Origin of the sequence: Streptomyces sp. NPDC014734 (genome assembly GCF_043083325.1) — a bacterium.
In the GTDB taxonomy this organism is placed as follows: Bacteria; Actinomycetota; Actinomycetes; order Streptomycetales; family Streptomycetaceae; genus Streptomyces.
On record NZ_JBIBYN010000005.1, the window covers coordinates 104,699 to 162,369 of the forward strand.

Sequence of the window (57,671 nt, forward strand, 5' to 3'; positions counted from 1 at the left end):
GATCACGGTCGTGCGGTCGCCCTCGTGGACGGTCCGGGTGCGGTACTTGTCGTCGCCGTAGGTGCGGGCGATCGCGTCGGTGACCCTGCCCACGCCGTCGTAGACGTTCTCGGTCACGGACGGGACCTTGTTGTCCGCGCCGGACACCAGCGTCCTGGAGGGCGCGCCGTCGGTGTAGTACGCCGCGTACGTCTTGTACGCGTCGCCGCGGCTGTTGTAGAGCGTCTCGGTCACGACGCGGTTCTTGGTCCCGATGGCCGGGGCCTGGGTCTCGCGTTCGCGCAGCAGCCCGTCGAACAGCTGGTACGAGGTGGTGTACGAGCCGTCGTACTGGAGCGTCCTGGTGGAGACGGCGTTCGCGTCGGTCCTGGAGATGGTGTAGCCGTACTCGGTGGAGGGCTGCTTGGCGTGGTCCGCCTTGGACCAGCCGACGCCCCAGACCCTGAGGGTGCGGCCGAGGCCGTCGTGTTCGGCGTCGGTGCGCTTGCCGTTGGGGTCGGTCACGGCCGTGGGCAGACCGCGGGCCGGGTCGTTCTCGGTGGTCGTGACGTGGCCGAGCGCGTTGGTCACGGCCGTCGAGGTCGGGGCCTCGATGGTGGTCGGGGTGTAGGCGGTGGTGGTGGTGTTGTCGTCGGCGTCGGTGTCGGTGAGTTCCCGGCCGTGGAGGTCGTAGGTGTGCCGGGCGGTGGTGAGGTAGCCGGTGCCCTTGTCGTCCTGCTCGTCCAGGCGGGTCACGTCACCCTTGACGGGTGCGGTGTCGAGGGCGGTGGCGCCGTCGTAGTAGTGCCGTTCGACGGAGATCAGGTCGGCGGGCAGTGCGGGGGTCCTGTCGCAGGCGACCGCTGTCTTGCGGACCTCCTTGACGAGGGTGAGGAGGTTCTTCTCCGTGTTGCGGGCGTACGAGGTGGTGGTGCAGACCTCGTCGCCGGACTTGGCGGTGTCGCCGAGGTCGGATTCGGTCAGCGGCAGACCGTAGGCGTCGAAGGTGCGCACGGTGCGGGTGGAGCGCCAGCCGTCGCCGACCGCGGTGCGGCTGGTCTCGGACTTGCTGCCGGTGGCGTACGCCGTCAGGGCGGAGAGCCCGGTGCGCTTGTGGGTCGCGGTGGCGGCGCCGTGCCAGGGCTCGTACGCGGTGGTGGTGACCAGCTTGCCGCCGTCGCCGTTGTACGTGGCCTCCTCGCGGGTCATGCCCGCGAACGCGTCGTGGTCGGTGACCTTGACGCCTTCGTGGTCGGCGACCTCGGCGCCGTCGATGCCGCGGAAGTAGCGGTATTCCTTCAGCGTCTGCTTGCCCTCGGCGGGTGCGCCGGTGCGGACCTGGACGCGCCCGTAGCCCTTGCGGTCACCGTAGGTGAGGTGCTTGGCCTTGGTGAACTCGTCCTCCTCCTTGGCCCAGGCCATGCCGTCCAGGTACTTGTAGTCGGTCTCCTTGACCGGGGCGCCGCCGGTGTTGTCGGACTCCAGGACCTGGGTGGCGACGTAGGTGTGGAACCAGTCGAGGTACGGCTCGTACTCGGCGGCCGGGGCGTCCGGCGGCGACCACATCACCGGGTAGCAGCGCCGGGTGTTGGAGGCGGGCTTGGGTACGTCGCCCGCCTTGCAGTCGCGCTCGGAGTAGGTGACGCCGATGGTGCCGCCGGTCTCGGTGTCGATGCCGTAGACGCGGTAGCGCACCAGTGGCGGGACCGGGTCGGGGCGACCGCCGGTGGTGGCTCCCTCGACGCGGTTGGCGAGCTGCTGGCCCTTGAAGGTGACCGCGGGCAGTGTGGTGTCGCCGGTGCCGGTGTGCCCGGTGCGGGTGATCGACTCCAGCCACAGCGCGGGGTCGGTCCCGTCGCCGGTGGGGGGGAACTTCTGGTCCAGCTTCCAGGTGTCGACGGGCTTGTAGGCGCCGCCGGTGAGCACGGAGGTGTCGATCTGGGTGAGTCGCTTGCGGCTCCAGAAGGACGGCGAGTAGCGGTCCTTGCAGGTGTCCCCGGCCTTGCAGTACCGGTCGAAGGGCACGTCCGGCCAGTTCTTGGCGTGCGCGGAGTCGAAGGTGCCGCAGTCGCTCAGGCACCGTTCGGACACCTTGAAGTCGACCCGGCCCGCCGCCTTCTTGCCGTACATGGTGTCGGAGCGCAGCCCGTAGTCGATGTGGTCGAGGTGGCCGCCGCGGTCGTAGACGGTCGCGGTGGAGGCGCCGGTGTCGGCGTTGACGTCACGGCCGTAGTAGTTGGTCTCCTTCTCCCAGTAGTAGGCCATGGCGTCGGAGTGCGGGTCGACGACGTAGTCGAGGTTCCACCGCCATGCCTGCTTGCACCAGGAGTCCTTGAACGCGCTCGCGTGGCACGGCTCGTCGGCGTGGTTGCCGAACACCGGGACGGTCCAGGTGGAGTTGGTCTCCGGCTTGCCCTCGGTCCAGCCGGGCAGCCGGTTGTAGCCGAAGTAGTAGCGGGTGCCGTCGGGGGTGGTGACGCGCCAGTACTCGCCGTCGTTGTCGCCGTTGCCGCGGTTGGCGCTGGTGAGGCGGTCGATCTTGGTGCCGTCGTCGCTCTGGAGGTGCCACTCGCCGGAGGTGTCGTCCTTGACGAGCACGTTGGACTGGCCGCCGAGGTTGAGCACGGCGTTGTCGGTCTTCCAGCACAGGTCGCCGCTCTTGTCGGTGCCGTTGCCGTCCTTGACGTCGTCGGCGCACGAGATGTAGCGGCGTTCGATGTAGCCGGGTTCCATCGACCAGCCGTCACCGATCCAGTTGGACTGGTTGTTCGTGGCGGCGGTGCGTCCGTCGACGGCCTGCGAGGAGTAGGACAGGCTGAGTTCGGGCTCGGCGCCGCCGGGTACCTCGGGGGTGGCGATGTCGTACGTCCAGGAGAAGCCGCCGTTCGAGCCGCCCGCCGACCAGGAGGCGGACGGTGCCAGGGACGTGGCCGCGAAGTCGCCGGAGGCACCGGACGCGGCGGCGGTGGCCGCCAGCAGGACGGTGCCGTCGCTCGCGGACAGACCGCTCGCCGACCGCGCCGCGGCGGGGGCGTTCGTCACCGGCGCGGTCCTCGCGTCGGCGGCAGAACCCGTCGCCGCGAGCGCGACCGACGCCGACAGTGTGGCCTTCTTCGTGTCGTTGACCGTCTTCAGCGGTGTGCTCGTGCCGCAGCCCTTGCCGTCGGGCGCGGAGAGCGCGCACGACGGGAGCTGACTCAGCGTCAGGCGTGAGGCCCAGTCGCCGCCGAAGGCGTTGCGGAACGCGGAGTAGTCGACCTCGACGTCGACAGCGCCCGCGACTGCGTCCAGCGGGCGCACGGCGAGCACGACGCCGTCGACGCCGAGGGCCCCGGCGGCCCGCTGGTCCAGCACCTGGACCTGCGCCTGCCGGGGCCCGGACGCCGACGCGGCCCTGCCGGAGGCCGTCTTGCCGGTCGCGGAACGGCCGATGCGGACGGGAGTTCCTCCGGCCTCGGCGGTGCCCTCGGCGGGCAGGTCGACCGTGGCGGTCGCCGCCTTCGGCCAGGTGGCCCTCCGCTTGCTCTTCGCGGCCTGTCCGGCCGTCTGATCAGGCCTGGAGATCCGGTGTTCGACCACCCCGGAGGTGGGCACCGGGTCCGGTTTCCTCAGCCCGGCCAGTGACAGTTCGGCAGCGGCGGCCACCGGGCCGCCCAGCAAACTGGCCAACAGGTAGGCCACCAGAGAAAGAGCGACCCAACGTGCCGCACGCATACGTCTGTTGACCGCACGGCCGGGTAGCCGGAACGGTCTCGCCCGCAAAACTGACACCGAGTTTTCCCCCACAGAATATTCATAAGGATGGAGATCTCGGAGAACCTAACACCATGCAATGACCACGTGAAGAGAAGTGCGTGAACGAACCGAACAAATCGGTGATCGCCATCAGCAATCCAAAGGACACCCGCCATAAGGAGACACAACCCCCGAACAGCGCAAACAATCCCAGTCCACGTCATCCACCCGCGACGATCCGGGGAAGCATGAACGCAAGGGCCCCAAATTCAGACATAGTTGGCCATTGAATACGTTTCATGACTCATCGCTCCCCATTCATTCCGCAGCCTGAGCGGGCAAGGTTGTAAGGTGCGCGGAAAATCATGTACGAATCGAAAAGGAGCCGTAATGAGCCCCCAACGGAGACGGCTGAGATCCGGCCGTCCTCGCCGCATGCCCGCCGTTATCGCATTGGCATGCACCGTGGTTGCCACGGCGGCGATATCCGTGCCGGCGAGCGCGTATGACGGTGCCCCGGACGAGTCCTCGGGTCCGGTCCCGGCATACTCGACCGAGGAGACCAAGGCACTCGCCGAGGCGGAGTCGAGCGGAGAGCCGGTCGAGGTCCTCTCGCATCGCACCGAGGCGTCGCAGGTGTTCGCCAATCCCTCCGGCACGTTCACCGAGGAGCGGTACGCCACCGCCCAGTGGGTGCGCCAGGGCAACAAGCTGGTGGAACCCGACACCGATCTGGTGTCCGGTCGCGACGGGCGGATCAGACCGAAGGCCGCGGCCGTGGGGCTTGAGTTCTCCGGCGGCGGTGACGGGCCGCTGGCCACCATCACCCGCGACGGGCGCAGCATCGCGCTGTCCTGGCCCACGCCGCTCCCGAAGCCGCGGATCGCCGACGACACCGTGACGTACCCCGACGTGCTGCCCGACGTCGACCTGAAGCTCCGTGCCGGGGCGTCCGGATTCGCCCAGTTGCTGGTGGTCAAGTCCGCCGGGGCGGCGGCCGATCCGAGGCTCAGGACCATCTCCTACGACATGTCGAGCCGCGGCCTGAAGGTCGGCTCCGACGAGCACGGCAACATCAGCGCCGTCAACCCCGGCGGCCAGGAGGTGTTCACCGCTCCCACTCCGCGCATGTGGGACAGCACGGCCGCCGCACCCGTGAGCCGCCTGTCCGCCGCGCCGTCCGAGGGCGCCCCGTCCTCGGACGAGTTCGAGCCGGGCCATGGCGCCCAGCAGGCCGCGATGCCCGTCTCGGTGAAGAACGACAGCCTGGAACTGACCCCGGACGCGAAGCTGCTGACGGGCAAGGACACCCACTACCCCGTCTACATCGACCCGTACGTCGAGGGGTCCCGCTACTCGTGGACCATCGCGTACAAGAAGTACCCGAACACCGCCTACTTCAACGGCGCCGGGTTCAACGGGGGCACGACCACCGCGCGGGCCGGCTACGAGAACGAGACGAACGGCCTGGCCCGCTCGTACTTCCGCATGAACACCAAGAACCTGTGGAGCACCAACAAGCAGGTCCTCAAGTCCACCTTCCGGATCAAGAACACCTGGTCCTGGTCCTGCACGGCCAAGCCGGTCGAGCTGTGGCGCTCGGCCGCCATCGTGTCGTCCACCACGTGGAACAACCGACCCGCCCGGCGCGAGAAGATGGACACCGTCAACGCGTCCAAGGGCTGGGGCTCCGGCTGCCCGGCGGGCAACCTCGCCTTCGACGTGACGAAGGGGGCCAAGGACGCCGCTGCCTCCAAGTGGAACACCATCACGTTCGAGCTCGCGGCCTCCAACGAGTCGGACGTGTACGGGTGGAAGAAGTTCGACGCCAAGTCGGCTGTGCTCTCCACCGAGTACAACACCGTGCCCAACGCCCCCACCGGCCTTGACACGATCCCCAGCACCAAGAACAGCAAGGGCTGCGGCAACACCGCCCCGTACGGACTGATCGGCAACACCGACATCTACCTGACCGCCAAGGGCAGCGACAGCGACGGCGGCACGGTCAAGGTCAAGTTCCACCTCTGGGCCACCGGTCACCACCCCAATGACGACCCGAAGGGCGTCATCATCGTCGACAAGACGGTCTCGGTCTCCTCGGGCACCACGGCGAAACTCAAGGTGACCAAGGCGACGCTGACCCCGTACCTGGGCACGGCCTCCGGAAACTTCTCCTGGAAGGCCCAGGTCAGCGACGCGTCGGCGTCCTCCGACTGGACCCCGACCAAGGGCGCCGCCGGATGCCGGTTCGTCTTCGACCCGACCCGCCCGAGCACCCCGCCCGGCATCGTCTCCAGCCAGTTCCCCGACGGCGGCGACGGCTGGCCGGCCGTGACCGGCTCGGTCCGCACCTCGGGTTCCTTCGTCCTCTCCAGCGGTGGCGTCAAGGACGTCACCTCGTACGAGTACTGGACCGACACCGCCCCGACCGTGCGCACCGCCACCCCCACCAGTGCCGGCGGCAGCGTCACCGTCAAGATCACTCCGACCACCGCGGGCAGCAACCACTTCTACGCCCGCAGCCTGGACAAGGCGGGCAACAAGTCGGACACCGCCGACTACCTCTTCTACGCGAACGGTCCCAAGGAGGCCGACAAGCCGGGCGACATCAACGGTGACGGCAACGCCGACCTGTACGGCATCGACAAGGACGGCACCCTCAACCGCTTCTACGGAGCGGGCGACGGCACCGTCGCCCAGGCGTCGAGTCCCGCCTCCACGCTCAAGTGGACCGGGGCGAAGATCACGCACCGGGGCGACTGGACCGGCGACGGCTACGAGGACCTCATCTCGCTGAAGAAGGACGCGGACTCGGGCACCCACCGGCTCTGGATCCACCCCAACACCGGCTACGGCTACGCGTGCAGCAACTGCGAGGGCACCGAAAACGACCAGCGCGAACTGACGGTCTACGACGCGGCCAACAACCACTGGAAGGACGGCGCGAAGCAGATCCTCGCCGTCGGTGACGTCGACGGCCCCCTGGACGTCGACAACGACGGTGTTCCCGACGTTCCCGGTCACCCGGACCTGGTCGTCAACGACGGCACCTTCATCTGGCTCTACTACGGCAGCGCCGACAACCGTCTCGACCTCGACCGCGAACCGGTGCTGCTCGCCGGTCCGGACGACCCCATCACCGATGGCATCTCCAAGGTCAGCGAGGTCACACTCGCCGCGCCGGGCGACTGGAACGGGGACGGTGTGACCGACATCGTCGTCCGCTACGAGCGGCCGGAGTCCGGGGGACTCTTCGTCTTCCACGGCCGGGACGACGAGGGCGGCTTCAGCATCAGCTTCAAGGACCGCACCGAGATCGGGTACAACTGGAGCACCACCACCGTGCCGATGTTCGTCGCGGCGCCGGATGCCAACAACAACGGCAAGCTCGATCTGTGGGCGACCACGGCCAACTCCGGTCGGCTCCGTGTCTTCCGTGACCTGAGCGCCACCAACAGGGACGACGTCGGTGTGGCGTCGGAGGCGTTCGCCGGGTACCAGTCGATCGGCTGACGCGGGTCCCGGGCAACCGGTCGGCACCGTCCCCGGCGGTGCCCCGGCCCCGGGCGGTACGACGACGCCGGGAGCGAGGTCCGCGAGGACTCGCCCCCGGCGTCGTCGGGTACGGGCGGCCGTCGAGGCCCCGGGAGGGGCGATGCCCCTACGCGCCGAGGTCGTTGCGGAAGACCGTGGAACTGTGCCGGACCGTCATGCCGACCCGCAGATAGAGGTCGAGGGCCCCGGTGTCCGAGTGGGTCCACAGGGTGCAGGCACCACGGCCCGTACGGTGGAAGTCGCGGAAGGCGTGGCGCAGCAGAAGCCGGGCGATGCCGCGGCCGCGGTGGTCACGACGTACGGCGACCTGTTCGAGGTAGCCCTCGCCGGTACCCGGCACGTCCAACGCGAGGGCGGCTCCCACGAGTTGGTTCCCGGCGAAGGCAAGGGCGGACTGCCGGGGGGCGAACGTGGGCCGGTCGACGGTGTGGGCGGCCCATTCCTCGTACGCCTGCCGCCGTTCCTGCCATTCATCGAACGCGTCCTGGACGAGGACGTGCACGGCGGGCCCGTCGCCGGCCCGGAAGGGCCGCACCGTGATGCCGGCCGGGGGCCGGGGCACGGTGGGCCCGGCCGACATGACGAACTCCAGCAGCCAGGCCGTCACCAGCGGCTCGTACCCGTGCGCGCGCAGCAACGCCACGGCATCCGTGTCCGCGTCCGCCACCGTCTGCACGACGCGGGCGGAACCGGCCTGCCGCGCCCGCTCCAGCGTCCAGCCGAGGAGCGCGGCGCCCAGGCCCCGCCCCCGGTGATCCGGATGCACGTCCACCTCGGAGCGCCGGTCCACCCAGGCGCGGGCGGCGAGTCGCCCGGCCGGGTCGAGGACGAGGACGGTGTCCGTCCCCGGTACCAGTCCCGGCCGCGCGAGATCGGCGGCGACGGCCCCGGAGTCGCTGCGGGCCCGCCCGTGGACCTGCCGTTCGCAGGCCGTGACGAGCGCGTGAATCGCCGGGACGTCCTCGGTGGTCGCGGGCCGGGAACGGTATCCGAGTGGCAGGCGGAGGGTGGGAGGGAGCATCGGCGGAGGGTAGCCGTGCGCCGATTTCCCCCGCAAGGGGGCGAACGCTCCCCGATACGGCACCGGATCGTCCGTGACCCTCGGCGTGCCCCCGCGCCATGGTCCGAACCGCACCCCGCTGGTTCCTGCCGCTGTGCCGGGGCCCGGGGTCGCAAGGGCTTCGGTTCGCGCGGCGGCGCTCCCGCCCACCTCCGCGCGGCCGGAAGATTACCAAACGTTACTTAAGTAGTTGCTTGACTTTTTGTGCGGGTGGGACTTGACTCGGGGACATGCCCAACCGTGAAGAGCGACTGGACCTGGTGTTCCGGGCCCTGGGAGATCCGACTCGGCGTGCGCTGGTCGAGCGGCTGGTTCGCGGCCCCGCCTCGGTGAGCGAGCTCGCCGCCCCGCTGGCCATGTCGTTCCCCGCGGTCGTCCAGCACGTCCAGGTGCTGGAAGCCGCCGGGATCGTCCGGTCGGAGAAGACCGGCCGGGTCCGCACCTGCCGGATCGAACCGGAGGCGCTGCGGGCCGGCGAGGGCTGGCTCGGGCGTCAGCGCACCACCTGGGAGACCAGGCTCGATCACCTCGGCGACGTGCTCGCCGAGCCCGGCCCGTCGGAAGGAACCACGTCATGACCGTCACGCACACCACGTTCGCCCTGGAACGCAGCTACGCGGCAAAACCGGCGCGCGTCTTCGCCGCCTGGGCCGATCCGGCCGCGAAGGCCCGCTGGTTCGGGTCCGGGGGCACCCACGAGCTCGACTTCCGTGCCGGTGGACGCGAACTCACCCGCGGCCGGACGCCGGACGGCAGGGATCTGGCGTTCGCCTCGGTGTACCACGACATCGTCCGGGACCGCCGGATCGTCTACTCGTCGACGCTGACCGTCGTCGACACCCTCGCCACGGTGTCGACGACCACGGTCGAGTTCGCCGCGGAGGGCGAGGGCACCCTGCTCACCCTGACTGAGCAGGCGACCTTCCTCGACGGCGGCGAGGAACCGGGCTGGCGGGAGCAGGGCACCGGCGACTGGCTGGCCGGACTCGGCGAAGAACTCCGGGCGTGAGGAGCCGCTGTGAACGACACCGGCGTGACCGCGCACCTGGAAGGGCTGATCCGCGATCGGGTCGCCGCGGTCGGGGCGAAGGACGTCGCCGCTCTGGCTGCGCGGTACGCGGATGATGTCGTGCTGTTCGACGCCGTCGGCCCGCTGAGCGATCGGGGCGTCGACGTGGAGATCCGCCGGCTGGAGAACTGGTTCGGCGCGTACCGGACCGGGATCGGGCTTGAGATCCGTGAGCTCGAAGTGGCGGCGGCGGACGGTTTCGCCTTCGGCCACTACCTCTTCCAGGTGCGCGGGACGATGAATGACGGGACCGCGGTTTCGATGTGGGTGCGCTCCACGGTGTGTTTTCGCGAGCACGAGGACGGCTGGAAGATCGTCCATGAGCACAGTTCCGTACCGTTCGACGGAACCACCGGCCGAGCGCTCGTCGGGCTACGGCCGTGAGGGCCGTCCCGTCCTCCGTGGTGGACCGGTGCGCGGCGTCGGATGTGTGCTGTGTGGGTCAGGTGGCGGTCTCGTCCTGCCGGGGCCCGCTGTCCAGGCAGCAGCGGACGAAGTCCTGGACGACGGGGTCGGAGTCGTCGGCGGGCGCCCAGGCGACGCCGACCCTGCTGGGGCCGACGCCGGTGACGGGGCGGTAGGTGACGCCGGGGCGGGCGTAGAAGCGGGCGGCGGACTCGGGGGCGAGGGCGATGCCGTACCCGTTGGCGATCGCGCTCAGCCAGCTGTCGGGCTGGTCGGTGACGGCGCCGATGCGGACCGGGTGGCCGTCGTGTTCGTCGGCGGCCAGCCAGTGGTCCCGCCATCGGCCGGATTCGGGCGGTGCCGCCACGAACGGCTCGTCCCACAGCTCCCGGAAGGGGATCACGTCGCGCGCGGCCCATGGATGTGCCGCGGGAAGCGCGACGCAACGGGGCTCGGCGAACAGTTCGGCCACGCGCAGGGCGTCCTGGCCGGGGAAGGGCAGCCGCACCAGGGCGACGTCGACGTCTCCGGCGGCGAGACCGGCGGACGGGTTCGACCAGGCGGCCTGCCGCATGTCGGCCCGCCAGCCGGGTCTGCGGCGGGCGAACTCCGCGATGATCTGCGGGGTCGCCTCGTTGGCGGCGCTCGCCAGGAAACCGACGCGCAGCACACGGGCCGCCCGGCCTGCCGTGCTCCTCGTCTCCCGCAGTACGCGGTCCCACTCGGCCAGCAGGGCGGGCGCCCGGTCCGCCAGCGCCCGGCCCGGTTCGGTGAGGGTCATGCCGGTGCGGGACCGGGTGAACAGCGGCACTCCGAGCCGGGTCTCCAGTTGCCTGATCTGTTTGGTGAGCGCCGGCTGGGAGACGAACAGCCGTTCCGCGGCGCGGGTCAGGGTGCCTTCGTCCGCGACGGCGACGAAGTAGCGCAGCAACCGGGTGTCGAGATCCATGCCCTCAGGTTATGGAAGCGGGTATTGGACACCGGGATCGGGCTCGGTGAGGCTCGTCTCAGCGAGCGGGCGGCGACTCGTCCACGCCCGCCATCTGCGACTGGAAGGGGAGGCGCGTGTTCACCGCCTACGTGATCATCACCGCCGTCACGATCATGGCCAACGCCGGAATCGCCGTCGCGGACCTCATGGGGGCCGCGTTCGTACGGGCCAATTCGGCAGAGGTGGGGCTCCCGCGGTCCTGGCTCCCGTGGCTCGGCGCGCTGAAGGCCGCCGGGGCGGCTGGGCTCCTCCTCGGGCTCCTGGGTGTCCCGGTCATCGGCGTCGCCGCCGCGACGGGCCTCGTCCTGTTCTTCGTCGGCGCCGTCGCCGCGCACATCCGTGCCCGGGTGTACCACAACATCGCGTTTCCCGGCGCCTTCTTCGGGCTGGCCGTCGCGTCCCTGGTCCTGGCACTCGCGCGCTGAGCGTCAGCGGTTCGACATCCTTCCGGGACCGACGCGGGGGCGGACGCCGTACCGGAGCCGAGGGCGGCGGGAAGGGCCGGCGGAAGGACGGGGCGGGCGTTCCCGCGGTGGAACGAGGGGTCTCGTTCCGGGCGGGCTCAGCGGGGGGCCGCGGTGTGCGTGCGCCCGGGTGCCGGACACCGACCGCCGAACTGCTCGCCGTGGCGCGTTCCGATGCCTTCGGCACCGCACGCGTGCCGCTCCGCGAGGAACTGGCGGAACAGGGCGGCCTCCGGCTCCACGGGGACGGCCCCTGGCGCCGCGGGGGGCCGCCCCCGCACGAGGGGGTGCGGGGCCTTCAGTACGGCAGGTCCAACTCCACGCGGACCGTCTTGCCCGGCGGCACCCGGTCCAGCACCGCCCACCGGTCGGCCAGCGCGTCGACGAGGACCAGCCCGTACCCGCCGTCGGAGCCGGGCGACGGTGCCACCAGCTCCCTCGGCTGCGGCGGACGTCGCTCGCCCCGGGTGTCGCTGACCTCGATCCGCAGCACACCCCGCTCGTTCCCCTCCGCCGGTGTGTGGCCGAGACGCAGCTCGAAGTCCCGCCCCGGCACCCGGCCGTGTGTCGCCGCGTTGGCGGCGAGTTCGGCGACGATCAGTTCCGCCGTCTCCGAAGCGTCACTGCGGTACGGGATGCCCCAGTCGTGCAGCACGTGCAGGGCGAGATGGCGGGCGAGCCTGGCTCCGCGCGGCGTGGAGCTGAAGCGCTGCACGAACACACGTACGGTAACCGGGGATTGGGGTGTGGTGATGGCTTCCATGCCCCCACCGTGGCGGCCGACCGCCCCTCCGACCAGCGCGGAAACTCGTACGCTGAGTCAGCGTACGGGTACGGAGGGTGGACAGTAGGGGTAACCGTCCGTGACCATGGGCGAGTTGTCTGCCGGTAGCAGTGACCGGCACGAAGTACGGCGAGCACGGAGGTGGCCGGACATGACGGACGGCGTCGGCATGACGGGCGGGACGACGGGTTCGAACGGGGAGCCGGAGCCCTCGGACAGCTTGCGGACGTTCGGGGAGATCGTCAAGATCTTCCGCAAACGGGCCCTGCTCACCCAGGAGCAGTTCGCGCCCCTGGTGCAGTACTCGGTGCCGACCGTCGCGTCGATCGAACAGGGCCGCAGGTTCCCGCCGTTGGCGTTCATCGAGCGGTCCGAGATCGTGCTCGACGCGTTCGGGGCCATCAAGGCGGCGGCGAAGCACCTGTCCCGTCGCCCGGGCATCGCGAGCTGGTTCCATCAGTGGGCGCAGTTGGAGGCCGAGGCGATCAGCCTGTACACGTACGAATGCAGGCTGATCCCGGGGCTGTTGCAGTCGGAGTCGTACGCGCGGGCGCTGTTCCTCAACCAGCTCCCGCCGCTCGGCGACGCGCAGATCGAGAAGCAGCTCGCGGCCCGATTGGACCGCCAGCAACTGCTGCGGGAGCGGCCGAACACCAACTACAGCTTCATCCTCGAAGAACACCTCTTCCTGCGGCGGACCGGCGGCGCGGACGTCACCCGGCAGGCTATCGACCACGTCCTCGACTTCGCCGAACTGCGCAACGTCGAGGTCCAGATCATGCCGCAGACCCGCGAGAGCCACGCCGGGCTGGACGGCCCGATCCAGCTGCTGGAGACGCCGGAGCACAAGTGGTACGGATACAGCGAGGGCCAGAAGTGCGGCCACCTCCAGGCCGATCCCGCTGTGGTCAGTGTGCTCCAGATGCGGTATGCCAGGATGCGTTCGCAGGCCCACACCCCCGAAGACTCCGTGGGCCTGTTGCAGCGGATGCGAGGAGCGGTATGAGCACCACCACAGAACTGTCCTGGTTCAAGAGCAGCTACAGCAGCGCCTCCGGCGACGACTGCGTCGAAGTCGCCCTCTCCTGGCACAAGTCCACCTACAGCGGCGGGGACGGCGACTCCTGCGTGGAGGTCGCCGCCTGCCCCACCACCGTCCACGTCCGGGACTCCAAGGTCGAGCAGGGCCCGCAACTCGCCCTCTCCCCCGCCGCCTGGACCGGCTTCGTCGGCTACGCGGTGGGCGGCGCGTCGCACGCCTGACGCGACGCGCGCCAGACACAACCCGCGCCCGACGCACAGCGCCACCGACCGGCCGCACCACAACGGGACCGCGCCGCGCACCGGATCGACTCCGGTGCGCGGCGCGGCAGTTCGTCGGGCGCTGTGCGACGAGGGCGTGTTGCGAGAGTCCCGTCTGCCCTCCGGGCAGACGACGCTACTTTCGCAACACGCCCTACGAGAGCGCCAGCTCGGTGACGTCGCCGGCCTCCAGGACCCACGTCGCGCTCAGGCCGCCCTCCTTCACCCGCGCGGCGCCGTCCCCCTTGAGGACGCCGATCCGCTTGCCGGACAGGGCGATCTGGATGGCGTGGGTGTACTCGTGGACCCAGGTGGCGCTGAGACCGCCCTCCTTCACGTAGGCGTCGCCGGTGTCCTTCAGCACGCCGATGCGGTTGCCCGAGAGTTCGAGCTGGATGACGTCGTCGGCCTCCCGCACCCAGGTGGCACTCAGGCCGCCCTCCTTCACCCATGCCACCCCGGTGCCCGACAGCACACCGATGCGGTCGCCCGACAGGTCGATGCCGATGACGTTGGTCGACTCCTTGACCCAGTTGGTGCTGAGGCCGCCCTCCTTGACGAACGCGTCGCCGTTGCCCTTGACGACGCCGATGCGGTTGCCCGACAGCTCCAGTTCCTTGACCTTTTCGGCCTCCAGGACCCAGGTCGCGGAGAGGCCGCCCTCCTTCACGTACGCCTCGCCGTTGTCCTTCAGCACGCCGATGCGGTTGCCCGCCAGGGCGATCTGCTTGACGTCGTCGGCCTCGCGGACCCAGTTGGTGCTGAGACCGCCCTCCTTCACCCAGGCCACACCATTGCCGGTGAGGACACCGATGCGGTTGCCGGAGAGGGTGATCTGTTTGACATCGCCGTGCTCCTTGACCCAGGTCGCGGAGAGGCCGCCCTCCTTGACGTAGGCATCGCCGTTGTCCTTCAGCACGCCGATGCGGTTCCCGCCGTCGCCGGACACCGTGCCGGGCACCGCGTTCGCCGTGGCGGCACCGGCCAGACCGGAGAGAGCGAGAACAGCGGTCACCGCGGTGAGAGTCCTGAGGTTCATCCGAGTAACTCCTTTACCGAGAGCGGTCCTTGGGGCCAGTTCGCGGCATCCCAGGGGGATCGGTCGATCCGGACCCTCAACGACCGGAGGGCACCGGCGGTGTGTAGGCCATTGGAGTGATGTCGGCGTGCTGGACGCCCCTTTGCCGAGCGCCGTACACCGGATGATGAGGACATGAACGACGCCCCGGGCGAGAGAGGCGTCGTCGGTCCTCGCCGCGGCCTGTCGACGGTCCCGGCCACGACCTGTCGGCGGGGTGCGCGTGGGAGTCGCACGCCTTGATAGCGTCGCTCCCGCGATCGCGGTCCGCTCCCCACCGGGGTCGCCGCCGTGCCTCTTACGGCCCTCGGACGGGCGGTCGACGGAGCGGGTGTGCTGTCGGCACGGGGAGGTTGGCGGCACGGACGAAGAGGGCCCGACGCATGAGTCTCGCGCAGTTGCACTACACCTCTGCCTCTGCGGACGAGGAGGGGGGTGGCGGTGCGCGGTTCACCGCGGTCAGCGCCGGACTGCCCACGCAGGTGCTCGCCGACGCCGAACAGCTCCTCCACTACGAGCCGCCCGCCGACGCCCCGGTCCGGCCCACCTCTGACGAACTCCGCGCCTTCCCCGAGGCGTTCGCCTTCAGCGCGCTGTCGGACGGCGGATACCTGCTGAGCCGGACGGTGGCGCTCGGCAGTTCCGGTGCCGGTACCGGGTCGTCCTTCGACTTCGGCTCCGGTCCCGGTCCCGGCTCCGGTCCCGGCTCCGTCGGATTCCACGCGCACGCGGTGCACCTCCCGTCCGGTACGCGACTGCCGGACGACGCGCTGCCGATCACCGCCTGGCGGTCGCCGAGCTGGTCCTCGACCCCGCCGGAGGGCGGAGCACCGACCCGCATATCCGCGCTGCCCGCCTCCGCCGCCTTCGGGCCGGAGGCACTGAACGACTTCGCGGTCTCCCGGAGCCCCTGGCTGGCGGCGGTCTTCGCCGATCTGCGCCGGGTGTACGAGGATCCGGGCGCGGGACGCCTGGTTCTCGTGGAGCGGCACAGCGTCGATGTGGCCCGGTGGATCGCCCTCGCCTCGGCCGTACTCCCGCCGGACGACGCGCACCGGCTGACGTTCACGACATACACCCGCCGTCCGGAACACTCCCCGCACCAGCTCGTCGGGGTACTGCCGCAGGACGCTCCCCGGCCCGGCAGCCCCCATGCCCCGGCGCTGCGGGTCCACGACTGCGCCGAGGCGCGTCCGGAGGGTGCGGCGAGCGGCGACGCCTGGGCCGAGACCTGCGCCCGGATCTGGCGGAACCGGTCCCCGGAGCTGTTCCGGACGGCGGCGGAACTGCCCGGCGGGCCCTTCGCCGCCGGACCGCTCGCCGTCACGGCGCTCTGTGCGGGCGTTCCGCTCGGACCCGACGAACGGGCCGCGGCGGCCGAGTGGGCCGCGGAGCGGCCGTACGCGCTGGACGAGGAACGGACACACCGGCTCACCGATGCGCTGACCGATCCGGACATCGACCGCTCGCCCCGCGAACTTGCCGCGGTGGCGCTGCTGTTGACCGCGCTCGACGGGCGTTCCCCGGCGGGCGTGACGGCCTCCCTCGGCGCCCTGCTGGTGACGGAGGCGGTCTACGGGGGCGATGTCGCCGTGGAGCCTCCGGGGCGCTCGGCCTTCGCCGAGCCGGACGGGGAACGCGTCGTCGCCGCGCTCGTCGAGGCCCTGGGCGACGATCTGCGCACCGAGCTGGCCACCGGCACGCCCGTCGTCGCGGACGCCGCACCCGGCCGGAGCGTGGGGCGCACCGTGCAGTTGCTGCGGATCGCGCGGCTGCTCGACGTGGACCGTGCGGACCTGCTCCCCGCCGTCGTGCGCCGGATGGCGCGGGCGTTGCTGGACGAGGGCGCGGGCGACCGCGCCCGTGCGCTGCTCGACCTCCTGGACGAACAGTTCGACGTCCGTACCGCGCTGCTGGGCGAGTTGGACCGGATCGCGCCGCACGATCCGGTGGCGACGGAACGCCTGCTCGCCGATGTCGCCCTGCCGTTCACCGGTGCGCAGGCGCTGCCGCATCTGCGGATGTGCTCGGCCGCGGCGGACGCCAGGACGGCCGGGGGCGGCGACCGGACGAAGGCACTGAACGCGGTGCTCCGGGCCGGTGGCATGTCGCCGTTCACCGAACCTCTGGTACTGCTGACGGGCATCGGGCTGGTGTGGGGCACGGACACGCCCACCACCGGCGAGGCCCGGCTGCTGCTGGACGCGACCACTTCCGACGCGCACCGCACGGCCGGTACCTGGACCGTGCTCGTCGCGGCGGCGCTCGGTGCCCCCGCCGACGACGCCGAGGCGCCCGAACTCGCCCGCGACCTGCTGCGCGGCTTCCCGCAGGAGATCGACGCACGGGTGCGCGGCGCCCTGCAGCTCCTGGAGTTCGCCGGGGGTCTGCGCACGGGGACGGCGGAGCCCGGCTGGACGGAACGGGTCCGCGCCCTGTGCGCCGAGGCCGATCCCGTCGAACCGGGGGTCCGCGACAAGGCGTTCGGGGCCCTGGCCGGGCGGCTGCTCGCCCCGGACCGGCCGGAGGACGAGCTGTACGCGTTCGTCCACAGCGGCGACGCGGACCTCATCGCCGCCTACGGCCTCGCCGCCCGCGGCGACGCGGTCCGGGCCCTGCTGCGCACCGACCCCGCGTACACGGCCGACTGCTTCGCCGTGTGGAGCTCGCACCCGCACGCGGGCCCCGCCTGGAGCGAGACCCGTCAGGCCTTGCTGGAGGAGGTGCTGCGTCCGGCGGTACGCGGCCTGTCCGGTGGTGAGGTGGCCGCGGTGGAGGAGGCCGCCGGGCGGGTGGGCAGCAGCCGCACCGCGGAGGCGTTCCGGGCCTGGAACCGGCCGAGCGGCTTCGGCAGAAGGCTCGGCAGTCGGCTCGCGGCCCGGGTACGGCGGACCTGACACCGTCCGACGGCAGCGCCGGGGGCGGCCGGACACGCGCATGACGGCGTGCTCCGCGCGGCTGCGGCGCGAGCCCTTGGACCAGCTCGCCGAGTTGTTGGCGCGGGGTGCCGCGGAAGACATGATGGGCCATGGCTTCGCGGGCCGTCCGGTGTTCGCACCACGGGACCCGCGCTGCCACCGGTCCGTCACGACCTGCCGGTAAGGGGGGTCAGACCCGGTCGAGGGGCCGATGCGGCCCGTCCGGGAGTTCCACCGTGATCGTGTCGCCCGGGGATGAGTGGACAGGATCCGGTCCCGGATCGGCCGGCGGCCCGGCCTCTGAGGGCCGAGTGCCGTCCCGTCCTCGGAGGCGTCGTGTCAGCTCCCCTCCTGTGCGCGGAAGTCGGCGATCCACCGGGACGTGGCCCCGATCCCGCCGAAGGTGTAGAAGTGCAGCTTGAGGACACCGTGGCGCTCCGGGGCGTAGCCGTCGGCGAGCGCGCGGACGAAGCGGTCGGGGCCGGCGGTTCCCATCAGGTTGGTCATGGAGAACCCGTACTTCTTCGCGATGGACGCACTCGTACCGACGCCGAACCGCGTGGCGTACGTCATCAGCCGCTTGATTCCGGCCGGTCCGGGGACTCCTATGCGCACCGGCACGTCGATGCCCCGTCCGCGTATGTCCTCGACCCAGGCCAGGACCGGCGCCGCGTCGAAGCCGAACTGGGTGATGATGTCGCCGCCCAGTCGCCCGCGGGCCAGGACGGCGGTCTTGTCCTCGATCGCCTTCCAGAGCACCGGGTTCGAGATGGCCGGGTGGCCTTCGGGGTAGCCGCAGATGCCGACGTGCCGCACGCCGTACTCCCGGAGGAGCCCGGACCGGATGAGCGCGAGGGAGTCGTCGTAGGGGCCGTGAGAGGTGGCGGGGTCGCCACCGACGGCGAAGACGTTGTCGACGGCGTCCACGGATCGCAGGGCGGCGAGGAACTCCTTCAGCTCCGAACGGGAGCGCAGGCGGCGGGCCGATACGTGCGGAACAGGTGTGTAGCCGTGCCGCCTGACCGCCCCGGCCGCGGCGATCCGCATGCCGAGGTCCTCATTGCCGAGGAAGGTGACGTTGACGCGTGTGCCTGGGGGAATGTGGTCACGGGCCTCTTCGAGCCCGGAGACGTCCTTGCCCGTCATCTCCAGGGAGAAGTCCTTCAGCAGCGAGGCGACGCCCGGGGCGGGGGCTGTGGGGCGGGGTTCCATGGTGTTCCTCGTTCAGTGGTTCTCCCCGGGGCGCCGGGCAGCCGGGGAGCCTGCGGAGCACCCCGCGCGCCGCAGGAGCGGCGCGCGGAGGGTGCTCCGCAGGCAAGTGTGTCAGGCGCCGCGGCGGTCCCCGGGTCCGTGCGTGCTCGTCGCACGGGGCGGGGCGACGGCGCGTCCTCGCCCCGCCTTCGAGGACAGGTGGTCCGGTCGGTGGTTCTCTTCCGTCATGCACGGTTCCGCGCACGCGCACGGCCGCTTCCCGCCGCGGCGGTTTCCATGCCGGTGTCCGCAGCGGTTTCCATGCCGGTGTCCGCGCCGGTGTCCATGCCGGTAACCGCCCCTACGGATGTGGGGCCGGATGTGGGGCCGGTGACGGGCAGCGAGGCGGTCGCGACGACCGTGGCCGGGCCGGACACCTTGCGGGGGCGGCGCAGCAGGATCGCGGCGACGACGGCGGCCGTCAGGGTGAGCGCCGCGGCGACGATCAGGCACAGGCGCAGGCCGTCGAGAAAGGCGTCGCCCACGGCGCCCAGGACCTGCCCCGCGCCCGCGCCCAGGTCCATCCGGGCGACCGCGCCCAGACCGCCCGACCTGGCGGTCCCCACGATGTCCTGCCGGACCCCTCCCCCGATGCCGCCGTCGGCGAGATGGCCGGGAAACGTGTGCAGGGCCCGTGAGGTGAGCAGGGCGCCCATGACGGCGGGTCCGAGCGCCGCGCCGACCTGCCGGAAGGCGTTGTTGCCGGCCGCCGCCATACCGGCGAGGTGATGGGGCACCGATGCGACGGCGGTCGCCGTCATGGGGGTCAGGACGCCTCCCATGCCCACGCCCAGCAGCACCAGCCGCCACATGACGGAGAGGAACGACGTGTGCGCGTCGACGGTGGTCAGCGAGACCAGCGAGCCGGAGACGACGAGCAGCCCGGACGTGATCAAGGTACCCGCGGGCACCTTGTGCATGAGACGCCCGACAGGACCGCCGACGACGATCGCCGCCGCGGTGACCATCAGCAGGCGCCAACCCGCCTGGAGGGTGTCGAGCTGCTGGACCATGCCGAAGTAGAGGCTCAGCAGGAAGAAGAAGCCGATCAGCGCCATGAACGTGATCATCGCGACCAGTGCGGTGGCCGTGAACGCCGCGCTGCGGAACAGTCTCGGATCCAGCATCGGGCTGTCGCTGCGCAGCTCGGCAAGGACGAAGGCCGCCGAGCAGGTCACCGCCACCAACAGCGCCACCAGGACCTTGGCATCGGTGAAGGAACCGGCACCGCCCTCGATCACCCCGTACACCAGCGCGGTGATCGCCGGTGCGGCGGTGAGCTGGCCGGGCCAGTCGAGCCGTCGCCCGTGCGGAGCACGCGAGTCGCTCAGCAGCCGCGCCGCGAAGGCCGCCGCGAGCAGCGAGACGGGAATGACGAGCAGGTAGATCCACCGCCAGGCGGCGTGCTCCAGGATGACTCCGGCGATCAGCGGGCCCACGGCCAGCGCCGTCAGGAGGGAGGTGGCCCACAAGGCGATGAACCTGCCGCGCTCCCGGTGGTCGGGCACCGCGTGACTGATCAGGGCCAGCGTCGTGGGCAGCAGGGCGGCGGCACCCAGCCCGGCGAGGGCCTGACCGGCCCACAACACCTGGACCGACTGGGCGCTCAGCGCGACGGCCGCGCCTGCGGCGCAGAGCAGCAGGCCGGCCTGGAACACCTTCTTGCGCCCGTGGACGTCGCCGAACACTCCGGCGGTCAGGATGAACGCGGCCATGGGCAGGACGAACGCGCTCTGCACCCACGTCAGCTGGGATGTCGAAGCGCCCAGTGCCCCTTGGATGGCGGGCAGGCTCACCGAGACCGTTGTCACCGGCAAGTAGGCGGCGAACACGCCGAGGCAGGCCATGACGAGCGTTGCCGCCCGTCGGTCGTTCGGCCCGCTCGCCGACGGTGTGACGTTCACAGAACACTCCCTTGCGGCGCAGTCCGCCGCGATTGATACCCGGCGGGGCTCTCCCCGTCCGAGCGCCGTCCTCCGCCCGCAGGCCCGGAACGGGCCGACGCCCACGTGGGCCGGGGGGACGAACGCGCAGCCCAGCATCAGCGAAACCAGCAAGATCCAACGAAGCGAAGACCGACTGTGAAGTGAAATACGCACAGGAAAGGCACCACATGACACACTTCCGCCGTGATGGACGACATCGACGTGCAAATCCTCCGCGCCGTGCAATACGCGCCACGGGCTTCGTTCCGGCTCATCGGCGAAGTCAGTGGAGTGTCGGAGCAGACCGCCGCCCGCCGCTTCCACGCCCTGCGCCGCAGCGGCGTGATGCGCGTGGTCGGTCTGGTCAACCCGGCCGTGCACGGAGCCGCCCAGTGGATCGCCCGCATCCGGTGCCGGCCCAACCGTGTCGGCCTTCTCGCCGATGCCCTCGCCCGCCGCCCCGACATCGCCTACGCCAGCATCGCCTCCGGCGGATCGGAGATCATCTGCATCATCCGCTCACCACTCGACGCCCCACGCGAGGACATGCTGCTCCAACAGCTACCGAAGTCCGCCGCCGTACTCGACGTGACCATCGACCTGCTCGTCCACCCTTTCGGCAACGCCGACACAACCGGCTGGACCGGCTACGGAGGACACCTCGCCCCGGAGCACAAACAACTGCTGGCCCCTGGCCCGCGGCCCGCTCCGGCCGGACCACTGCTGACTCCCACCGCCGACGACATGCCACTCCTCGACAGCCTCGCCGAGGACGGCCGCACCACCCACACACAACTCGCCGAACTCACCGGCTGGTCCACGGGCCGCGTCGCCCGCCGCCTGGAGGCCCTCGAAAACTCCGGCACCCTCTCCTACGACATCGACCTGCTGCCCGAACGCCTCGGCTACCACCTCACCGCCACCCTCTGGCTGCGCACCGCCCCCGACCGCCTGCGGCACGCCGGGGACGAGATCGCCCGACACGACGAAGTCGCCTTCACCGGAGCCATCAGCGGCAACCACAACATGATCGCCATCGTCGTCCTCCGCGACGCCGAAGACCTGTACCGCTACCTGACCACCCGCCTCGCCACCATTCCCGGCATCGACGCCTACCGGACGAGCATCCGAACCCGACGCCTCAAACAGGCCGCGTCCCTCATCTCCCACGGCCGCCTCGTCCACCCCGCTCCCGCGTAGGACGCACGCGATCCCCCGAGGAAGGAATCACCGATGAACCTGAAACAAGTGGCACACAGCGCCCTTTCCCGGGCCTCACGGCCAACAGACCCCCGGCACAACGCAGTCGCGCACTCCGCCGACCGGGTCCTCATGACGGACGTCTCCCTTCACGGCGACATCGGGTTCGTCCTCGTCGTCCACCGCCGACGTGACGGACACGCGGCCGAAGAGATCTACTACGGGCTGCGGGACTCCGCCGGGACGTGGCAGGAGCCGGATCATCTCAGCGGCGGTCTCGTCGGGATCGAACCGGGAGCGCCCGACGAGGTGCTGGAGGCGCTGCGCGGCGAGAGCATGGCGGTCGTCTCCGACTCGGAATCCCTTGTCCCGACCGGCCGGTCCGACAGCGACGACGGGTACGAGAGCGTGCGCTTCCTGGAAGTCCTCACGGCTCCTCGGGTCGATCACATCGAGGTGATCGACCTGAACCGGCCGGACGCCGCCGCCGTTCGGAGGCCTGCCCCTCACGCACTGTCGGTCCTGGTGGCCTTCCCCGGGGAACGGCTGCTCCTGAGGGCCGGACCGGGTGGTTCGGACCACCGTTCACCCATCCGTTTCGACGGGGCCGCCCTCGCCGTCGAGGGGGCCGGTGCCGCCGCCGACGGCACGTCGTGACGCGATGACGACGGTCGGCCCCGACACGGGTGGGCGGGCCGATCGTCTCCGCCCCGCAGACGATCCGCCGGACGGCCCCCGCGCCGCCCGTACCGGGTCTCCTTCGATTCCGCGGATTCCTGCCGCCGGGACGGCCCGTGCGTCGGGACCGCTCGTCGGTCTCCACCGTGACGACGTACGCTCTGCGGCGTGGTGCAACTCCCCTCCGGAGACGTCTCGTTGATCAGCACGGTGTCGGGTCGTCGGCTTCGCGCGGGCCCGAGGGACGGCCCCGGCCGGTACCGGCCGTGCAACCGATACGCGGCAACGGGCGTGAATGTGATCGGCACCGCATCCGACGCGTGCACCGGATGCGACGCATGCACCGCACCTGACGCATACGCCGCACCACGCCGAACGCCCCGACGACCGCCATCCGTCCGTACGCGGCCGATGGCGCGCGCGAGAACGAGGAACCCCGATGGCCGACAAGCCGATCGACGACCGCGCCGACGGCGTCGAGGTCCCGCGCGAGCAGCCGCACGTGTCCGGCCTCGAACACAACACCGGCACGGAACCCGTGTGGCCGTCCGACGCGCCGACCCGGGTGCGGCCTCCGCGCCCCGCGCCCGGGGCGCCTCCCGACCCGATTCCGGACCCGCCCCGCGAACCGCCCACCCGGGTGCGGCCTCCCGACGTGGTGCCGCCCGACGCGCCCACCGCCGTCGTGCCCCCGCGCGCCGAACCGCCGACCCGCACACTCGACGGGCCCGCCGCGCACCACGAGTTCCCGCAGGGGCTGCGCGAGCGCTACGAACCGCTGGGAGTCGCGGGAAGCGGCAGCGAGGGAACCGTCTGGTACGTGCGCCGACTCGCCGACGGCACCGAGGCGGCACTGAAGGTCGCCCACCCGGGTCAGACGATGAACCTGGACACCCTGGAACACCTTTCGGCACCCGCGTTCGTCCGGCACGTGCCCCGCATCCACGAGTTCGGGGAGGTCTCCGTCGGCTCGACCGCCCGCCGCTGGGTGGCGCTGGAGTACCTGCCGAAGACGCTCGACGACCATCTCGTCGCGGGCCGGGCCGACGGCGACCGGCACGGGGCCGAGGAGACCGTCCGGGAACTCGCCGACCTGCTGGACTTCTGGCAGAACAGGATCGACCGCAACCCGCTGGACCTGAAACCCGCCAACATCATGGTCAGGCCCCGGCCCGACGGACACGACCAGTTCGTGGTCGCCGACTTCGGCGGCATCGCCCGGTTCACCGCGAGCCAGAGCTACCACGACTTTCAGATCACCGCGCTGTACATGGCGCCCGAACAGATCATCAACCAGAACCTGAAGGCCACACCGTGGTGGACCCTCGGTCTGGTGCTGTACCAGGTGTTCACCGGCCGCCCGCTGTACGTCCTCGGCGACGACGCCCGGATCACCGACGAGGCCTGGACCAGGAAGCTGATCCTCAGCAACGAGGTCGATCTGGGCGCGGTCACCGACGCCCGGCAGAACCTGCTGCTCCAGGGGCTGCTCACCAAGGACCCCGACGACCGGTGGACCGCCGCCGAGGTCCGGCGCTGGCTGCGCGGGGAGTCCCCGGCCGTCGTCCGGCCCTCCGGTCTCCACGAACCCCCGGCCGCCACGCGCCACGCCAACCGGCCCGTCACCTTCCGCGGCGAGGCGCACCACGAGGCGGAGAGCCTCGCCGCCGCGATGGCCCTGTACTCCGAGGAGGCCGCGAAGTGGCTGTCCGAGGACGGCGGTCCGCGACTGGCGGCCTGGTTGCGGGACGACCTGGAGGACACCTCGTACGACAGCGGGCAACTCCTCGCGCTCCGGCGCGGCCAGGACAAGTTGTCCCGGGCCGCCGTCGCCGCGCTCGCGTTCGTCGCCGTGTTCGCGCCGACCGCCACTCCGCGCTACCGGGGGCGGCGGGTGGACGCGGAGGGCATCGCGCGGATCGCCCGGGGCGACGGGGCGGACCGGTTCGTCGACGAGCTTCTTGCCGTCAACGTCCCGACCGTCGCGGCCCGGTTCGTCTGCCGCCACGACCAGTGCCTCCAGGGGCGCTGTCAGGTGCTGCTCACCCTCGCCGACGAACTGCGCCGCACCCTCGTCGAGGTCCGGGCCCGCGCCCGCACGCTCCGGCGGCGCGACGGCAGCACCGGCGACCTCGACGCCCGGGAGACCGAGAGCGTCTACGGCCTGGCCACCGAGCTGATCGTGCACCCCGGGAACCGCGGCCCGGCCCTGTTGCCGCTCACCGGGCTGCCGTCCGCCCTCGCCCCTTTCGCCGCCGGGGCCCCGGCGGTCCTGCTCGCCGTCCTCGTGCGCCTCGGCGCGCTGTGCCACCGGGCACTCGCCGTGCTGCGCCGCCGCACGCCCGAGGCCGGGTTCCTCGGCCGCTGGGCGGAACTGCACCGCAGGGCGGCGGGCGCCGACCCGCGCACGGTACGGGGGCGGGCCGACCTGGTCGCCGCCGCCGTACTGCTGCCCCGGGCGCGGAACACCGACGCGAACCGCCGGGCCCGGGGGGCCGCCCTCGCCTCATGGTGGTCGGATGTCCGGCGCCCGCTGCTGCGCCGGCTCGGATCGGCCGGCGTACTCGTCGCGGTGTTCTGGCTGTTGTTCTGGTCCGGCGCGGTGCTCCGGGCCGTCCGCGACACCGGGCTGGGCTGGGAGGCCCTGCGACCGGACGACGCGCTCGTCGCCCCGCTGAGCCGTGCGGCGGACCTCGCCTCCGCCACCCAGACCGGGCTGTTCGCGGTGGCGTTGGCCGGTGCCGTGATGATCGCGACGGCCCCCGTCCGGGCCCCCGCGCTCCTGCTGCTGCCCGCGGCGGCCCTCGCCACCTGGGTCGGCTACGCCCGGCCGGACCTGCCCCCGCTCGGCCTGCTCCACGCACCGGACCTCCTGGCGGAGCGCCTGCGGCATCTCGAAGGCGGCTGGCGCAGTTGGAACGGGCTGGTGGCACTGGTCTTCCTGCCCCTGCTCTGTCTGCTGTTGTGCGAACTCGCCCGGCGGCTGCTGACCCGGGCCCGGAAGGAGGAGGAGAAACGGGCCCGGTCACGACGCAAACGAGCGAGGAAGCGCCGTGCGCGGGCGGGGCTCCCGGCTCCTCAACGGCGCGACGGCGCCCGGTGGCGCCGGGGCTCGGCCGGGGCCCTGGACCGGGTGCTGTTCGTCCTCGCCGCGCTGCCGGCCCTCTCCACCGTGCTGTGGACGGCCGTCGAGACCCGGGTCGCCCTCGGCGAGGAGCACCGCACGCTCGCGTCCTGGGGCACCGGTGGCCAAGGGGCCTCCTACCAGTCCCAGTACCTGTTGGCGTGCGCCGCGATCTGCCTGACGGCCGCGGTGTGCGGGCCGAAGTCCGCACGGCGTCTGCTGGGGTGGGCGCTCGTCGCGGTGGCCGTCTTCGGCCTGCTGCCGCCGCCCGTCGAACCGGCCCAGGCGGTCAGTGTGCCGGTGCTCTCCGGTTTCTTCGCGGAGACCGCCGCGACCTGGGGGCACGGGGCGTTCTGGGCGGCCCTGACGCTCGCCCTCCCCCTGGCCGCGTACGCGGGCGGCTTCGCCGTCCGCCTCACCCGCCCCTCCGACGGCCGCTGAACCGTACGGCCGGACCACCCGAGGGCGGGACCCCGCGGGCGGTCCGGCCGTCGCCGGGGAGTGCCCGTGCGCCCGGTCAGCCGCAGCCGTACTGCTTGGTGAGGTTGGCGACGGCCTCCCGGACGATGGAGCGGGAGGCCTCGACCAGGGCGGCGTCGTTCCAGTCCTCCGCCACGACGACACCGGGCGCGACCTTCAGGAGGACGGTGACGTACTGGGCGTCCGTCCTCATCTTCTCCGGGCAGGAGGCGGGCAGTTGGACCTCGCTCTGCCGGGGACCCACCCACCCTGACCCGCCGTCGGTGAACGGGGCTGCGCCCTTCAAGGGTTCGTTCAGGCTGTTGGTGGGCCGGACGTCGAGCGTGTACTGGGCCCGCGGCGCCCTGCCCTCGCCCGTGTCGCGTCCTACGAAGCAGATGGTCGAGAACACCGGGTCCCCCCGCTTGTCCTTGTCATCCTTGCCGGGCCGGAACTCGTCCACGGCCGGCTTGCCGCCCTTGCGGTCGTGGAGCAGGCCCGCGGTCTCCTCCGTGAGCATCCCCAGGCACAGGTTCTTCGCCCGTAGATCCTTCAGCGGGCTGGGCCAGAGCTGCACCGTGGCGACGACGGCCGCCGCAGCCACGAGCACGGCCGGTAGCACCAAGTACCTCTTGTTCATCGGAAACCCTCTGTCCGCCTCTCAGCAGCTCTCTGCTCTTGCGAGGTTGGCAGCGCTCTCGCGCACCACCGTCGCGCTGTCGCGGACCGCCCTGTCCTGATCCTCCGCACCGTGTTTCTCCACGCCCGACGACTTGCTGAGTGTCACGGTGATGTACGGCGCCGTGGACCCCATGCTGCGGGCACATGCAGCAGGCAACCTGGCAACCGCCTCCGTGGCCGTCGCCCAACCAGTCATTCCGTTGCCGAGAGGCACGGCGCCCTTCGCTTGTCCCCCGTCGATCCGGGTGTCCTCGATGATCAGCGAATACACCCCCCGCTTGGTGGTGCTGTCCGGGTTCCCGCGCGACAGGACGCAGGTCTTCATCACCGTCAGGTCCCCCTTCCCCTTCCTTTCCCACTCCTGCGAGCTGATCTCGCCGCCCTTGCCATCGTCGATCAGTTCGGCCGTCGTCTCGCTCAATGTTCCGAAGCACAGGCTCCGCGTCGGCCGCTCGTCGTCACCTGGCCACAGCACCAGCGTCAGCGTCGCCGCCGCGACCACGGTCGGCAGGGCGAACAAGAGGACCCGCTTCCTGTTCACTACCGCTCACCCATTTTCAAGTCGGAATCCTTGATGCCGTGCTGATACCACTCCTCCGCGAGACGCTGGATGTTGTCCTCGAACTCACCCGGGCTCAAGTCAAGTTCGTCCTTCGTGAGCCCCCTGCGCAGTGCCATCCGCTCCAGAAGGGTGTCCATTTCCCTCTGGCCGTTGTCGAAGTGGTCGACCATGGCTTCCCGCGTCTTCCTGTCGACCTCGGCGTTGGCACCCTGGAGATATTCGGCGGTACCGACATCGACCAAGCGCTGAATGGCGTCACCGACGATCGGAATCGGAGTCACGGGTGCACCGAACTCGGCGCGGGCCGAGGGGTCCTGGCCCTCGACGCCGCCCCTGAGCGCCCCGGGGTGGCGGTCGGGCAGGCCGTTGCCATCGCGGGCAAGGGCGATGAGCCGGTCACTCCAGGCAGAAGTGATACCACCGGGCGAACCGATCGGGGAGTCGGGTCCGGTGTCAGTGACAAGGGCGGCGGACAGCCCCCTCTAGAGGCGGGCCCGGGTGTCGGACATCTTGCCGTCGCTGCCGCCGCGGCCTCGCTCGCCACGTCGGTGTGCTTGCCGGCCGCCTGGAGGCCGCTGAAGAGTTCATGGGCGGCGTGGCCGATGTCCCCCAGCTCGTCGTCCACGACCACGTAGTCGGCGGATCCCTTGGCCGGTGTCGAACCACCGTTGCCGCCCGCCTGATTCAGATTCATGGCGACCGCGGCCTTCTCCGCGCGCCACTCGTCCTCGAACGACATCGTGGTGACCCCCCGTACCCATGAGCAAAGATCGCTTTCACGCCACGCTATCGAACGGGTCAGCCACACACCACAGACGATCGATCAGACGCACGATTCCTTCCCTTTGGGCCGGAAGCGGCCTCGGCTGCCCGAAAGCGCCTTCCGGCAGTGCCCCGGGGCATGCCGAAACGCCTGCGCGGTCGATCGGGACGACCGCGCAGGCGGGGGATCAAGGAGGGGCGTCAGGCCTCGGGCGTCAGGCGTCAGGTGTCAGGTGTCAGGTGTCAGGCGTCAGGCGTCAGGCGTCAGGCGTCAGGCGTCAGGCGTCAGGCGTCAGGCGTCAGGCGCAGCGAGATCGAGTTGATGCAGTACCGCTGATCCGTCGGGGTCGGGTAGCCCTCCCCCTCGAAGACATGGCCGAGGTGCGACCCGCAGCGGGCGCAGCGGACCTCGGTGCGGACCATGCCGTGGCTGCGGTCCTGGATCAGTTCGACGGCGTCCGTGTCCTTCGGGTCGTAGAAGGACGGCCAGCCGCAGTGGGACTCGAACTTGGTGTCGGAACGGAACAGCTCCGCGCCGCACGCCCGGCAGGAGTAGACACCCGTGGTCCTGGTGTCGGTGTACTCACCGACGAAGGCGGGTTCGGTGCCGGCCTGGCGCAGGACCGCGTACTCGGCGGGGGTCAGTTCCGCCCGCCACTGCTCGTCCGGCTTCTCGATGTCGTACGACACGTCGCTCCCTCAGTTCGACAGGTGGTCCAGGATCCGCGGGCCGAGGTCCGTGACGTCGCCCGCGCCCATGGTGAGAACGAGGTCGCCGGGCTTCGCCATTCCCGCGACGACGCCGGGAACGGCGTCCTTGTCGTGGACGGCGGTGACGTCGGCGCCCGCCGCCCGCGCCGCGTCGATGATCAGCTCGCTGGTGATGCCCGGGATCGGGTCCTCGCGGGCCGGGTAGATGTCCAGGACCACGGAGGCGTCGGCGAGGCCGAGGGCCTGCCCCATCTCGGTGCCCAGTTCCTGGGTGCGGGAGAAGAGGTGGGGCTGGAAGACGACGAGGAGGCGGGCGTCGGACACCGCGCCGCGCATCGCTTCGAGGTCCGCAGTCATCTCGGTCGGGTGGTGCGCGTAGGAATCGATCACCTGCACGCCCGCCACCTCGCCCTTGAGCTGGAGGCGGCGCTTGACCCCGGTGTACGCGCCGAGCGCGGAGGCGAGGTTGTGCGCCGGGAGGCCGAGCGCGACACCGGCGGCGAGGGCCGCGACCGCGTTGAGCGCGTAGTGGCGGCCGGGCACGGAGACCGTGAAGGTGAGGAACTTCCCGTTCAGCAGGACCGTGACCTCGCTGGTCAGGCCGCGCGGGGTGATCCGGTGGACGCGCACGTCGGCGGAGTCGGACTCGCCGTAGGTGACGACGTTCACGGAGGACCGGGCGCGCACCCGTCCGGTCAGCTCGACGGCGCCGGACTGGTCGGCGGAGATCACCAGCGTGCCGCCCGGGACGATCTTGCCGGCGAACGTCTCGAACGACTCGTAGATCTCGTCCATCGAGGCGTAGTTCGCGTGGTGGTCCAGCTCGACGTTGAGGACGATCGCGACCTCGGGGTCGTACTTCTGGAAGCTGCGGTCGCTCTCGTCCGCCTCGGCGACGAAGATCTCGCCCTCGCCGTGCACGGCGTTGGTGCCGGGCCCGGCGAGGTCGCCGCCGATGGCGTACGAGGGGTCGAGGTTCAGTTCGGACAGGGCGACGGCCAGCATGGAGGTGGTCGTCGTCTTGCCGTGCGTACCGGCCACCGCGATCGCGCGCAGACCGCCCATCAGGGAGGCGAGCGCGTCGGAGCGGTGCACGACCGGGACGGACAGCTCGGCGGCGCGCACAAGCTCCGGGTTGTCGGGGCGGATGGCGCTGGAGACGACCACGCAGGAGGCGTCGTCCGCCAGGTTTCCGGCGGCGTGCCCGATGTGGACGGTCGCCGCCAGCGCCCGGAGGGCCTCGGCCGTTTCCGACTCCTTGGCGTCACTGCCCGCGACCTTCGCGCCGCGCTGGGCGAGGATCTTCGCGATGCCCGACATTCCGGCGCCGCCGATGCCGATGAAGTGCGGCCGTTCCATGGCGGCAGGAATACCGGGTGCCATGTGTGAGTCCTCCGGGTGCTGGGTGTGCTCGGTCGCGGACCGGTCTCTCCCCGGACCCGCAGGGGCCCCAGCCTATTCGCTGTGCGCGAAGAGCTTGAGCACCGGGACTCCGACCTTGTGGCGGGCCCGGGACGCCCAGTCCCGGTGGAAGAACTCCTCCACGTAGTGCGGCGCGGTCAGCACGATGACCTCGTCCGCCCCCGCCTCCTCGACCACCGACTTCAGCATGTCCAGGGGGTGATCCTCGATCACTTGTCCGACCGCTTCGGAGCCTGCCTGCCGCAGGGCCTCCAGCGATACTTCGAGCGCCAGTTCGGCGGGCTTCCTGGCGTTCCCGCCCTCGGGCTCCTCGGCCTCGCGGGCGGCTTCCTTCAGTTCGCCCATCGCCAGGTCGTCGATGGCCCGCAACAGCACATCGGCCTGGTCACCGCGCGGCTGCATCAGTACGACGAAGGAGGTCTGCTCGTCACCGTGCAGGGTGGTGACGAAGTCGACATCCTCGGAAGTCAGCGGCTTCTCGATCATCAAAACGCTGGTGAACACCACGGGTGCCCTTCTGCTTCAGTGACCGTCGCCGGTCTCTGCTGAAACCATCCTTCCCCGTGCCCACACGGGGTCTGCGAGAGTAATTGTGCCCACCGAAAGCTAAGCGGAACGGGAAATTCCGCTCTTTTCAACCCGACGGTACCGGGTGAACAGGAACCCGTCCTCCTCCAGCATCGACGCCAGGGCGAATCGTTCCGGCACATCCGTCCCGGGACCGCCCGCGATGCGCTGCGCGTCCCCGGCGGTCAGCATCGGCGAGAGCGTCAGACACAGTTCGTCCAGCACCCCGGCCGCCACGAACTGGCCCAGCAGCCGGGGCCCGCCCTCGGTGAGCAGTCGGCGGAAGCCCCGGTCGGCCAGTTCCCGCACGGCCCGGGCGGGGTCCACCCGGGAACCCTCCCCGGCGATCACCACCTCGGCGCCCGCGTCGCGCGCCGCCGCCATCCGGCCGGGAGGGGCCCCGGCACCCGTGAGCACCAGCGTCGGGACGAGCGGCGAGACGAACAGCGGCAGCGAGAAGTCCAGGTCCAGGCTGCCGCTCACCACGGCGATCGCCGGGGCGGGCCCCTGCCCGGCGGCGGCCCGGCGGGCGGCGAACGCCTCGCGGGCCCTGGCCGGTCGGTAGCCCTCCTGACGCACCGTCTGCGCCCCGGCCACGACCACGTCCGCCAGCCCGCGCAGAGTGCCGAAGATCCGCATGTCGCCCGCGCAGGAGATCGGCTGCGAACGACCGTCGTGCTGGGCGGCGCCGTCGAGCGTCGACACCATGTTGGCCCGCAGCCAGGGGCCGTCCGTGCCGGGGTAGGCGTAGGCGTCGGCCAGTGCGTCGAGGCCCCACTCCCCTTCGGTGCCGGTCGATACCCCGGTGCCGGTCGATACCCCGGTGCCGGTCGATACCCCGGTGCCGGTCGATACCTCGGTGTCGGATGGGTCACAGGGAACGGGGAACAGGCGTCGCATGTCCGGCAGTCTTCCACGGCCCCCGCGGACGGGTCCGGCAGGAGGGCGGCACGGCCGGGGCGTGCCCCGGGCCCGCGAGGCAGCGGGCCCTCCCGCCGGACCCGTCTACAGTGGTGGGTTGTGTCGTCCTCCACCGCCGTGCCGGGGCAGAGCCCCATATCCGAAACGGCCCCGCTGTCCCTGTGCGCCCGCGAGCCGCACGTCCCCGCCGACCGCCTGGTCGCCGAGATGGTGCCGCCACCGCGCTTCGACTCCGTGCGCTTCGACACGTACGTGCCGGACCCGAAGCAGTCGAGCCAGCGCGAGGCGGTGGAGGTGCTGAGCGGTTTCGCGGCCGGGCTCGGCGGAGCTCATGCCTCCGGCTCGGGCAAGCGCAAGTGGTTCGGCAGGAAGGCGGCGGCGCCGACGGCGCCGCTCGGCGTGTACCTCGACGGCGGCTACGGCGTCGGCAAGACCCATCTGCTGGCATCCCTCTGGCACGCCACGCCCGCCGCTCCCGAACTGAAGGCGTTCGGCACCTTCGTCGAACTCACCAACCTGGTCGGCGCGCTGGGCTTCCAGCAGACCGTGAAGACGCTCAGCGGCCACCGACTGCTGTGCATCGACGAGTTCGAGCTGGACGACCCGGGCGACACCGTGCTGGTGTCGTCGTTGCTCAGCAGGCTGGTGGAGGCGGGCGTGGCGCTCGCCGCGACGTCCAACACACTGCCCGGCAAGCTCGGCGAGGGCCGGTTCGCCGCCGCCGACTTCCTGCGGGAGATCCAGGGCCTGTCCGCGCACTTCCGTCCGCTGCGGATCGACGGCGAGGACTACCGCCACCGCGGACTCCCGGAGGCCCCGTCGCCGTTCTCCGAGGAACAGGTCACCCGGGCCGCGTACGCCACCGAGGGCGCCAGCCTCGACGACTTCCCCTCGCTCCTCGCCCATCTCGCCCGGGTCCACCCGAGCCGGTACGGGGCACTGACCGACGACCTGCGGGCGGTCTGTCTCACCGAGGTCCGGGCGGTGCCCGACCAGGCGACCGCGCTGCGGCTCGTGGTCCTCGCCGACCGGCTGTACGACCGGGAGGTCCCGGTCCTCGCCTCCGGGGAGCCGTTCGACCGGCTGTTCAGCGACGAGATGCTGAACGGCGGGTACCGGAAGAAGTACTTCCGGGCAATCTCCCGGCTCACGGCGCTGGCGCGCGACGCGAAGGGGCTGGTGGCGCAGTAGGTTCGTGGGGTGCGTCCCTCCGTGGGACGTACCGCACGGGCTCCGGGGCGTCCCGCACGGGCGTCCGGGGGCGACCCGTGCGTCCCACCGCGCACACCGTCCGAAGGGATCGACCTGCATGGCTACCACGCGTCAGGCACACACGGTCTGGGAAGGCAATCTGCTCCAGGGCAAGGGCGTCGTCACCTTCGACTCCTCCGGCATCGGCGACCACGACGTCTCGTGGCCGTCCCGCGCGGAGCAGCCGAACGGGAAGACCTCTCCCGAGGAGCTCATCGCGGCGGCCCATTCCAGCTGCTTCTCGATGGCGCTGTCCCACGGCCTGACCTCGGCGGGCAACCCGCCGACCCGGCTGGAGACCCGGGCCGAGGTCACCTTCCAGCCCGGCACCGGCATCACCGGCATCCATCTCACCGCCCGGGGCGAGGTGCCGGGGCTCGACGAGGCGGGCTTCGTGAGGGCCGCCGAGGACGCCAAGGCGAACTGCCCGGTCAGCCAGGCGCTCACGGGCACGACGATCACGCTCACCGCCTCCCTGGCCTGAAAGCCTGCCGGGTGGCCGAGGTCGCCCGACAGGCCCTGAGTCCGTGTCACGGGGCCCGGCCGCGTGACACGCACGGGGCGCAGTGGCCCGCATGGTTCCGGCGCGACAGCGCGCGTGGTACACACATGCGGGTCACTTCTCCTGTCCGCCAGCAGGGAGTCGCCTCATGTCATCAGCAGAGTCACACCTCCGCGCCACCCGTCGGCAGGTCCTGGCCGGCAGCGGTGCGGCCGTCGCCTCGGTCGCCTTCGCCGGGGCGTTCACCGAACTCTTCACCGGCACCGCCGGGGCCCTGGACCGCGGCGGCCACACCGGCCGCACCGGCTACGGACCGCTGGTCCCCGACCCGGACGGTCTGCTCGACCTCCCGAAGGGCTTCCGCCACCGGGTGCTGTCCCGGGAGGGCGACCCGCTCCGCTCCGGTGAGGGCCCGGTGCCCAGCCACTGCGACGGCATGGCCGCCTTCGCGGGCCGCCACGGTCACGTCCGCCTCGTGCGCAACCACGAGAACCGCGTCGACGCGGCGATCCGGGTCCCGGCCGTCGAGGGCCTCACCTACGACCCGATGGGCAAGGGCGGCTGCACCGCCCTGGAGCTGGACGGTCGCGGCAACGTCCTGGGCGAGCGCGTCGCCATCGCCGGTACGGCGGTGAACTGCGCGGGCGGACGCACTCCATGGAACACCTGGCTGACCTGCGAGGAAACCGAGGACAGGGCCGGCACCAACGGGTACACGAAGGATCACGGATTCGTCTTCGAGGTGGACGGCGCCGATCCGCGCCGCACCGGAGCCGTGCCGCTCACCGCGATGGGCCGTTTCCAGCACGAGGCGATCGCGATCGACCCGGCGAACGGGATCGTGTACGAGACCGAGGACGCGTTCGAGAAGCCGTTCGGCCTCTTCTACCGCTTCCTGCCCCAGAAGCCGCTCGGCGGCACCGGGTCACTGCGGGCGGGCGGCCACCTGGAGGCCATGCGCGTGCCCGGCGTCCCCGACCTCTCCGTGGTCCAGGAGACCGGCACCAGCTTCACGGGAGTGGAATGGGTGCCGGTGCCCGATCCGCTCGCGGCCAGCACCCCGATCCGGTTCCAGGACTTCGGGCCGAAGGGCATCACGCACGCGCAGAAGCTGGAGGGCTGCTACTGGGGCGGCTCCTGCGTCTACTTCGTCTCCAGCTTCGCCCACAGCGCGGAGGGCTCGGCCGCCGACCACCAGGGCCAGGTGTGGCGGTACGAGCCGCGGCGGCGCCGGCTCACGCTGGTCGTCGTGTTCGGTCCCGGCGCGGACGTTCAGCTCCCCGGGGAGTGCCCCGACAACATCTGCCTGGCCCCGGACGGCGGGCTGATGGTGTGCGAGGACGGCGACGGGGCCCAGCACGTGTTCGGCCTGACCCGGGGCGGCGAGGTGTACGCGATGGCACGCGGCCGCCAGAACATCGGGACGGCCGGGGAACCCGCCTGGGGCGAGTTCGCCGGGGTCACGTTCGCGCCGGACGGCGGAACCATGTTCGTCAACTGCTACACGCCCGGAACGACGTTCGCCGTGACGGGTCCGTGGCGCTGAGGCGCTGAGGCGGAGGCTCCGGCACGGCGGGTACGGGACGGACGGCGTCTGCCCCGTACCCGCCGCGGGGCGGTGTCCCGTGTGCGCGCCGCCGCCTCACGTTCCGGTGCGGGAGCAGGGATGCCGTGCCGGTGTCCGGGTCCGGTCCGGTGCTCCGCCGACGTGTCCCGTCCATGGTGGTTTCCGGCGGGCCCAGCCCCCTCGGGCCTTCGGCGGACCGGGGGATTCCGGGAGCACGCGGGGACCGCTTCGCGGAGGTGTCCGAGCTGAGGCGCGGAGGCGGGGCGGCGCGGCCGGTTCAGCCCGGGCACGCGGTGCGCTGGGCCTCCTGCCACTCGCAGACCGGGCAGAGCGTGACGCCCTTGACGGTCTCCGGGTACTCGGTCGGCTTCCGGCACAGCACGCACTCCGCGTACCGGTCGCCCGCGGTGGCGTGCGCGGGAGTCTCTGCGGGCACGGCGTCCGCGGCGGGCACGACGACCTCGGAGGGCGTGGCACGGTGGGGCCCGTCGCCGTGCCCGGCCGTGTGTGTACCGGTCTGTTCGTCCATGACGGCGAGCCTACTCAGCCGCGCGCCGCGGCGAGTCGGCAGACGAGCGCGGTCACCGCCGCGGCCAGGACGGCGGCCACGACGAGCGGCAGGACCGGCAGATGCACCGTGCCGGTCCGTGATCCGGTGACCAGGCCCGTCACGGCGCTGTTCGCGGGCGATCCGGTGGTCACCAGGCACAGCGTCGCGGCGAACACGGTCGCCGCGACGGACCAGCCGCGATGGTGCAGCACCGGCCGGGTGCACAGCGCGCCGATCGCTCCGCCCAGCAGCGCGCAGCAGGCGGCGGCGAGCAGTCCGGCCGTCCCGGCCTGCGGGAGCGGTACCGGGACGGTGCGGTCGGTGCTCGCCGGATCGCTGATCAGCAGCACGGCCGCGGTGGCGATCGCGCCCAGCACCCCGGCGCAGCCGAACCCGGCGAGCAGGGACGCCAGATGGGCCCGCGGTGTGCCGACCGCCCCGGCGACGACGGTCCGGGCGGCGGGCGGCTCCAGGTCGGCGCAGAGGTGCACGAGCCAGGCGGAGACGGGCAGGAGTCCGGCCGCGGCGTATCCGAGCGAGTCGAGCACGGGTTGCGCCCACTGCACGCCGATGGTGAGAAAGGCGGCGTGGAGCAGGACGGGGGCCAGCCAGCGCTGGGAACGGAGCAGGAGCGCGGTGTGGTAGCGCAGGAGGGCGGTCATGGCGGCTCGGGGGTCAGGCTCCGGATGTGCCAGGGCGGCCGGGCGGTGAGCAGCGCGCGCAACAGGGCGTCGGAGTGTGCCGCGTCGACGGTGAACCGCGTGCCGCCGTCGGCCGCCGGTGTGTGGGCGGGCGAGCCCGGCAGTCCGGCGTGGTGTTCGGCGCCCGGTGGGCCCGCCGCCTCGATCCGGACCCGCCGCCCTGTCGCCGTGGCGCGCGACGCGGGGAGTGCGTGGAGCCCGTGTCCCTCGACCCGGAACACTGCGTCGGCCGTCCCGGCGAGTCGGCGCGGGTCGTGGTCGACGTAGACGACGGTGGAACCCGCCGCGACGCGTTCGCCGACGGCCCGGTCCAGTTCGTCGCGGGCCGCGGTGTCCAGTCCGGTCCACGCCTCGTCCAGAACCAGCAGTTCCGGTTCGGCGAGCAGCGCCTGGGCCACGGCGACCTTCTGGCTGGTGCCCTTGGAGAGCTCCGCGAGCGGCGTGCGGGCGTGGTCGGCCGCACCGAACCGGGTGAGCCAGGCCGTCGCCCGGTCCGCCGCCTCGGTGGACCGCAGACCGTGGATCCGGCCCAGGTGCACGAGGTAGCCGACCGCGGTGAACGGCAGTGCGGCCGGGAAGCGCTCGGGAACGTACGCGGTGCGCGGCCCGCGACCGGTGATCCTTCCCTCCGTCGGGGTGTCGATCCCGGCGAGCAGCCGCAGCAACGTCGACTTGCCGGTGCCGTTGGCACCCTCGACCCGGACGAGACGGTGCGCGGGCAGGTCGAGATCGACCCCGCGCAGCACCCAGGGTCCACGAAGGCCGTAGCGGCGCCCCACCCCGTCGAGTCTCAGTTGGCCGACGCCTTCTCCTGCTTGAGCTCGCTGGGCCGGACGATCACGAAGCCCTCGCCGTCCAGGCGCAGTTGGACGGCCTCGCCGGACCCGCCGCGGACCATCGAACCGAAGCTCTGCGAACGGTGCAGGGACGTGGTCAGGTGGGCGCTCCAGCCGACCACCGCGTCGGTGTCGACACACACCGGCTGCTGGGGTGTGACGGGTATCACGATCGGGTGGCCGTCGCACATCAGGCCCAGCTTGCCGCTGCCGGTGAAGGTGCTGTTGAAGAGGCCGCCACCGACCATTCCGGCGCCCTTCACCGTCTTGATCTCGTAGGAGAGCGTGGGGTCGAAACAGAGCACGTTGCGGCCGTTGACGGTGAGCACGTCGCCCTGCTCCATCTCGACGATGAAGCAGTTCTCGGCCTCGTGGGCGAACCACGCCTCGCCCTGGCCGCGGACCGCCATCAGCGGCAGGCCCTCGCCGGTGACGGCGCGCTTGAGCAGGCCGCCGATGCCCTGGCCCTTGCGTTCGAACTGGAGATCACCGCGGAAGGCGATCATCGATCCCTGCCGGGCGTGCATCTCGCCGTTGACGGCGTACTTGATGGATTTGGCGTTCTGCAGGGTCATCCCCGGGGCCGTGGCCTGCTGCGCCAGGTTCTCGCTGGAAAAGAGATCGCTCTTCATGCGGTGCATCCTCACCCGGAGCGTCCCGTTCCGCCAAGAAGTGTTTCTCCCGGCCCGGAACAGCGCTCCCCGTCCACCGGGAGGGGGCCCGTCGGCGGCTGGCAGACTGGTACGGGTGAACGACGACAACACCACCGTGCCCCCGGCCCCGTCCGTGCCGGAGTCCGGCCCCGCCCCGGCGGACAGCCCGTTCGAGTCCGAGCGGACGAACCGTGACGAGGCCCCGCAGTACGTCCTGCCGCTGGTCGTGCACATCGAGAAGACGGCGCCCCCGGCCCGCACCGACGCGCTGCGGACCGCCGCCCGCGCGGTACTCGTGATGCTCTCCGACGCACGCTCGACCGGCGAGGGCGAGTGGGCCCGGGCGATGCGGGACTGGCAGGACGCCCGGATCCGGAAGGTGGTGCGCAGGGCTCGCGGCGCGGAGTGGCGCAAGGCGTCCGCGCTGCCCGGCATCACCGTCGCGGGCGACGGCGCCGAGGTACGGGTGTTCCCGCCGGTGCCCCTGGACGGCTGGCCGAAGGAACTCGCGAAGCTCCAGGTGTCGGGGACGGATCTCGACGATCCGGAACCGCCTGCCGCGCCCGACCGCTCGGAACCCGTGCTGTGGCTCAACCCCGGGCTGGACATGTCCGCGGGCAAGGCGATGGCGCAGGCCGGACACGGTGCGCAGCTCGCCTGGTGGGAGCTGTCGGAGACGGAGCGCAAGGAGTGGCGGGAGGCGGGCTTCCCGCTCTCCGTCGCCGTCGCGGACGCGGGCCGCTGGCCGGATCTCACGAGGAGCGGGCTCCCCGTGGTGCGGGACGCCGGGTTCACCGAGATCGCCCCGGGTTCGTGCACGGTGGTCGCCGACCATCCCGCGCTGCGCGGCTGAACGAGCCGGCCGCTGCGGGCGGCGGGACCCGCGCCGGTCGACGTGCGGACATGCGGACGTGCCGAAGCGGCGACCGCCCCGTCCGTTCCCGGCCCGCCCCGTCCGTTCCCGGCCCGCGCCGGACCGGGAACCTCAGATCCACCTCTGAACGTCCCCACCGACGGGTTCGCCACCGCCCATCGGGGCCATCATCCCTGCACGCAGGAGAAGAGAAGGGGGACGCCATGAGGCTCGGCATCGGCATCGGCTGGCGGCCGGAGATCGCGGAGGCCGTCTCGACACTGCCGGGGATCGACTGGGTGGAGGCGGTCGCGGAGAACATCTGCGCCGACCATCCGCCCGAGGGGTTGCTGCGGCTCAGGGAGCGCGGCGTCACGGTCGTCCCGCACGGGGTCTCGTTGGGTCTCGGCGGTGCCGAGCGGCCCGACACCGGCCGGCTCGCGGATCTCGCCGCCCGCGCCGATCTGCTCGCCGCGCCCCTGGTCACCGAACACATCGCGTTCGTACGGGCCGGCGGCCCGCGCACCGGCTCCCCGGGGCTGGAGGCGGGACACCTGCTGCCGGTGCCCCGCACCTGGGACGCGCTGGACGTGCTGTGCGAGAACGTCCGGATCGCGCAGGACTCGCTGCCGGTGCCCCTGGCGCTGGAGAACATCGCGGCCCTGATCTCCTGGCCGGGCGAGGAGCTGACGGAGGGACAGTTCCTTGCGGAGCTGGTCGGGCGCACCGGGGTCCGGCTGCTCATCGACGTCGCCAATCTGCACACCAACCACGTCAACCGCGGGGAGGACCCGGCCACCGCGCTCGACGAGCTGCCGGTGGAGGCCATCGCGTACGTGCACGTGGCGGGCGGCGTCGAGAGGGACGGCGTCTGGCACGACACCCATGCCCACCCGGTGACCCGGCCGGTGCTCGACGTCCTCGCCGAACTGCGTGCCCGGGTGGACCCGCCCGGTGTCCTCCTGGAACGGGACGACGACTTCCCGCCCGCCGGGGAGCTCGCCGGGGAACTGGACCTGATCCGCGCCACGCTGGACCGGGCCACGCTGGACCGGGCCACGCTGGACCGGGCCACCGCCACGGACGTCGGCGTGCCCGCCTCCGCGCCCTCGAAGACGGCCCCGCCGACCGCCGGCCCACCCCCCGCGCCCGGGCATCCGCCCGCCGCGTCGCCGCCGGAGCCCGTGCGCGACCGGGTCGCGGCGGCGCAGACCGCGCTGCTGTCCGCACTCGTCGCGGGCTCTCCCGTCCCTCCGGGGTTCGACGAGCGGCGGCTGGGCGTCCAGAGCCGCGCCCTGGCCGCCAAGCGGGCCGGGGTGGTCGCCAAGGTCGCGCCGGAACTGCCGGAGATCCTGGGGGCCGCCGCGTTCCGGGAGGCCTTCCTCGCCCACGCGGGCAGCCGTCCCCTGTCCGGCGGATACCGGCGGGACGCGCTGGACTTCGCGGAGGGACTGCTGCTCACCGGCCTTCCCGCCGACGACGCGGCCCGCCGCCGGCTGACGCACTGGTGGCAGGACCGGGCGGGCGCACGCCCGCCGCGCCGCGCCGCACTGCTGGTCCGGGCCGCCCGCGCGGCCCTCCTGGGCAGGTGACCGGAGGCATGGGCACCATGAACGCCGTCGCGGCACTCGTGGACGCCGGTGTCGTCGTCTCCTCGGTGCTGCTGGTCGTGGGACTCGTACGCGTCCGTTCCGGTTCCGGCGGCCCCGCCCACGACCTCCACGAGGTCGCCTTCCTGAACGCCGGTCCGGGCAGGGTGGTCGACACCGCGCTGACCGCGATGCAGGCCGACGGGCGGATCGCCGTCGGCGGCCCCGGCATCGTCGCCGTCGAACGGGCGGTCGCCCACGACCCGGTGGAACGCGCGGTGCTCCAGGAGTACGCCGCGGCCCTCAGCGGCGCGCTGCACACCCTTCGGGACGCCGTGATGCGGCACCCCGCGGTGCAGGAGGTCGGTGACGGGCTGGCCGCCCGCGGACTGCTGGCCCCGCCCGCCGCGGGCCGCACCTGGCGCCGGTGGGGTCTGGTGCAGGGGGCGGGCTGCCTGCTCGCGATCCCGGCCTCCGGTGTGGTGACGGCCCTTCAGTACATGGCCGACGACTCGCCCGGCGCCACCGGCTCCCTGCCGTTCGTCCTCAAGGTCCTGCCTGCCCTGATCGTCGGCTTCCCGCTCGGCTTCGGCTGCGCCGCCGTCTCCCGGAACCGGGTGACCCGGGCCGGGCGCCGGGCAGCCGCAGCGTATCGCCGGGACCACGCGCACGATCGGCGGCCGGCCCATCTGGTGGCGACGCTCGGAACGCGCGCCCTGCCCGACCCCGTACTGCGGGCGCACCTGACCGCGGCGGCCGGCATGCGGATGCGCGGCACCGCGCCGCGCCCGGGCTCGCATCCGTCCGCGGACGGGTCCGGGGCGGTCGTCGCACCGGTGATGTGGTGTGCCGGTGCGGGGCCCGATCCGGGCAGCTCCTCCGGCGGCGGGTGCGGTGCGGGGTCCGGCTGCGGCTCGGGGGGCGGTGGCTGCGGCTCGGGGTCGAACGGCTCCGCCTGTTCGAGCGGCTCCAGCTGTTCGGGCGGCGGGTCGAGCTGCGGTGGCGGGTCGAGCTGCGGCAGCAGTTCCTGATTCCGCGGCCCGGCCGCGGCCCGCACGCGCAGAGGGAGCGGCCCGGCCGGAGACCGGACCGGAGGCGGACACGGCGCCGGGCCCGGCCTCCGGGGAGGCCGGGCCCGGCGTGCTCCCGCAGGGACACGCCCACACCCGGCGGGTGGGGCGGGGACCGACGGGGCGGGGCGATTCGCTCGCCCCGCGGGTCCCGGGGTCGCCGCAGGCATGGCCTGCGGCGGACCCGAAACCGGGCCCGGTGTCGCTGGAACGACGGGCGGCGCAGGACGCGCCGACGCCCGCCTTCTGATCTTCCGGGCCGGGGTGGTCGGAGCCCGCTCGCTACGCGAGTCCGGCCACCAGGTCTGCGACCGACTTCCTGCGCCCGGTGAAGAACGGAACCTCCTCGCGGACGTGCATCCGCGCCTCGGAGGCCCGCAGGTGACGCATCAGGTCGACGATACGGTGCAGCTCGTCCGCCTCGAAGGCGAGGACCCACTCGTAGTCGCCGAGCGAGAACGAGGCGACGGTGTTGGCCCGGACGTCCGGGTAGCCGCGGGCCATCTTGCCGTGGTCCGCGAGCATCCGGCGGCGGTCCTCGTCCGGCAGCAGGTACCAGTCGTAGGAGCGCACGAACGGGTAGACGCTGATGTAGTTGCGCGGCGTCTCGTCGGCGAGGAAGGCGGGGATGTGCGACTTGTTGAACTCGGCGGGGCGGTGCAGCGCCATGTTCGACCAGACCGGCTCCAGCGCCCGGCCCAGCTTCGTGCGCCGGAAGAGGTTGTACGCCTCCTGGAGCTCGTCCGCGGTCTCGGCGTGCCACCAGATCATGAGGTCGGCGTCGGCCCGCAGACCGGAGACGTCGTAGGTGCCGCGGACGGTGATGTCCTTGGCGGCGAGCTGGTCGAACAGTTCCTGGACCTCGTCGGCGAAACCGGCACGGTCGGCGGGCAGGACGTCGCGCAGCTTGAAGACGGACCACAGCGTATAGCGCATGACCTCGTTGAGGTCCTTGGCCTTCTTGCCTGCGTTGGGGATCTTCTCGGTCGCACTCATACGGCTATTGTCCCGCCTCGCTCCCTGTGCCCTGAACCAGGGTCGACGTGGCGATGATCTCTTCCCCCGAGCCTCCCCCGTCGCCGCCCGAGAGGTCGCGGACGATCTCGTCGGCGGCGCGGTGGGCACTGGCGACACAGGCCGGGATGCCGACCCCGTCGTAGACCGCTCCGCAGACCCGGAGGGCGGGCAGCTTGGCGACCTCGTCGCGGATCCGGGCGACCCGTGCCAGGTGGCCCACGGGGTACTGGGGCAGCCCGCCGATCCATCGGGTGACCTCGGTGTCCACGGGCGTCGCGGCGAGTCCGGTGGCCGCCGCGAGGTCGCGCAGCGACACGTCGACGAGTTCGCCGTCCTCACGGTGCAGGTGGTCCTCCTCGCCGTAGCGGCCGACGGAGGTGCGCAGCACGAAGAGGCCGGGCGCGGCGTCGGCGACCCAGTTCCACTTGTGGCTGGAGAAGGTGGACGCCTTGATCGTGCGGCCGTCCACCGGGGGGACGAGGAAACCGGAGCGCCCGGCGAGGGCGGCGGTGGCGGCGACGTCGGAGCGGCGGAACGCCATGGTGACCAGCGCCATCGACGCGTACTCGACACCGGCGAGTTCGGTGGAGGCGGCCGGGGACTCGGCGGCGAGCAGCGTGGAGGCGGACCAGGCGGGGGTGGCCAGCACGATGCCGTCGGCGGTGATCACCCGTGCGTCGGTGCGGACGTCCCAGCCGGTGGCGGTACGGGTGAGGCCGAGGACGGGGGTGGCGGCGAGGATCTCCCCGCCCGCCGCGCGGACCGCGTCGGCGACGGCGTCCGGCAGGGTCCCGATGCCGCCGTCGATGCCCTGGAAGACCGGTCCGGTCGCCTGCCGTGCCGCGGCCCGCTCCTGGACGCGCCGGACGCCGTCGAGCAGCGAGCCGCCCTCCCGGGCCACCTCGAACAGCTGCGGCACGGCGGCACGCATCGAGATCCGGTAGGCGTCGCCCGCGTACACGCCGCCGAGCAGCGGCTCCACCAGCCGGTCGACCACCTCGCGGCCCAGCCGGTCGGCGACGTACGCCCCGACCGCCACGTCGTCGCCGACGGCGGTGGGGGTCAGGTCCCGTTCCTGCGCGATGCGGGCGAGACCCTCCGGGGAGATCACGTCGCCGAGCGCCGCGGGGTCGCCCGGCACGCCCATCACATGGCCCTTGGGCATGGGTCGCAGGGCACCGCGCGTCCACACCGATGCGGTGGCGGTGGCGGGCGGCTGGAGACGGTCGCCCAGCCCCACGGCCCGCGCCAGGTCCACCGCCTCCGGGCGCCTGGCGAGCATCGACTCGGCACCGAGGTCGACCCGGGTGCCCGCGATCTCACCGGTCATGAGCTTGCCGCCGAGCCGGTCGGTGGCCTCCAGGAGGGTGACCCGCAGGCCGGCCCCGAGAAGCCGATGGGCTGCGGCGAGACCGGCGATGCCGCCGCCGATGACGACGACGTGCCCCGTACCCGTGTCCGCGCGGTTGTCTGAACGCTGCATGCCCCCACTCTCTCAAACCCTTTTCGAGCTCTGAACGTGACCGCTTCGAAACCGGTACCGGGCAACCCGCTCCCCGGGCACGCACGTCCAACTGGCAACGTCAACCACCGTACTCGGGGGAGCAGTTCATGCAGACGACCAGAGACCCGCACCGCCGTGCCCCGCATCGTTCGCGTACCGTCCTGGCGGCCGGGCTGCTGGCCGGCCTCCTCGCGCTGAGCGGCTGCGACGCCGGGGACAGCAGCGACACGAGCGCCGCCGACAAGGGAAGTGCGGCGGCCCCGGCGCGGGAACGGGGCGCCGCGGACGCCGCCGCCGGAAAGGCCCCGGCCGGGGCAGGCGGGGCGTCGGCGGACCGGAAGAATTCCACCGGGCTGCCCGCCGGAACCCATGTCATCCGCACCGCGACGCTCTCCGTGGAGGTGCGGAACGTGTCGGCCGCCGCCGCGGCGGCCCGCGCGGCGGCGGCCGACACGGGCGGGCTGGTGGCCGACGAGAACACCGAGCGGCCCGACGGGACGCACGAGACCTCGCGCCTCGTGCTGCGCGTTCCGCAGGACGCGTACGACGCCGTCCTGAAGAAGCTCACGGGCAGCGGGAAGCTGCTGTCGCGCACGTCGTCCGCGAAGGACGTCACCGACGAGGTGGTCGACGTGGAGAGCCGCGTCGCCTCCCAGCGGGCGAGCGTGGCACGGGTGCGAAAGCTGATGGACCGGGCCGACGCGCTCTCCGACGTGGTCACCCTGGAGGGCGAGCTGAGCAGCCGCCAGGCGGCGTTGGAGTCGCTGCTGGCGCAGCAGGCGTCGCTGAAGGACCGCACCGAACTGGCGACGATCAACCTGAATCTCTCCGAACCGGCGTCGGCGCCGGAGAAGAAGGCCGACGAGGACGACGGCCCGGGGTTCCTCGACGCGCTCGACGGCGGCTGGCACGCGTTCCTCACAGTGCTGCGCTGGGCCGCCGTCGTGGTGGGTGCCACGGCCCCGTTCCTGGCGGCGATCGCCCTGCTCCTGGTGCTGGGCCGACTGCTGCGCAACCGGGTGCGCGGACACCGGGCGGCGCGGGCGTCCGTGCCGCCGTCCCGGCCGGCGCCGCCACCGGCGTCGTAGCGTGGTTCCCCTCGGACTCGGTGTCGAAGGGACCAGGCATGGCGACGGAACGACTGGTGGTCATCGGTGGTGACGCGGCGGGCATGTCCGCCGCGTCGCAGGCCCGCAGGCTCAAGGGCCCGGACGAACTGGACATCGTCGCCTTCGAGCGGGGCCACTTCACCTCGTACTCCGCCTGCGGCATCCCGTACTGGGTCGGCGGCGACGTGGCCGAGCGGGACGATCTGATCGCCCGGACGCCCGAGGAGCACCGGGCCCGCTCCATCGATCTGCGGCTGCGCACCGAGATCACGGAGATCGACGTCGCCGGACGGCGGGTGCGGGCACTGGCCCTGGAGACCGGCGAGACGTACTGGACGGGCTTCGACAAGCTGGTGATCGCGACGGGGGCCCGGCCGGTGCGTCCGCCGCTGCCCGGCATCGACGCGCCCGGGGTGCACGGGGTGCAGACGCTGGACGACGGCCAGGCGCTGCTGGACTCGCTGGACCGGGTGGCGGCGGGGCGCCGCCGGGCGGTCGTCGTCGGGGCGGGCTACATCGGCGTCGAGATGGCCGAGGCGATGCTGAAGCGCGGCTTCGAGGTGACCGTGCTCAACCGGGGCGAGCAGCCGATGGCGACGCTCGACCCCGACATGGGCCGGCTGGTCCACGAGGCGATGGACGGCCTGGGCATCACCACGGTGAACGGGGCCGGGGCGACCGCCGTCCGCACCGGGGCGGACGGCCGGGTCGAGGCGGTCGTCGCGGGCGGCGTCCGCTACCCGGCGGACGTGGTGGTGCTCGGCATCGGCGTGGAGCCGGAGACGACGCTGGCGCGCGCCGTGGGCCTGCCGCTGGGCCCGCACGGCGGCCTGCTCACCGACCTGTCGATGCGGGTCGTCGGGCACGACGACATCTGGGCGGGCGGCGACTGCGTCGAGGTGCTCGACCTGGTGGCGGGCCGTACCCGGCACATCGCGCTGGGCACCCACGCCAACAAGCACGGGCAGGTCATCGGGGCCAACGTCGCGGGCGGCTACGGGACGTTCCCCGGGGTGGTGGGCACGGCGGTGAGCAAGGTGTGCGACCTGGAGATCGCCCGCACCGGTCTGCGCGAGAAGGACGCCCGCGCGGTCGGGCTGCGGTTCGTCACGGCGACGGTCGAGTCGACGGGCCGGGCGGGCTACTACCCGGGGGCGCGGCCCATGACGGTGAAGATGCTCGCGGAGTACCGCACCGGGCGGCTGCTCGGCACACAGATCGTGGGCCGGGAGGGCGCGGCGAAGCGGGTGGACATCGCGGCCGTGGCGCTCACGGCCGGAATGACGGTGGACGCGATGACCGCCCTGGACCTCGGCTACGCCCCGCCGTTCTCACCGGTCTGGGACCCGGTCCTGGTGGCGGCCCGCAGGACCGTGGCGGCGCTGCGGCGGGCGGGCACCGCCTGAGAGCCTGTCGGGTGGCCTCCGACCGGAAGGCGGACGTGGGCGTGGTGCGTGCGGTTCCAGGGCGCCGGGGCGGCCCGGTGGCGGAGCCGCTCGGTCATTCCGGCGACACCGGAAGCCTGCGTGCCAGGACGTGGCGGCCCGGTCAGGGGCCACCCGACAGCCCCTGAGCGGCTGTCGGGGTGCCCGGCGCCCGCCCGCGCCGCTCAGTCAGCGCGCGGTCCGCTCGTGCACGTACGCGACGAGCCGGGTCAGCGCGTCCGGGTCCATCGACGGCATCACGCCGTGGCCCAGGTTGAAGATGTGGCCCTCCAGCCCGGCGGCGGCGTCCAGCACCTCCCGGGTCTTCTCCTCCACCGTCGCGGTCGGCGCGAACAGCACCGCGGGGTCGAGGTTGCCCTGGAGCGCCTTGCCGGGGCCGACCCGGCGCGCGGCCTCGTCGAGCGGGACGCGCCAGTCGACGCCGACGACGTCCGCGCCCGCCTCGCCCATCGGGCCGAGGAGTTCACCGGTGCCGACGCCGAAGTGGATGCGCGGGACGTCGTACGGCGCGACGGCGTCGAAGACCTTCGCCGAGGCGGGCAGCACCGAACGCCGGTAGTCGGCCGGGGACAGGGCGCCCACCCAGGAGTCGAAGAGCTGCACGGCCGAGGCACCGGCCTCGATCTGCACCTTGAGGAAGGCACCGGTGATGTCGGCGAGCCGGTCGAGCAGCTCGGCCCAGAGCGCCGGATCGCCGTACATCATGGCCTTGGTGTGCTCGTGGTTGCGGGACGGGCCGCCCTCCACGAGGTAGCTCGCCAGGGTGAACGGCGCGCCCGCGAAGCCGATGAGGGGGGTGGCGCCGAGTTCGGCGATGAGCAGGCCGACGGCCTCGGTGACGTAGGAGACGTCCTCGGGCGTGAGGTCGCGCAGCCGGGCCAGGTCGGCCCGGGTGCGGAACGGCTCGGCGACGACCGGGCCGACGCCGGGCTTGATGTCGAGGTCGATCCCGATGGCCTTGAGGGGCACGACGATGTCGCTGAAGTAGATCGCGGCGTCGACCTTGTGGCGGCGCACCGGCTGCATGGTGATCTCGGCGACCAGCTCCGGCATCATGCAGGAGTCGAGCATCCCGATGCCCTCACGCACCTTCAGGTACTCCGGGAGCGAACGCCCGGCCTGGCGCATGAACCAGACCGGGGTGTGCGGCACCGGCTCGCGGCGGCACGCCTTGAGAAACGCCGACTCATGGGTGGCGGAGGTCTTCGTCTGCTGGCCCATGGGGCGATCGTTGGCACTCACACCCGGAATCTTCGCATGAAGCCGCACCCGGCCGGGCCCGCACGGGTGTCCCTCCCTGCGCGCGGCTCCGGTTCCGCCTACTCTTCCCCGCATGGCTCCGGCTCAGGAACAGTTCTCCGATCGACCCGATGGCGCTGACGGCAAGGACAGCGCGGAGGGCGGTTCCGTCCCGCCCGCGTTCCGGTCGGCGGTGGACGCGCTGCACTCGGCGCGGCTGCGCCCCGAGCTGGAGGTGGAGGCGACCCGGCCGCCCCAACGGCTCGCCCCGTACGCGTACGCGCTGGAGGCCGCGGTGGTGCAGCGCGAGGAGGATCTCGCCGACGGCCGGCTCGTGCTGCTCCACGACCCGGCCGGGCACGAGTCCTGGCACGGGACGTTCCGTCTGGTGACGCTGGTGCGCGCGGAGCTGGAGCCGGAGATGGCGTCCGATCCGCTGCTGCCGGAGGTGTGCTGGTCGTGGCTGACCGGTGCGCTGGAGGCGCGCGGGCTGCCCTACGGGGAGGCGGGCGGCACGGTGACCCGGGCGGGATCGCACTACTTCGGCGCGCTGGGCGCGCGGCGTCCGGCGACGCAGATCGAGATCCGGGCGTCGTGGACGCCGCACGAGGGCCGGGGCGGGGTGCCGGACACGGCGGCGCACCTGATGGCGTGGGGCGATCTGCTGTGCCAGATCGCCGGCCTGCCGCCGTCGGGCCCGGCCGACGCGGCGGTGGTGACGCTCCCGCAGCGGCGCGGCCCCCAGGTCCGCTGAGGCACGCACGGCCCCGGGTCCGCCGGAACGCTCGCGCCTCCCTCCCTCGCCCCTCCCTCGCCCCTCCCTCGCCTCCCCTTGCCAGTAACGCTGCGTCACATGTGACGCGGAATTACTGGCAATTTTTTCGTACAATCGATCGCACATCCGATTTGCCCGAATTGTTACGCATGAAATCGCGATCTTCCTCTAAAGGAGGACGGGTCCGCTGCCGAAGAGGTCAATGACCCTTCAAGCACGGTTCGCCCCGGCTTCATCCCCGAGCCGGCCCGTCCCGCCACTTCCCAGGAGGCCTGGTGTCCGTTCTCCTAGAGCAGCCCGCAAGCCTGGTCGCCTACCGCCCGAACAAGCCGACGGCCATGGTCGTCGTGGCCGACCCGCGCGTCCGTTCCACCGTGACCCGTCATCTGTGGGCCCTCGGAGTACGTGACGTCATCGAGGCGTCGTCCATCGCGGAGGCCCGTCCCCGCGTCGGCAACCCGCGCGACATCTGCGTTGCCGACGTCCATCTGCCCGACGGTTCCGGGCTGACCCTCTTGTCCGAGACCCGAGCCGCCGGCTGGCCGAACGGCCTCGCCCTGTCCGCCGCCGACGACATCGGCGCGGTGCGCAACGCCCTCGCGGGCGGCGTGAAGGGGTACGTCGTCACCGGCACCCGAACCAATATCGGCCACCCCACCCGCCCCGGCGCCGCCCCCATCGGCGCCCACGCCGCCCGTATGCACCGTCGTCCCCCCGGCACCCCGAGCCACCCGGGCGGCTACCGAGAGCTGTCCGGCCGCGAGGTCGAGGTCCTCCGGCTGGTCGCCGAGGGACAGTCCAACAAGGCCATCGGCGTCTCCATGGGCCTGTCCGCCCTGACCGTCAAGAGCCACCTCGCCCGGATCGCCCGCAAGCTCGGCACCGGCGACCGCGCGGGAATGGTCGCCGTCGCCCTGCGCACGGGCATCATCCACTGATCCCCCACGCCCGGCGGGTCCGCGCGACCGCACGGACCGGCTGGTTTGCATGCATCGGCGCCCGTCGACGGAACGTTCCGTCGACGGGCGCCGTACATACACGGATACCCTTGACACGTGACCGACGCCCAAGAGACCGCAGCAGACACTTCACTGCGCATCACCGGGGGCGCTCCCCCGGACGACGTCGCCCCGGCGCCGATCCCCTTGCTCGAACCTCGCGAGGGCATTCCCCCGGTGGTGGCCTCGGACGATGCCCTCGCCCGGGTGGTCGCGGCCTTCGCCGCGGGCTCCGGGCCGGTGGCCGTCGACGCCGAACGCGCCTCCGGCTACCGCTACGGCCAGCGTGCCTACCTCGTCCAACTGCGCCGCGACGGCGCGGGCAGCGCCCTGATCGACCCCGTGGGCTGCCCCGACCTGTCGGGGCTCGGCGACGTGCTGCGCGGCAGCGAGTGGATCCTGCACGCGGCCACGCAGGACCTGCCCTGCCTGCGGGAGATAGGGATGACCCCCACCGGGCTCTTCGACACCGAGCTGGCGGGACGGCTCGCCGGATTCCCGCGGGTCGGTCTCGGCGCCATGGTCGAGAGCGTGCTCGGGTACTCCCTGGAGAAGGGCCATTCCGCCGTCGACTGGTCCACCCGCCCGCTGCCCGATCCCTGGCTGCGCTACGCGGCGCTCGACGTGGAACTGCTGATCGACCTCCGCAACGCCCTGGAGGGGGAGCTCGACCGGCAGGGCAAGCTGGAGTGGGCCCGGGAGGAGTTCGAGGCGATCGCCTCGGCGCCGCCCGCTCCCCCGCGCAAGGACCCGTGGCGCCGCACCTCCGGCATGCACAAGGTCCGTCGCCGCCGCCAGATGGCGGTGGTGCGGGAGCTGTGGACCGCCCGCGACCAGGTCGCCCGGCGCCGGGACGTCTCGCCCGGCAAGGTCCTGAGCGACGCCGCGATCGTCGAGGCGGCACTCGCGCTCCCGCCGAACACGCACGCGCTCACCGCGCTGCCCGGGTTCGGGCACCGCATGGGCCGTCGGCAGCTGGAGCAGTGGCAGGCGGCCGTCGACCGGGCCAAGGCCCTGCCGGACTCGGAACTCCCCCAGCCCGGACAGGCCGTCACGGGTCCGCCGCCGCCACGCGCCTGGGCGGACAAGGACCCGGCCGCCGCGGCCCGGCTCTCGGCCGCCCGCACCGCGGTCTCGGAACTCGCCGAGCGGCTGCACATGCCGCAGGAGAACCTGATCACCCCGGACACGGTGCGCCGGGTCTGCTGGGAGCCGCCCAGGAACCCGACACCGGACGCCGTCGAGACCGCGCTCGCCGGATACGGGGCGCGGCGCTGGCAGATCGAACAAGTGGCCCCGCTCCTGTTCCGCGCGCTCGGTTCGACGGGTCGGCAGACCGCCACCGGAGGGTCGTAATCACGCCAGGTTGCACGACCGCCGCACCCGTTTCCCCGTCGCCGGACGAGCCGTTCCCTCGGCCCGTCCGGCGACGGGCGTTTTCGCCGGTCACGAGCCGTGTCCGGACGACGGCACGGCCCCCGGCGGCGCGACACGCGCGGCGCACGGGCCCGGTGGGCGCCGCCCGCGCGCCCGTTCACGCGCATGTGACCTTCGCCGCTCCGGTCACCAGGGGTGGGCAGTCTGGTTACCCGCAAGTAGCATGAGGGGACGGCGCGCCTCCGGGCGTGCCCCGCAGCAGTGCCATCCCGCACCCTGGAGGAGAGCCACCGTGCCTCGTACCATCAGGGACGTCGTCTTCGTCGACGGCGTCCGCACCCCGTTCGGCAAAGCGGGCCCGAAGGGCATCTACCACGAGACCCGCGCCGACGATCTCGTCGTGAAGGCCATCCGGGAGCTGCTGCGACGCAACCCGGCCCTGGACCCGGCCAAGATCGACGAGGTCGCCATCGCCGCCACCACCCAGATCGGCGACCAGGGGCTGACGCTGGGCCGTACCGCCGGAATCCTTGCCGGGCTGCCGCAGTCCGTCCCCGGCTACTCCATCGACCGCATGTGCGCGGGCGCCCTTACCGCCGTCACCACGACGGCCGGTTCCATCGCCTTCGGCGCGTACGACGCCGTCATCGCCGGTGGTGTCGAGCACATGGGCCGTCACCCGATGGGCGAGGGCGTCGATCCGAACCCGCGCTTCGTGTCGGAGAAGCTTGTCGACGAGTCCGCGCTGTTCATGGGCATGACCGCGGAGAACCTGCACGACCGCTACCCGCAGATCACCAAGGAGCGTGCCGACGCGTACGCGGTGCGCTCGCAGGAGAAGGCCGCCAAGGCGTACGCCGACGGCAAGATCCAGCAGGACCTGGTACCGATCTCGGTGCGCCGCACCAACGCCGAAGCGGGTGAGACGGGCTGGGGCCTGGTCACCGCCGACGAGCCGATGCGCCCGGGCACCACGCTGGAGAACCTGGCGAACCTGAAGACCCCGTTCCGCCCCCACGGCCGGGTCACCGCGGGCAACGCCGCGGGGCTCAACGACGGCGCGACGGCCTCGATCATCGCCTCCGAGGACTTCGCCCGCGAGAACGGTCTCCCGGTCAGGATGCGCCTGGTCTCCTACGCCTTCGTGGGCGTCGAGCCCGAGGTGATGGGGTACGGGCCGATCCCGGCGACCGAGAAGGCCCTCGCCAAGGCGGGCCTGTCGATCGGGGACATCGGCCTCTTCGAGATCAACGAGGCGTTCGCCGTCCAGGTCCTGGCCCTCCTTGACCACTACGGCATCGCCGACGACGACGCGCGCGTCAACCAGTACGGCGGCGCCATCGCCTACGGTCACCCGCTGGCCTCCTCCGGTGTGCGTCTGATGACGCAGCTGGCCCGCCAGTTCGAGGAGCAGCCGGAGGTCCGCTACGGCATCACCACCATGTGCGTCGGCTTCGGCATGGGCGCCACGGTCATCTGGGAGAACCCGCACCACAAGGACGCCGGAGGCAGCAAGTGAGCACCACCGCTGAGCTTTTGAAGGGTGCGGCCGAGCTGTTCCCGGACGAGGTCGTGACGTCGGCGCACGTACGCCACCTCGACCTCCCGGCCGGCGCGGGCCGTTTCGCCCTCATCACGCTGGACAACGGCCTGGACCACACCAAGCCGACCACCTTCGGACCGCAGTCGCTGGCGAACCTGAACGCCGCGATCGACCAGGTCGGGAAGGAGGCCGCCGAGGGCGCGATCGTCGGCGTCGGCATCACCGGCAAGCCGTTCATCTTCGCGGTCGGCGCCGACCTCAAGGGCGTCGAGCTGCTGAAGAACCACGCCGACGCGCTGGCCATCGGCAAGGGCGGCCACGACGTGTTCCGCCGCCTCTCCGGCCTCGCGGTCCCGACGTTCGCGTACTACAACGGCGCGGCGATGGGCGGCGGGGTCGAGGTCGGCCTGCACTGCTCGTACCGCACCGTCTCCAGGGCGCTGCCCGCGTTCTCGCTGCCCGAGGTCTTCCTCGGCCTGGTCCCGGGCTGGGGCGGCTGCGCGCTGCTCCCCAACCTGATCGGCGCCGACCGGGCGGTCTCCGTCATCATCGAGAACTCGCTGAACCAGAACCGCCAGCTCAAGGGCAAGCAGGTCTTCGAGCTCGGGATCGCGGACGCGCTCTTCGAGGGCGCGGACTTCCTGGAGCGGTCGCTGGTGTGGACCGCCGACGTGCTCAACGGCACGGTGACGGTGGAGCGCCCGGAGGTCGACCGCGGGGAGGCGTGGGACCAGGCGGTCGCCCGCGGCCGGGCCGTCGCCGACTCCAAGGTGCACGGGGCGGCCCCGGCCGCGTACCGCGCGCTGGACATCATCGCCGCGGCGAAGGACGGCGACCTGGGCGCCGGCTTCGACGCCGAGGACCAGGCCCTCGCGGACCTGATCATGGGCGGTGAGCTGCGCTCCGGGCTCTACGCCTTCAACCTGGTGCAGAAGCGCGCCAAGCGCCCGGCCGGCGCCCCGGACAAGAGCCTGGCCCGTCCGGTCACCAAGGTCGGCGTCGTGGGTGCGGGTCTGATGGCCTCGCAGCTTGCGCTGCTGTTCCTGCGCCGCCTGGAGGTGCCGGTCGTGCTGACCGACATCGACCAGGAGCGCGTGGACCGGGGCGTGGGCTACGTCCACGCCGAGATCGACAAGCTGCTCGGCAGGGGCCGGATCAACCAGGACAAGGCCAACCGCCTCAAGGCCCTGGTCACCGGCGTGCTGGACAAGGCGGACGGCTTCGGCGACGCGGACTTCATCATCGAGGCCGTGTTCGAGGAGATCGGCGTCAAGCAGCAGGTGTTCGCGGAGGTCGAGGCGGTCGCCCCGGCGCACGCGATCCTCGCCACCAACACCTCGTCCCTCTCGGTCACCGAGATGGCCTCGAAGCTCCGGCACCCGGAGCGGGTCGTCGGCTTCCACTTCTTCAACCCGGTGGCGGTCCTGCCGCTGCTGGAGATCGTCAGGGGCGAGAAGACCGACGACGCCTCGCTGGCCACGGCGTTCGGCGTGGCGAAGAAGCTGAAGAAGAGCGCGGTGCTGGTGAAGGACGCCCCGGCGTTCGTCGTCAACCGCATCCTCACCCGCTTCATGGGCGAGATCCAGAACGTCATCGACGAGGGCACCCCGGTCGGGACCGCGGAGAAGGCCATCGAGCCGCTCGGTCTGCCGATGTCCCCGCTGGTGCTGCTGGAGCTGGTGGGCCCGGCGATCGGGCTGCACGTCTCCGAGACCCTGAACCGCGCGTTCCCGGACCGGTTCACCGTCTCCGAGAACCTCGCGGCGGTCGTGGAGGCCGGCAAGCGCGGCTTCTACGTCCACGACTCCGGCAAGCCGGAACTGGACCCGGAGGTCGCCGCACTGCTGAAGCAGGGCGATGTGGTCCTGTCCGAGGAGCAGGTCCGCGACCGGGTCCTGGACGCGGTCGCCCAGGAGATCGGCCTGATGCTGGACGAGGGCGTCGTCGCCGAGGCCCAGGACATCGACCTGTGCCTGATCACCGGTGCGGGCTGGCCCTTCCACCTGGGCGGCATCACGCCGTACCTGGACCGCGAGGGGGTCTCGGAGCGGGTGAACGGAAAGAAGTTCCTGGACCGGGGCGTGGCGAGCGTGCCGGCGTAACGCGCCGGGACGCACCCCGAGAGGCCTTCACCAGAGGCACACAAGCGGAACCATGGCGGGTCGCACACAGGGCGTGTGCGGCCCGCCTTCGCATGCCCCGCAACCGGACCGCGAACGGATCATGGCCGGATCAGACCTGGATCATGGCCGAATCGGCTCGCGATCGTAGCCGAATCGGAATTTTTACTTGCAAGCTCAACCTTATTTTCTTGTTAATCTTCACCTCTGCGACACGTTTGCTTCACTTGGGCGCACAGTACGGCGGAGGCCCCACCCCACCCCCACACTCCGCCCGGCCGAGCAGCAGCGCGTGCCGCCGTCATAGGCACTGACTGCCCGGCGAGAGGCCGAGCGGGGGAGCACGAGGTAGTCGAGCGATGGGCAATCCGGAGGCCTCCACACTCGTACGCCTCTACCGGCGCCTGCTGCCGCACGCGCTGAGGCGGCGTCTGGTGAGGGTCTTCCCGGCGGACAGCCGACTGCTCCTGCAGCGGTCCCTCGCGGGGCTGGGCGGCACCTGGCGCGCCCTGCGCAAGTGGCTGAGCCTGCGCGTCGACAAGCGGCTGCGCCGGGACGCGCGCCGGGACGGCGCACTGCCCGTCTGGTCCGGGGGCAAGGTTCGCGCCGCCGAGGTCACCGAGGGCCTCACCCCCTCCGTCGCCCGGGCCACCAACCTGCTCCGCGTCTGCGAGGTCCTGGAGCGGCACGGCGTCCCGCACTTCTGCGTGCGCGGCAACTCCGTCACCCTGACCACCGTCGCGGTTCCCGCCGGCCAACGCGCCCGGGCCGAACGGGCCCTTCGGGTGAGCGCGCTCGCCGAGGGCGCGCTGCTCGCGGGCGGTGCGGCGGGAGGCCGGCCGCTCCACGCCGATCAGCGCGGCTCCTGGTCCCATTTCTCAGGCGAAACGATTCTGCGCATCTGGTGGCTGCTCACCGACCCCACCGGGCGTTGGACGCTGGGGCCGAACCACGCCTGCGCCATCGAGTTCTGGGCCGAGGAGGACGCGCTGCTGGTCGCGCCCGTGCCCAACCTCACCGCGACGGCCGTCGTCGCCGCCGAGACCCCGGTCCGGGTGCCGGTCAGCCACTTCACCGGACCGGTCAGCGGCATGCCGCACGACCTGCCGCAGGTGGGCACCCGGTCCGAATTCACGCTCTCCCTGCCGGACGAGGTCACCTTCCCGGTGGATGCCGTCTACACCTGGGTCGACGGAGCCGACCCGGAGTGGATCCGCCGCCGCGCGACCGCCCTGGGCCGCACCGACTACCACGAGCAGGCCGTCAGCGCGGCACGCTTCACCAGCCGCGACGAGCTGCGCTACTCGCTGCGCTCACTTCACCAGTTCGCCCCCTGGCTGCGCACGATCTACCTCGTCACGGACGGCCAGACACCCGCCTGGCTCGACACCTCGCATCCCGGCATCGAAGTCGTCCACCACCGCGACATCTTCACCGAGGCCGCCGCGCTGCCCACCTTCAACTCGCACGCCATCGAGAGCCAGCTGCACCACGTCCCCGGACTCTCGGACCACTTCCTGTACTTCAACGACGACGTCTTCCTGGGCCGCAGTGTGACCCCGGGCGAGTTCTTCCACGCCAACGGGCTCTCCAAGTACTTCCCCTCCAACGCGCTGGTCCCGATGACCCCGCCGTCGCCCGACGATCCGCCCTCGGAGATCGCCGCGAAGAACAACCGCGTCGTCATCGCGGGGACGTTCGACCGCGTCCTGACCCGGAAGATGAAGCACGTACCGCACTCGCTGCGCCGCGACATCCTCCAGGAGATCGAGGAACGCTACGCGACCGAGCACAAGCTGACCCAGTACTCGCGGTTCCGCAGCCCGAGCGACCTCTCGATCACCTCGTCGCTGCACCACTACTACGGACAGCAGACGAGCCGCTCGGTGGCGGGAAAGATCCGCTACACCTACCTGGACCTGGCCGCCCCCACCACCGGACGGCACCTCAACCGCCTGCTCGCCCAGCGCGATTACCACACCTTCTGCATCAACGACACGGTCGACGACCCCGATACGGCCGAGGCCCGCACGGCGATGCTGAAGACCTTCCTGGAGAACTACTTCCCCGTCCCCAGCCCCTACGAACGATCCGGCCCCGGCCTCCCCCGGTCCCCCGAGAACCCGCGGGACGAACGGCGGCCCGACCAGCACCCACGTCCCGACCTTCTCGAAATGGAACGATGACTCACGACCAGCACATGATCAGCGCAGCAGCTCCGGTGATCGGGGAGGAGGAGATCGAGGCCGCCGTGCGCGTACTGCGCAGCGGCATGGTCGTCCAGGGGCCCGAGGTCGCCGCCTTCGAGGAGGAGTTCTCGAAGATCGTCGACGGTCGGCACTGCGTCGCCGTCAACTCCGGGACCAGCGCGTTGCATCTGTCGCTGGTGGCGCTCGGCATCGGCCCCGGGGACGAGGTGATCGTCCCCTCCTTCACCTTCGCGGCGACCGCCAACGCCGTCCGCCTGGCCGGCGCGACCCCGGTCTTCGCGGACATCGAGCGCGACAGCTTCTGCCTCTCGCCGCGGGCGGCGGAGGCCGCGATCACCCCGCGCACCGCGGCGATCATGCCCGTGCACCTCTACGGGCACCCGGCCGCCATGGGCGCGTTCACCGCGCTCGCCGAACGGCACGGTCTGGCGATCGTCGAGGACGCGGCCCAGGCCCACGCCGCCTCCCTGGACGGCACCCCGGTGGGCGCGTTCGGCGCGGCCGCCTGCTTCAGCTTCTACCCGACCAAGAACATGCACAGCCTGGAGGGCGGCATGGTCACCACGGGCGACGCCTCGGTGGCCCGGACCCTGCGCCTGCTGCGCAACCAGGGAATGGAGCAGCGGTACGCCAACGAGATCGTCGGCTTCAACGTCCGCATGACCGATGTCGCCGCCGCGATCGGCCGCGTGCAGCTCCGCAGTCTGGCCGCCTGGACCCGGCAGCGCCGGGCCAACGCCGCCGTGCTCGACGCCGGTCTGCGCGGGGTCGTCACCCCGCCGGTCGCCGAGGGCGCCGGGCACGTCTACCACCAGTACACGATCCGGGTCGACGAGGAGAGCGGCGCGGACCGCGACACGGTCTCCCGCGCGTTGCGGGAGCGCGGCATCGGCAACGCCGTCTACTACCCCACACCGGTGCACCGGCTGGCTCCGTTCCGGACCGGTGAGAAGGTGCTCGGCCACACCGCCGGCGAGCTGCCCGAGACCGAACGGGCCGCGGCGCAGGCGCTGTCCGTCCCCGTCCACCCGATGCTCACCGCCGAGGAACTCGGCCGTCTGACGGCCGCCGTCAACGAGATCGTGGGGGGCCGCGCGTGAGCACGCACAAGCCGCTCCGGGCCGGGCTGATCGGCCTCGGCTCGATGGGCCGCAACCAC

At 72.0% G+C, this 57,671-nt stretch carries 48 protein-coding genes (2 of these 48 running past the window's edge); 27 read left to right on the forward strand and 21 right to left on the reverse strand.

The annotated features are described in order from the left end of the window. Positions 1 to 3,693: the 5' portion of an RHS repeat-associated core domain-containing protein gene (locus ACF1CT_RS11125; RefSeq protein ID WP_391783530.1), read on the reverse strand. Its footprint begins 2,607 nt before the window's first position; the window shows 3,693 of its 6,300 coding nt (coding positions 1-3,693); it begins with the start codon at positions 3,691 to 3,693; its stop codon lies beyond the left edge, outside the window. 486 nt (positions 3,694 to 4,179) lie between these two features. Between ACF1CT_RS11125 and ACF1CT_RS11130 the strand changes: the two genes are divergently transcribed. Then, on the forward strand, positions 4,180 to 7,227 hold the full coding sequence (locus tag ACF1CT_RS11130; protein WP_391783531.1) for an FG-GAP-like repeat-containing protein: 3,048 nt from the start codon (positions 4,180 to 4,182) through the stop codon (positions 7,225 to 7,227). Between the two features lie 148 nt (positions 7,228 to 7,375). On the opposite strand, the gene ACF1CT_RS11135 is transcribed toward ACF1CT_RS11130, so the two are convergent. Beyond that, positions 7,376 to 8,290, reverse strand: coding sequence for a GNAT family N-acetyltransferase (locus ACF1CT_RS11135; RefSeq protein WP_391783532.1), 915 nt, complete (start codon positions 8,288 to 8,290; stop codon positions 7,376 to 7,378). A gap of 269 nt (positions 8,291 to 8,559) precedes the next feature. Between ACF1CT_RS11135 and ACF1CT_RS11140 the strand changes: the two genes are divergently transcribed. From ACF1CT_RS11140 to ACF1CT_RS11150, 3 genes are read left to right on the forward strand one after another with little or no spacing between them, the layout of a single operon-like run. Next, complete coding sequence (locus tag ACF1CT_RS11140; RefSeq protein WP_391783533.1) at positions 8,560 to 8,907, forward strand: ArsR/SmtB family transcription factor; 348 nt, start codon at positions 8,560 to 8,562, stop codon at positions 8,905 to 8,907. Next, on the forward strand, positions 8,904 to 9,338 hold the full coding sequence (locus ACF1CT_RS11145; RefSeq protein ID WP_391783534.1) for an SRPBCC domain-containing protein: 435 nt from the start codon (positions 8,904 to 8,906) through the stop codon (positions 9,336 to 9,338). Before ACF1CT_RS11140 ends, ACF1CT_RS11145 begins: the two co-directional genes overlap by 4 nt. 9 nt (positions 9,339 to 9,347) lie before the next feature. Continuing rightward, positions 9,348 to 9,782: a YybH family protein gene (locus ACF1CT_RS11150; RefSeq protein WP_391783535.1), complete on the forward strand. Its 435-nt coding sequence runs from the start codon at positions 9,348 to 9,350 to the stop codon at positions 9,780 to 9,782. Between the two features lie 58 nt (positions 9,783 to 9,840). On the opposite strand, the gene ACF1CT_RS11155 is transcribed toward ACF1CT_RS11150, so the two are convergent. After that, positions 9,841 to 10,752, reverse strand: a complete 912-nt coding sequence (locus ACF1CT_RS11155) for a LysR family transcriptional regulator (protein WP_391783536.1) — start codon at positions 10,750 to 10,752, stop codon at positions 9,841 to 9,843. A gap of 116 nt (positions 10,753 to 10,868) precedes the next feature. Here ACF1CT_RS11155 and ACF1CT_RS11160 point away from each other — a divergent pair, with 116 nt between their 5' ends. Next, positions 10,869 to 11,219, forward strand: coding sequence for a DoxX family protein (locus ACF1CT_RS11160; protein WP_391783537.1), 351 nt, complete (start codon positions 10,869 to 10,871; stop codon positions 11,217 to 11,219). Between the two features lie 337 nt (positions 11,220 to 11,556). Here ACF1CT_RS11160 and ACF1CT_RS11165 read toward each other — a convergent pair whose 3' ends face one another. After that, positions 11,557 to 12,021 (reverse strand): ATP-binding protein, encoded by a 465-nt coding sequence (locus ACF1CT_RS11165; protein WP_391783538.1) that lies wholly within the window; start codon positions 12,019 to 12,021, stop codon positions 11,557 to 11,559. A gap of 172 nt (positions 12,022 to 12,193) precedes the next feature. On the opposite strand from ACF1CT_RS11165, the gene ACF1CT_RS11170 reads away from it, so the two are divergent. Together ACF1CT_RS11170 and ACF1CT_RS11175 are read left to right on the forward strand one after the other, a co-directional pair. After that, positions 12,194 to 13,048, forward strand: a complete 855-nt coding sequence (locus ACF1CT_RS11170) for a Scr1 family TA system antitoxin-like transcriptional regulator (protein WP_391783539.1) — start codon at positions 12,194 to 12,196, stop codon at positions 13,046 to 13,048. After that, positions 13,045 to 13,305, forward strand: a complete 261-nt coding sequence (locus tag ACF1CT_RS11175; protein ID WP_391783540.1) for a DUF397 domain-containing protein — start codon at positions 13,045 to 13,047, stop codon at positions 13,303 to 13,305. The genes ACF1CT_RS11170 and ACF1CT_RS11175 overlap by 4 nt, the downstream gene beginning before the upstream one ends. Before the next feature lie 193 nt (positions 13,306 to 13,498). Here ACF1CT_RS11175 and ACF1CT_RS11180 read toward each other — a convergent pair whose 3' ends face one another. Next, positions 13,499 to 14,383, reverse strand: coding sequence for a peptidase S1 (locus tag ACF1CT_RS11180; protein WP_391783541.1), 885 nt, complete (start codon positions 14,381 to 14,383; stop codon positions 13,499 to 13,501). Between the two features lie 422 nt (positions 14,384 to 14,805). Between ACF1CT_RS11180 and ACF1CT_RS11185 the strand changes: the two genes are divergently transcribed. After that, positions 14,806 to 17,319 carry a GTPase-associated protein 1-related protein gene (locus ACF1CT_RS11185; protein ID WP_391783542.1) on the forward strand — a complete coding sequence of 838 codons (2,514 nt, stop codon included), beginning with the start codon at positions 14,806 to 14,808 and terminating at the stop codon, positions 17,317 to 17,319. 360 nt (positions 17,320 to 17,679) lie between these two features. On the opposite strand, the gene ACF1CT_RS11190 is transcribed toward ACF1CT_RS11185, so the two are convergent. After that, entirely contained in the window at positions 17,680 to 18,552 is an 873-nt protein-coding gene (locus ACF1CT_RS11190) for a methylenetetrahydrofolate reductase (protein WP_391783543.1), read from the reverse strand. A 224-nt stretch (positions 18,553 to 18,776) separates the two neighbouring features. After that, positions 18,777 to 20,495 (reverse strand): MFS transporter, encoded by a 1,719-nt coding sequence (locus tag ACF1CT_RS11195; RefSeq protein ID WP_391783544.1) that lies wholly within the window; start codon positions 20,493 to 20,495, stop codon positions 18,777 to 18,779. 228 nt (positions 20,496 to 20,723) lie between these two features. On the opposite strand from ACF1CT_RS11195, the gene ACF1CT_RS11200 reads away from it, so the two are divergent. The 3 genes from ACF1CT_RS11200 (at position 20,724) to ACF1CT_RS11210 (ending at position 25,959) form a co-directional block, all read left to right on the forward strand. Further along, on the forward strand, positions 20,724 to 21,716 hold the full coding sequence (locus tag ACF1CT_RS11200; RefSeq protein WP_391783703.1) for an Lrp/AsnC family transcriptional regulator: 993 nt from the start codon (positions 20,724 to 20,726) through the stop codon (positions 21,714 to 21,716). A gap of 33 nt (positions 21,717 to 21,749) precedes the next feature. Beyond that, complete coding sequence (locus ACF1CT_RS11205) at positions 21,750 to 22,373, forward strand: hypothetical protein (protein ID WP_391783545.1); 624 nt, start codon at positions 21,750 to 21,752, stop codon at positions 22,371 to 22,373. A gap of 460 nt (positions 22,374 to 22,833) precedes the next feature. Then, a complete protein-coding gene (locus ACF1CT_RS11210) occupies positions 22,834 to 25,959 on the forward strand; it encodes a hypothetical protein (protein ID WP_391783546.1) in 3,126 nt (1,041 codons plus the stop codon). Positions 25,960 to 26,035: 76 nt separating this feature from the next. On the opposite strand, the gene ACF1CT_RS11215 is transcribed toward ACF1CT_RS11210, so the two are convergent. The 7 genes from ACF1CT_RS11215 to ACF1CT_RS11245 all read right to left on the reverse strand — a co-directional run bounded on the left by ACF1CT_RS11215 (position 26,036) and on the right by ACF1CT_RS11245 (position 31,582). Then, complete coding sequence (locus tag ACF1CT_RS11215; protein WP_391783547.1) at positions 26,036 to 26,617, reverse strand: hypothetical protein; 582 nt, start codon at positions 26,615 to 26,617, stop codon at positions 26,036 to 26,038. Between the two features lie 21 nt (positions 26,618 to 26,638). Continuing rightward, a complete protein-coding gene (locus ACF1CT_RS11220) occupies positions 26,639 to 27,178 on the reverse strand; it encodes a hypothetical protein (protein WP_391783548.1) in 540 nt (179 codons plus the stop codon). Between the two features lie 20 nt (positions 27,179 to 27,198). Further along, the gene (locus ACF1CT_RS11225) at positions 27,199 to 27,501 is read right to left on the reverse strand and encodes a hypothetical protein (protein WP_391783549.1); all 303 of its coding nucleotides are present in this window, start codon (positions 27,499 to 27,501) and stop codon (positions 27,199 to 27,201) included. 766 nt (positions 27,502 to 28,267) lie between these two features. Further along, positions 28,268 to 28,672 carry a peptide-methionine (R)-S-oxide reductase MsrB gene (msrB, locus tag ACF1CT_RS11230; protein WP_391783550.1) on the reverse strand — a complete coding sequence of 135 codons (405 nt, stop codon included), beginning with the start codon at positions 28,670 to 28,672 and terminating at the stop codon, positions 28,268 to 28,270. Between the two features lie 9 nt (positions 28,673 to 28,681). Then, a complete protein-coding gene (murC, locus tag ACF1CT_RS11235) occupies positions 28,682 to 30,076 on the reverse strand; it encodes a UDP-N-acetylmuramate--L-alanine ligase (protein WP_391783551.1) in 1,395 nt (464 codons plus the stop codon). 72 nt (positions 30,077 to 30,148) lie between these two features. Then, positions 30,149 to 30,601 carry an indole-3-glycerol phosphate synthase gene (locus ACF1CT_RS11240; protein WP_391783704.1) on the reverse strand — a complete coding sequence of 151 codons (453 nt, stop codon included), beginning with the start codon at positions 30,599 to 30,601 and terminating at the stop codon, positions 30,149 to 30,151. A gap of 120 nt (positions 30,602 to 30,721) precedes the next feature. Beyond that, entirely contained in the window at positions 30,722 to 31,582 is an 861-nt protein-coding gene (locus ACF1CT_RS11245; RefSeq protein ID WP_391783552.1) for a pyrimidine reductase family protein, read from the reverse strand. Positions 31,583 to 31,702: 120 nt separating this feature from the next. On the opposite strand from ACF1CT_RS11245, the gene zapE reads away from it, so the two are divergent. The 3 genes from zapE (at position 31,703) to ACF1CT_RS11260 (ending at position 34,902) form a co-directional block, all read left to right on the forward strand. Beyond that, the gene (gene zapE / locus ACF1CT_RS11250) at positions 31,703 to 32,794 is read left to right on the forward strand and encodes a cell division protein ZapE (protein ID WP_391783553.1); all 1,092 of its coding nucleotides are present in this window, start codon (positions 31,703 to 31,705) and stop codon (positions 32,792 to 32,794) included. Positions 32,795 to 32,912: 118 nt separating this feature from the next. Further along, entirely contained in the window at positions 32,913 to 33,338 is a 426-nt protein-coding gene (locus tag ACF1CT_RS11255; RefSeq protein ID WP_391783554.1) for an OsmC family protein, read from the forward strand. A gap of 166 nt (positions 33,339 to 33,504) precedes the next feature. Continuing rightward, positions 33,505 to 34,902 (forward strand): alkaline phosphatase PhoX, encoded by a 1,398-nt coding sequence (locus ACF1CT_RS11260; protein WP_391783555.1) that lies wholly within the window; start codon positions 33,505 to 33,507, stop codon positions 34,900 to 34,902. 298 nt (positions 34,903 to 35,200) lie between these two features. On the opposite strand, the gene ACF1CT_RS11265 is transcribed toward ACF1CT_RS11260, so the two are convergent. Genes ACF1CT_RS11265 through ACF1CT_RS11280 form a run of 4 tightly spaced genes read right to left on the reverse strand, consistent with a single transcriptional unit; the run spans position 35,201 to position 37,642 of the window. Continuing rightward, positions 35,201 to 35,452, reverse strand: a complete 252-nt coding sequence (locus ACF1CT_RS11265; protein WP_391783712.1) for a hypothetical protein — start codon at positions 35,450 to 35,452, stop codon at positions 35,201 to 35,203. A 14-nt stretch (positions 35,453 to 35,466) separates the two neighbouring features. Next, positions 35,467 to 36,135, reverse strand: a complete 669-nt coding sequence (locus tag ACF1CT_RS11270; protein WP_391783556.1) for an ABC transporter — start codon at positions 36,133 to 36,135, stop codon at positions 35,467 to 35,469. Next, complete coding sequence (locus ACF1CT_RS11275; protein WP_391783705.1) at positions 36,132 to 36,968, reverse strand: ATP-binding cassette domain-containing protein; 837 nt, start codon at positions 36,966 to 36,968, stop codon at positions 36,132 to 36,134. The genes ACF1CT_RS11270 and ACF1CT_RS11275 overlap by 4 nt, the downstream gene beginning before the upstream one ends. Further along, on the reverse strand, positions 36,965 to 37,642 hold the full coding sequence (locus ACF1CT_RS11280) for an AIM24 family protein (protein WP_391783557.1): 678 nt from the start codon (positions 37,640 to 37,642) through the stop codon (positions 36,965 to 36,967). The genes ACF1CT_RS11275 and ACF1CT_RS11280 overlap by 4 nt, the downstream gene beginning before the upstream one ends. Positions 37,643 to 37,757: 115 nt before the next feature. On the opposite strand from ACF1CT_RS11280, the gene ACF1CT_RS11285 reads away from it, so the two are divergent. From ACF1CT_RS11285 to ACF1CT_RS11295, 3 genes are all read left to right on the forward strand, one after another. Next, complete coding sequence (locus ACF1CT_RS11285; RefSeq protein ID WP_391783558.1) at positions 37,758 to 38,516, forward strand: peptidyl-tRNA hydrolase; 759 nt, start codon at positions 37,758 to 37,760, stop codon at positions 38,514 to 38,516. A 224-nt stretch (positions 38,517 to 38,740) separates the two neighbouring features. Then, positions 38,741 to 40,108, forward strand: a complete 1,368-nt coding sequence (locus tag ACF1CT_RS11290) for a DUF692 domain-containing protein (protein WP_391783559.1) — start codon at positions 38,741 to 38,743, stop codon at positions 40,106 to 40,108. Between the two features lie 17 nt (positions 40,109 to 40,125). Next, positions 40,126 to 41,136 (forward strand): TIGR04222 domain-containing membrane protein, encoded by a 1,011-nt coding sequence (locus ACF1CT_RS11295; protein ID WP_391783706.1) that lies wholly within the window; start codon positions 40,126 to 40,128, stop codon positions 41,134 to 41,136. Between the two features lie 321 nt (positions 41,137 to 41,457). Here ACF1CT_RS11295 and hemQ read toward each other — a convergent pair whose 3' ends face one another. Both hemQ and hemG read right to left on the reverse strand, forming a co-directional pair. Then, a complete protein-coding gene (gene hemQ / locus ACF1CT_RS11300) occupies positions 41,458 to 42,171 on the reverse strand; it encodes a hydrogen peroxide-dependent heme synthase (protein WP_391783560.1) in 714 nt (237 codons plus the stop codon). Positions 42,172 to 42,175: 4 nt separating this feature from the next. Continuing rightward, on the reverse strand, positions 42,176 to 43,675 hold the full coding sequence (gene hemG / locus ACF1CT_RS11305; RefSeq protein ID WP_391783561.1) for a protoporphyrinogen oxidase: 1,500 nt from the start codon (positions 43,673 to 43,675) through the stop codon (positions 42,176 to 42,178). A gap of 128 nt (positions 43,676 to 43,803) precedes the next feature. On the opposite strand from hemG, the gene ACF1CT_RS11310 reads away from it, so the two are divergent. Next, entirely contained in the window at positions 43,804 to 44,784 is a 981-nt protein-coding gene (locus ACF1CT_RS11310) for a DUF4349 domain-containing protein (protein WP_391783562.1), read from the forward strand. A gap of 38 nt (positions 44,785 to 44,822) precedes the next feature. Next, the gene (locus ACF1CT_RS11315; RefSeq protein ID WP_391783563.1) at positions 44,823 to 46,211 is read left to right on the forward strand and encodes an FAD-dependent oxidoreductase; all 1,389 of its coding nucleotides are present in this window, start codon (positions 44,823 to 44,825) and stop codon (positions 46,209 to 46,211) included. Between the two features lie 207 nt (positions 46,212 to 46,418). Here the strand turns inward: ACF1CT_RS11315 and hemE are convergent, their stop codons facing one another. Beyond that, positions 46,419 to 47,492 (reverse strand): uroporphyrinogen decarboxylase, encoded by a 1,074-nt coding sequence (hemE, locus tag ACF1CT_RS11320; RefSeq protein ID WP_391783564.1) that lies wholly within the window; start codon positions 47,490 to 47,492, stop codon positions 46,419 to 46,421. A 91-nt stretch (positions 47,493 to 47,583) separates the two neighbouring features. Between hemE and ACF1CT_RS11325 the strand changes: the two genes are divergently transcribed. The 8 genes from ACF1CT_RS11325 to ACF1CT_RS11360 form a co-directional block, all read left to right on the forward strand. Then, positions 47,584 to 48,243 carry a DUF3000 domain-containing protein gene (locus tag ACF1CT_RS11325; protein ID WP_391783565.1) on the forward strand — a complete coding sequence of 220 codons (660 nt, stop codon included), beginning with the start codon at positions 47,584 to 47,586 and terminating at the stop codon, positions 48,241 to 48,243. Positions 48,244 to 48,539: 296 nt separating this feature from the next. Continuing rightward, positions 48,540 to 49,202, forward strand: a complete 663-nt coding sequence (locus tag ACF1CT_RS11330; protein WP_391783566.1) for a LuxR C-terminal-related transcriptional regulator — start codon at positions 48,540 to 48,542, stop codon at positions 49,200 to 49,202. 117 nt (positions 49,203 to 49,319) lie between these two features. Next, entirely contained in the window at positions 49,320 to 50,618 is a 1,299-nt protein-coding gene (locus tag ACF1CT_RS11335) for an HRDC domain-containing protein (RefSeq protein WP_391783567.1), read from the forward strand. Between the two features lie 313 nt (positions 50,619 to 50,931). After that, positions 50,932 to 52,158 (forward strand): thiolase family protein, encoded by a 1,227-nt coding sequence (locus ACF1CT_RS11340; RefSeq protein ID WP_391783568.1) that lies wholly within the window; start codon positions 50,932 to 50,934, stop codon positions 52,156 to 52,158. Next, on the forward strand, positions 52,155 to 54,284 hold the full coding sequence (locus ACF1CT_RS11345; RefSeq protein ID WP_391783569.1) for a 3-hydroxyacyl-CoA dehydrogenase NAD-binding domain-containing protein: 2,130 nt from the start codon (positions 52,155 to 52,157) through the stop codon (positions 54,282 to 54,284). Before ACF1CT_RS11340 ends, ACF1CT_RS11345 begins: the two co-directional genes overlap by 4 nt. Positions 54,285 to 54,661: 377 nt before the next feature. Then, complete coding sequence (locus ACF1CT_RS11350; protein ID WP_391783570.1) at positions 54,662 to 56,488, forward strand: stealth family protein; 1,827 nt, start codon at positions 54,662 to 54,664, stop codon at positions 56,486 to 56,488. Continuing rightward, positions 56,485 to 57,612: a DegT/DnrJ/EryC1/StrS family aminotransferase gene (locus tag ACF1CT_RS11355; RefSeq protein WP_391783571.1), complete on the forward strand. Its 1,128-nt coding sequence runs from the start codon at positions 56,485 to 56,487 to the stop codon at positions 57,610 to 57,612. The genes ACF1CT_RS11350 and ACF1CT_RS11355 overlap by 4 nt, the downstream gene beginning before the upstream one ends. 44 nt (positions 57,613 to 57,656) lie before the next feature. After that, on the forward strand, positions 57,657 to 57,671 hold the start of the coding sequence (locus tag ACF1CT_RS11360; protein ID WP_391783707.1) for a Gfo/Idh/MocA family oxidoreductase. 963 nt of this gene lie beyond the right edge of the window; only the first 15 of its 978 coding nucleotides appear in the window; the start codon lies at positions 57,657 to 57,659; its stop codon lies off the right edge, out of view.

Coding starts and splice junctions, on each gene's coding strand:
- ACF1CT_RS11180 (WP_391783541.1), bottom strand. CDS start 14,383: ATGAACCTCAGGACTCTCACCGCGGTGACCGCTGTTCTCGCTCTCTCC.
- ACF1CT_RS11280 (WP_391783557.1), bottom strand. CDS start 37,642: ATGAAGAGCGATCTCTTTTCCAGCGAGAACCTGGCGCAGCAGGCCACG.
- ACF1CT_RS11245 (WP_391783552.1), bottom strand. CDS start 31,582: ATGCGACGCCTGTTCCCCGTTCCCTGTGACCCATCCGACACCGAGGTA.
- murC (WP_391783551.1), bottom strand. CDS start 30,076: ATGGCACCCGGTATTCCTGCCGCCATGGAACGGCCGCACTTCATCGGC.
- ACF1CT_RS11255 (WP_391783554.1), top strand. CDS start 32,913: ATGGCTACCACGCGTCAGGCACACACGGTCTGGGAAGGCAATCTGCTC.
- ACF1CT_RS11310 (WP_391783562.1), top strand. CDS start 43,804: ATGCAGACGACCAGAGACCCGCACCGCCGTGCCCCGCATCGTTCGCGT.
- ACF1CT_RS11165 (WP_391783538.1), bottom strand. CDS start 12,021: ATGGAAGCCATCACCACACCCCAATCCCCGGTTACCGTACGTGTGTTC.
- ACF1CT_RS11190 (WP_391783543.1), bottom strand. CDS start 18,552: ATGGAACCCCGCCCCACAGCCCCCGCCCCGGGCGTCGCCTCGCTGCTG.
- ACF1CT_RS11315 (WP_391783563.1), top strand. CDS start 44,823: ATGGCGACGGAACGACTGGTGGTCATCGGTGGTGACGCGGCGGGCATG.
- ACF1CT_RS11290 (WP_391783559.1), top strand. CDS start 38,741: ATGAGGCTCGGCATCGGCATCGGCTGGCGGCCGGAGATCGCGGAGGCC.
- ACF1CT_RS11170 (WP_391783539.1), top strand. CDS start 12,194: ATGACGGACGGCGTCGGCATGACGGGCGGGACGACGGGTTCGAACGGG.
- hemG (WP_391783561.1), bottom strand. CDS start 43,675: ATGCAGCGTTCAGACAACCGCGCGGACACGGGTACGGGGCACGTCGTC.
- ACF1CT_RS11325 (WP_391783565.1), top strand. CDS start 47,584: ATGGCTCCGGCTCAGGAACAGTTCTCCGATCGACCCGATGGCGCTGAC.
- ACF1CT_RS11265 (WP_391783712.1), bottom strand. CDS start 35,452: ATGGACGAACAGACCGGTACACACACGGCCGGGCACGGCGACGGGCCC.
- ACF1CT_RS11295 (WP_391783706.1), top strand. CDS start 40,126: ATGAACGCCGTCGCGGCACTCGTGGACGCCGGTGTCGTCGTCTCCTCG.
- ACF1CT_RS11240 (WP_391783704.1), bottom strand. CDS start 30,601: ATGATCGAGAAGCCGCTGACTTCCGAGGATGTCGACTTCGTCACCACC.
- ACF1CT_RS11145 (WP_391783534.1), top strand. CDS start 8,904: ATGACCGTCACGCACACCACGTTCGCCCTGGAACGCAGCTACGCGGCA.
- ACF1CT_RS11355 (WP_391783571.1), top strand. CDS start 56,485: ATGACTCACGACCAGCACATGATCAGCGCAGCAGCTCCGGTGATCGGG.
- ACF1CT_RS11135 (WP_391783532.1), bottom strand. CDS start 8,290: ATGCTCCCTCCCACCCTCCGCCTGCCACTCGGATACCGTTCCCGGCCC.
- ACF1CT_RS11270 (WP_391783556.1), bottom strand. CDS start 36,135: ATGACCGCCCTCCTGCGCTACCACACCGCGCTCCTGCTCCGTTCCCAG.
- hemQ (WP_391783560.1), bottom strand. CDS start 42,171: ATGAGTGCGACCGAGAAGATCCCCAACGCAGGCAAGAAGGCCAAGGAC.
- ACF1CT_RS11260 (WP_391783555.1), top strand. CDS start 33,505: ATGTCATCAGCAGAGTCACACCTCCGCGCCACCCGTCGGCAGGTCCTG.
- ACF1CT_RS11140 (WP_391783533.1), top strand. CDS start 8,560: ATGCCCAACCGTGAAGAGCGACTGGACCTGGTGTTCCGGGCCCTGGGA.
- ACF1CT_RS11155 (WP_391783536.1), bottom strand. CDS start 10,752: ATGGATCTCGACACCCGGTTGCTGCGCTACTTCGTCGCCGTCGCGGAC.
- ACF1CT_RS11185 (WP_391783542.1), top strand. CDS start 14,806: ATGAGTCTCGCGCAGTTGCACTACACCTCTGCCTCTGCGGACGAGGAG.
- ACF1CT_RS11205 (WP_391783545.1), top strand. CDS start 21,750: ATGAACCTGAAACAAGTGGCACACAGCGCCCTTTCCCGGGCCTCACGG.
- ACF1CT_RS11215 (WP_391783547.1), bottom strand. CDS start 26,617: ATGAACAAGAGGTACTTGGTGCTACCGGCCGTGCTCGTGGCTGCGGCG.
- ACF1CT_RS11210 (WP_391783546.1), top strand. CDS start 22,834: ATGGCCGACAAGCCGATCGACGACCGCGCCGACGGCGTCGAGGTCCCG.
- ACF1CT_RS11350 (WP_391783570.1), top strand. CDS start 54,662: ATGGGCAATCCGGAGGCCTCCACACTCGTACGCCTCTACCGGCGCCTG.
- ACF1CT_RS11200 (WP_391783703.1), top strand. CDS start 20,724: ATGGACGACATCGACGTGCAAATCCTCCGCGCCGTGCAATACGCGCCA.
- ACF1CT_RS11175 (WP_391783540.1), top strand. CDS start 13,045: ATGAGCACCACCACAGAACTGTCCTGGTTCAAGAGCAGCTACAGCAGC.